We start from the raw sequence: 57482 nt of genomic DNA, 5'->3' as shown, positions 1-57482 counted from the left end.
TTTCCCGAAGCCAAGAAAAGGTGAGTTTTGTCCTCATCCCCAATGATGAAAAACCCCTAGCGCAAATTGAAATTTCTGTGGGGATGCTCGGGTTTCTCTTTGGCCTTTCCGTTTCCCTTGTTTTACTTTCCTTTGGTCTCTTACTCTATTTTTCCTTTTTCTTTGAACGCAATCTTTCCTTAGAGAAAAAAACAGAAACCCAACTTGTTTCCTTTCTGTTCTATGACCTACTCTCCCAAGACCTCCGCGAATCTGTGGAAGAATTGGAATCGATGACCGAATCTCTCAATTTGCTTGCCTGGGAAGAAATCCCAGAAAAGGAAATGATCACACAAGATTACCTTCTCAAAGAAGAGTTTCGAAAAGATGCAAGCGAACTTGATTCGAATCTATTACTTTTCCAACAAGTAGTTACCACCTATACCCAGTTTGGTGTAAGACTCGGTAACCTAGTTCCCAATTTTCAAAATGCCATTGATTACCTGTCGATGCGAGAAAGTATTTTTTATTCCATGCCAAGGGGTCGACCACTAAAACCTGGTGTAGGCGTTGTCACTTCTACTTTTGGTTACCGCAGTGATCCATTTGGAATTTTACCAGTGGGAGAATACCACTCGGGGATTGACTTTGCTGCTGGAGAAGGCACACCCATTTATGCGACGGGACCTGGGATCATTGCAGTGGATACAGCGGTTGGTGGACTTGGAAAATCAGTTCGCATCAACCATGAAAATGGATTTTTTACTTTGTATGGCCACTGCTCCCTCATCCTCGTAAACCCAGGTGACCGTGTGAAACGTGGGGATAAAATTGCGCTTGTAGGACAAACAGGAAAGGCAACGGGTGCACATGTTCACTACGAAGTGCGCATTGGTCTTGATGCTCCCCTAGATCCGGAAGAATACATTAACTTAGATTGATCCACTTAAGATAATCATTCAAATCATTGGCGTAAAAGAACGGATAGTCTTCTGCCAAGGTTTTCAGATTGCCATACCCTCCGTCAGTTTTTTGAGATACCACCTAAAGGTGATGAGCTTAAAACGTTCCCAAATTTTCGTTCTGATAAAAAAACCAACCTTCCCAAAATGACTCTAGGAAAAGGTTGGTATCGTTTCAAATGATTCTTCCTAACTCAAATCAGAGCCAGCGAAATCGAAACCAATTTTGATTAGAACTTTCCGATCAAATTAAAATCAACGGAATACACACCCGCTCCGCCAACGATGAGAGCCAGTAAAAGTCCAATTGCTAAAATATGGAACTCATACCCTTCGCCTTTTTGGTTTCCATTCCAATTGATGAAAAAACCATTTTGTCTGTGTGCAAGGAAAGCAGCACCGAACATGATGATGGCAATGGAAAGAGCTGCAAATTTTGTTAAAAATCCAACAAGTAACAAAACAGATCCAAACGATTCACCGAGGATGATGAGAACAGCAAGGAAACCTGGGAATTTCATGGTCCCTGTAAAAAAACCGTAAGTTCCTTTGAATCCGTATCCACCAAACCAACCGAGTAACTTTTGGGCACCGTGTGGGAAAATCACAACAAAGGCTGTGATGCGTAAAATAAGAGGGATGATGTCCCCTGAAGTAGAAAATAGAATATCAAACATAGTTAACTCTCCTTAGATCGATATTTGATAGTTTAATATTAAACTATCTAGAGTCAAGATAATTTTCATCATTTTTCCCTACCCTTTTTCTCCCTTGTTTCGCTTTAAATTCTCCTTTCCCCTGTAAGCGAAGATTTTACCCTTTCCCCTATGTTAGATCGAATTCCGATTCCCAATCCTTTTGGCTGGGAGGGTCTCTCCACCTTCAGCCTACTTATGATGTTAGCTTTCCTTGTTGGTTCCTACCTCCTCCCAAAAGAGCTAGAACGAAAAAAATTGGATCCAAATCATTCCGATTGGTTGATTTTTCTTGGGATTTTAGGCACACTCATTGGAGCAAAAATTTTCTTTATCTTTGAAATATGGGACCAAGTGTTCATCGATGTCCCGGGTTACGATGGAAAGTATACCTACCCACTCACCCATTGGAACGGATTTCCTGGTCATCCAGGACTTTGGTCTTCCCTCTTTAGTGGTGGTGGACTTGTATTCTTTGGAGGCCTTCTTTTTGGATGGTTATTCATCACCTTATACTTTCGTTATTACAAACTTGATATTGGTGCCTATTATGATGCAGTGATTCCTGCGATTAGCATGGGTTATGCGATTGGAAGGCTTGGTTGTTTTGTGAGTGGTGATGGATGTTATGGATTTGCCACTGACGAAAGGATTCCTTTTTTTGTTTTTGAATTCCATGGAGCGCATCCATCTGGTGTTCCTGTTTGGAATACGCCTGTGATGGAGTCCATCATGGCATTTGGATACTTTTCGTATTTTCAATTTTGGGCAAGATACCAAAACTTTCGGAAATGGAGCATCGGTGCCCAGTTTCTCATCATCCATGGGTTTGCAAGACTCATCATTGAATTTTTGCGAGTGAATAAAGCAGTGATTCCTTTTATCGATCCACCAACTTTAGTCAATATTCCAGATGCCAATGGGAACCCAACCTTTCTCACGGGATACTACTGGCATGGATTTTCTCAGTCACAGTATATCTCGATTGCCCTTATCCTCTTTGGTGTGTATCTCATGATCTCCAAAAAACTTTGGTTAAAGGAAGAAAGTAACGCATGAACCCATCTCCTTTTTTTACAATCGAAAGAAAAAAGAATATTGGAATCCTTTGGTTAAACCGCCCTGAAAAACGAAATGCCATGAACTGGCCTTTTTGGCGGGACCTTCCCGATATGGTGGATGAAATCAATGCCGATCCCAAAATCCATGCATTTGTGATCGCAGGCAAAGGGAAATCTTTCTCAACCGGACTTGATTTGGAAGAGTTTTTCCAAGAATTTAAACCGGTTGTGCAAGGGGAATTGGCAGATGGTAGAGAAAAACTCTACCAACTCATCCTCACAATGCAGAAAGGAATCAATGCTGTTTACAATTCCAAAAAACCTTCCATTGCCCTCGTACAAAAACATTGTATTGGAGGTGGGCTTGACTTAGTTTCAGCATGTGACATACGTTATGCGTCTGAAGATGCCGTTTTTTCCTTACGTGAATCCAAAGTGGCTATCGTTGCTGATATGGGTTCTTTGCAAAGACTCCCACACCTTATAGGCAATGCCCATACGAGGGAACTTGCCCTTACGGGAAAAGACATTACAGCAATTGAAGCCTTTCAGATGGGCCTTGTTACAAAGGTAACAAAAGACTTCGATTCACTACTAGAAGCTGGTCTTAAAACTGCTGAGGAAATCGCAGAAAATCCAACCATCGTGATTCGTGGGGTCAAACAAGTGCTAAATCATGGAATTGGAAAAACCATCGATGAAGGTTTAGACTATGTTGCAGTTTGGAATGCAAGTATGCTGGATTCCAAGGACTTCCGTAGTGCCATTGGTGGGTTTTTGGAAAGAAAACGACCTGTCTTCAATCCAGAAACCCGAGTGGATTAAAAAACTCAATCAATACTTAACAGTAGATGTCGAGTAACCGTTCGCTTTTTGCCACTGGACCCACTTTTTCTTCCACAGCCAACTTCATAAGTTTTTCTGTGAGTTGGTTTTGTGCCTGGAAAATTTCTTTTGGCAAATTGGCAATTGGATTAATAGGTGTAGATGGAACCATAATCGGACCTCCTTTTACAATCTTTACTCCCTATTCTACCCATCGGCGATTTCGTGATTTCCTGAAGTAAAAAAAAACGATGAACCCTTTTTTTTCTCTGATCCGTGAAGCAAAACAATTGGAAGAGGAAAAGGATTTCACACGTGCATTTAATCTCTACGCACAAAGTGAAGCATTCACAAAAGACGAATCAACTCTCATCAAAATCAAAGCGAAAAAAGCATGGTGTTTGTACTCTGTTGGAAATCCAAAAGAAACAGAATCAGTTTTCCAAGACATTGTCCAAAACTATCCATCGCACCCTTTGAGTATCACCGTTTACTCACGTTATTTGATTAAACTTAAAAAATTTAAATCCGCAAAAGTCCAACTGCAAAAAAGTATCATCCAATTCCCTTCTTACTTAGAAAACTATCTCTTACTTGCTTCGCTCCTAAAGGATATGGAACGATCCGAAGAAGCAATCGAAGTCCTAAAAAAAGCACTCTCACAAGAACATTTGAGTAATGGGCGTGGCATTGACAGAAAAGACATTTGGGCTGAACTTGGCTCCTTATACTTTTCAAGAGGAGATTTTAACTCAGCACTTGCCTCTCTCAAAAAATCTCTAAAGATGGTGGCACCTGAGGAATTCCTCCATTATGATTTACTTGCTCTATGTTACTTAGATGCAGAAGATCCAGAAAATGCACTGAGTGCAATCCGTACGCATATCGAATATTGTAAGGAAATTGATCCAGAAACTCTGATCATTTTAGCTAGAGCACATTGCCGGTTGGGAAAAGTAGAGGAAGCAGCAAACAATCTCATCCAAGCATATTCCATTGAAGATTCTTTGTTTCTGAAAGCTGCTGATTTTATCGATTTTGCACCACTGCTTCGCAATGGTTTTTTTACTACCTTGGAGAATATCGAATGGGAAGAGCCATAAAACAAACATTTGGTTCACTGGAAGAAGAATTAAATCATACGGAATCCTTATTGGCAAAAGAAAGGGAAATCGAAAGAAATCTTTTTTTAGAAATGGAATCGGAGTCAGGATCCATCAAATCAGCTGAACTTGTTGACCTTCGTTTTCTTGTTGGGAATACTTGGCGGGCTGAATTCCAAGTGATTCTTTCTAATAAATCCAAACTTTGGCTAAAACCAGGAGTGCCAGTCCTTTTACAAAACCAAAACGAATCGATTTATGGGAATGTTTACCAATGGAAGGAATCAAAACTCATCATCCAAGTACGGGGTGATTACGATTGGGAAAGCGAAAACTTTACAATCTCCAAATGGTTTCCTGAATCTACTTATGATTTGTACAATGAAATCATCGGAAAGGTAAGGAATGAAACAGAAAGTGAATCTTACAAAAAACTCAAATGGTGTTTAGGTTATGGGACAGGAGATAAACCGACTCCCCCCAAAAAAACAATGGAGTTACCTCCAATAGAAAGGATTTTTACCATTGCTGATTATGGGATTGTGTTTGGACCACCTGGGACGGGCAAAACCACCTTACTGATGCAAGCTGTAAAGGAAATCCAAAGTAAAAAATTGTCTGTCCTTACCCTTTGTCCAACTAACTTTGCTTGTGATTACATCGTGGAACTAGCGATCCGAAATGGAATCCGAGTGATTCGACTTGGCAATTCCACAAAAATCAAAGACGAAGTCTTACCGTATCACTTAGACCACCTCATCCAAACCCATCCCGACCAAAAACAAATCCAAAATTGGCAAACGGAATTGAAAGCCATTCAGAAAAAAATCAATTCTTGGAAACGTAACTTTGGCAAAGAAGAAAGAGAAGAACGGTACCAACTACGGAAAGAAGCAAAATTTTTACTTCAAACGATTCGTGAATCAGAATCCAATATTAGAGCAAAACTACTTGATGCAAGTGAACTCATCGTATCTACCTTTTCTGGATTTGGGACTGAATTTAAAAAAGGCCGGAAATTTGATTATGTGTTTGTAGATGAAGCCACTCAAAGTGTGGATCCAGGTTGTTATATGGCAATCTTCTCTGGGAAAAAAACATTTTTCTTTGGTGATCCCAAACAGTTAGCAGTAAACTACAACCATCCAGACCATGAAACCGTGAATAGTTTTTTAGAAAAAGCAATCGAAGAGGATTCTGGGGAACGAATCATTTTTTTGGACAAACAGTTTCGGATGAAACCGGAAATCCTTGGATTTCCCAATGCCAATTATTATGAAAACAAAGTATTCACTCACCCCGATCTGCGTTTTTTCAATTTACCTGCTTTTACTGAAATTTTCGGAACTGATTCCGCACTGCTCTGGATCGATACGGCAGGGAGTGATTCCATGGAAGAAACAGAAGGTGAGGAACCCAGTTTTTTTAATGAAACAGAAGCAGATTTGATCCAAAGTTTTTTTGAGAAAGGATTACCGAAAGAATCTTCCGTAGTCATTTCACCTTACAGAGGACAGGTGGAAAAATTAACGAAGAAGGCAAATGGAAATTTTTATACACAAACCATCGACTCCTTTCAAGGTAGAGAATCTGAAATTGTGATTCTAAGTCTTGTTCGCTCAAACCCTGATGGGGAAATTGGATTTTTGTTGAATCCAAAACGTTTGAATGTGGCCCTCACTCGGGCGAAGTCACATTTGATTCTTGTTGGAGATTCTTCAACTCTTTGTGGCCATAAAGAATTCCAAGACCTTTACAACTACATAGAAGCCAATGGAGAAATTCGATCCATCTATGAATTTATGGAATAAACGGTCCTTTCAATTTTTTCGTTTTTTAGAATCATGAAAATCATGCTAAATTACAACACAACCCACTTTGGTTCATCCAAGGTATAAAGGAGTTTGTATGCACCTTCGGAACCCGGTGGAATTTCTGTGATCGGTTCAAAATCAAAATCAGAGGTTTCATCTGCATTTTCCTTTACGGCATTCGTGACGAGGATCTCCCAAGCTTTTGCTGTATCTTCCCCTAACTTGGATGCAGCATTGACTTCTGCTCCAAACACATCCGTATCCCCAATTTTCAAAATTTTCCCATATCCAAGTCCTACACAAAGTAGGATCTGTTCTTCCAAAACTCTACCTTCATTATAACGTTTGCATGCTTTTTGCATTTGGATCGCGCATTGAATTGCTTTATTGGTATTCCGAAAGAGAACCATAAGGCTATCGCCTTCATCTTTCATGAGGATTCCATCAAATTCATCTAAAACGGGAATCAGGATTCTCTGGGATTCATAGATCGTTTGTAAAAAATGAATGATCCCAAATTTGGCAACTCCTCTCGAAAACCCAGATAGGTCTGTAAACATCACACACCAAGTTTCCCCAAACAAATCCCAAATTCGTTTGTCTATGATTTCTTGGTTGGAACCAGGATTTAACCTTTCTTCCAATAATTTTTCCAATCGTTCTTCCGAGGCGGATGTAGCTATCGCACGTTTTTGACCCATGCGAGGGAGTATAACAAAGAAAAGGGAAATGTCAAGAAACGTTATACCAAAAGATAAAAAACAGTTTTTCTGGAACCAACACTAGAAAATAGAAAAAAAGATCCAAAGCTGTAGAATCAAATCCTTCAAAGAAACTATCCATTGATCTCTAGAATTTTAATCACAAGGGGTATCATACAAATTGAAATTCCAATATAAAAACTCACCCGGAAATAATTCCAAAATATCCATTTCCTGATTTCATGTAATACTTTGATTGGAAGTTTCTCAATAGTCTGCGCAAAGGATTGGAACCATATGATCTTATTTGCGAAATAAATGATTGTCCAAACCCTGATACCCATATGAAAAATGAAAAGGTATAACAAATAGTTTCCGATCCCTTCTAATGGGAAACAGAAGATAAGAGATACTAAAAAAATAATTTCGTGTATGGAATGAAACAAAATCCAAAAGTACTTTAGATCAGCAGACTTATATTCTGTATGCAAAATACTCAGATTTGGATCATTGCCACAAGCCCAGCGCGGAACAAAGACAAAAGTTTCAAAAATTTGAGCACCATTCATCGAAAAATATATCAGTACATTTAATACTAAAGAATACTTGGCAATCGACAAAGAATTCTTGGCTAAAAAAATTGATAGTTCTTGCATCCCCATCGTAACTGCAAATCCAAAACAATTGTCTAAAATTCCATTCATATCCCATTCGTTTCCTTTAAATTTTTTGTCACTTTTTCCATGATTCGAATTGCAGAATCAAAATATCGATGCACTACTTCTAACTCATGGTTTGAAAAACTAGAAATCAATTGGTCTGTTTCTTTTTGCAGTTTTTTGAAGATTGGAGAAAACAGTTGGTTCGTTTTCTCTAAATTAGGTACAATAAAAACCTTTCGTCTATCCGTTGGTAAAAACTTTCTTTTTACCAATTTAGCTTTCTCTAATCGATCAATGACACCTGTGATTGCACCAGTGGTAAGACCAGATAATTTTGCCAGTTCACCCGCTGTCATCTCACCATTTTCAATTAGGTATCCTAAATATTTATGGTCTGTATCAGATAACCCAACATGTGCTGCTATGATTTCGTGCATAGAAAGGGCGGTTTCGAAATACTGGCGGGTTGTTTTTTTAAAAACTTCAATTTCCATAAAATTTTATATATTTTAACAAATCATTTTCTTTGCAAATATATATCTTAGTAACTAAGATATATATTTTTTGTAAACCTAAAATTTCATTTTTGGGAACCATCTTAAGAAAGTAGTACATACTAAGATCAGAATTTCCTTTCAAAATCCAAAGGATTGGTGTGTCTTTTTGAGAATCCAGAAACCAAAAACTGGAATTTTCTTGATTAAATAGGTTACAAATAAAAATCAAAATTGAGAAATGGGGATCATACTCCTTTAATGAAACTGCGGTTAATGGATACGGAAAACCACCGCTGTTTTTGGAAATAGGAGACAAACAAAACTAGGATTCTACCTATGATAAAAAAACTTTTCAAACATTTCCAACCCCATACCGTTTTTTTTCTGGATGCATTTGGTGCATCTATCTCCTTATTTGTGTTATTTGCAGTGATCGTACCGTTCCAATACATAATCGGAATGCCGATGGATGCACTTTACAACTTAGGAATCTTTGCTGGAGTATTGTTTTTTTATTCCAATACTTGCTTCATCCAAAAACCAAAACAATGGAAATTATTTTTAGTAGGAGTGATCATTGGAAACTTGAGTTATTGTGGCTTATCCATGTTTTTCCTCATTAAATATTGGAACGAGATCCAAACCATTGGAGCCTATTATTTTATTTGGGAAAAGATTGTGATTTTGGCAATTGTAAGTTATGAAGGATATATCCTCACAAAATCAAAAGAAAGTCTAAAAGCATAACATGATAACTTGGGAAACATTTTAAAAAAAAAAGACCCTTGGTTTCCCTTGGGTCTTTTTCAGAAGAGTGGCAAGAAGGAATTCCCCTTCCACTGTTATCCTTCTTTTTACAAAAACAGATTAGTTTTGTTTTAACATGTTTTTATTTACATAAGGTCCTTCTTCCAAACCTTTTGATAGTTCAGAAAGAGGGATTTTATCTTTTGGGAGGTCCTTAAGGTTTCCATACTCAGTACCTCTTGGGTAATGGGTTTTATCCGCAGGATCGTAAAAAGGTTTTGAATCCGTTACGAGTCCTTTTGAATATCTCCAAACGCTATTTGCTGGATCTTGCCCAACAACAAAACATCGAGGGCTCATATAACCTTCGTTTTTCGCCGTTTGTACTTTGATAAAATATTTTGGTGCCCATACGTTGTGGTTACGTGCATCAAATACTTTTACAACCGTTCCAACAGGAACAAACTCTACTACTTTCGAATTAGAATCTGGTTCTGAATACAATGGAACTGTAAAATCCAAACTTGCTTTGTTTGTTTTGGCATCACAATTTTTATGCCAAGTCACTTCAGCGTTTTTGGAACAAGCGGTTACGCTCATTCCAACAATAAGTAGTGTTACTAATTTTTGTTTCAAAACAATTCTCCTATTGGTGGTGGTGAAGGCACTCGTTTAATCGAGGATCACCAACCGGAACTAAACTATGTTTTTCGAACTTTTTGAAGACAAAGAAACCAAAAAGGCCAACCACTCCCACAGTGCCACCAAACGCTAAAACAAAGTGAAGGATTGAGAATTTTTCAAAATTTGCAGGGAATACCAACCAGAAAAGTTCAAAGAACTGAACCATAAGGATCCAAGCAGCCAATTTCCAAAGGAAATCGATGTTTCGTTTGTTTGGTCGATTGAGTAAAAGTAGGAACGGAATCACAAACTTTACAAATGGAAGGATGAGTGTTGTATAACCCCAACCGCCAGTCATTCGCATTTCATAAAAGAAAGTTTCTTCTGGAATGTTTGCATACCAAATGAGCATAAATTGTGAGAAACCCACGTAAGCCCAAAAGGTTGTCATACCAAGTAAAAACTTTGCGATATCATGGTAGTGGTTTTCATTCACTGCTTCACCGAGGTATCCGTTTTTCTTCAAAATCGCAATGACAATCAAATACGATGCAAGAGACGTTTGGAAAGCTCCTGCAAAGGCATACACACCAAACATAGTTGAGAACCAGTGTGGGGAAAGTGACATGAGTAAATCGAATGACATGAGGCACCATGACAATGCGAAGAAGAGGATGAATCCTCCTGAAATCTTAGCAAGAGTCTTTGTGGTATCCACAACTTTGTCTTTGTCTTGGCCCACAGATTTTCCGTGAAAAATGTAAGCAAACACAGACCATACTCCAATGAAGAGAACACATCGGATGATGAAAGCGGTTGGATTTAAATAACCTGCTTTGTGGTGGATGAGGTGGTCGTTTTCACGAACTGTCGCATCTGCCCACTCATAAAGATCATGCATTCCAAAGATCACACCGACTAGGAGAAGTCCCGCAACAGGAGCAAAAAGTCCGTATGTTTCGAATATCCTTCGAACTGTCACAGACCACTGAGATCCTGTTAGGTGCTGGATCGCTGTAAAGAAAATCCCTGTGATGGCAAGCCCAATCACGAAGTAAGCGCCAATGAGTAAAATATGGTATCCTAAATTCGTGTGGTGGAAATGACCAGCCTCGTCCATATGGCGAGACGTCTCATGACCAAAACCAAAAAAGGCGATGAGAAAACTCACCACTCCCACTCCGATCATGGCAATGAGTGCATTACGAACGGACCCTGGCAGTTTGAACTGCAATAATGATTCGTCTAGTTTCGCTGCTTTTGTAGAGCTCATAATTTCCCCTAGTTCGCCTTTTTATTTTTCACTTCATATTCTTGAAGTTTGCGGATGTAAGCGATGAGCTTCCATCTGTCTTCTGGTTCAATTTGGTAAGCATAACTTCCCATCAGACCTCGACCCATTGTTATGATATGATAGATTTGTCCATCGGACCAACCGCGGATTTTATCAGAAACAACTGATGGTGGTGGTTGTTGGAATTTTGGAGCCGGTCCCACAACTGATCCATTTCCTAAACCTTGTACTCCATGGCATGGTGTACAATATGTTTGGTATCGTTTTTCACCAATCATCAGATCCCCTAAACTTACCTTTGCGATTGGATTCTTTAATCCTTTATCGGCACCTGGAAGAGTGTCTGGAGTTGCTTCTGTTGCATAAGGGTATGGATAGTATCCGACTGGGATCGCACCTTTTGGTGGAATGCGAGAAGCCGATCCATTGGATGCAAATGAATCATCCTCTTGTGACTCTCTTGCTGGAGAGTCATACATGTTTGGAAAGTATTCATAAACAGGAGTTTTATAATCACAATTTGCGACAAAAACGACTGCCGCCAGTGCGAAAACTCGAAAGATGTTTTGTTTCATTTTTGGTTCTCCGGTTTCACTACGGTGACTTCGGATCCGCCAAGGCTTTTCACAAACGAAACCACATCGGACTCGTTATAACCCTTTGCAGACTTTGGAATCCAAAGGCCGAATTTATGAGACGTCAAATCCGGGTGAAGGATACGACGAGTTGCTTTGGGAATACCGCTTAAAAAACATAAAGCAGCAACTGTATAAATCCCTGCGGAGAATACAGTTAATTCAAAGATGATGGGCACATAGGCAAACCACGCATTGAGAGATTTTCCCGAAATATTGAGAGGCCAGTCATGTGCATGAGTTAGGTATTGGAATAAAATTCCAATTGTGCATCCAAAAATCCCTGCAAAGAAAGTGATCCAAGGGAGACCAGATCGAGGTGTTCCCATGGCTTCGTCAATTCCGTGCACTGGGTAAGGAAGGATACAATCGAATCCGATGTAATCCTTCTCCTTCGTTTTTTCTGCCGCATGCATGATGGCTTCCGGAGTGTCGAAAATTCCGAGCACACCTTCGTCCATTTCTTTGTATTTATGAAACTGTTCTAATTTTGGAAGATACATACTAGTGGTGTGCTCCTTCTTTTTGTGGCATCACTGTTTTTACTTCTGCAATCGCAATCACTGGCATGATTCGGCACCAGAGAAGGAAGAGAGTAAAGAAGATACCAAACGTTCCGATTAACATAGCGTAGTCGAAAAGAGTTGGTGTATACATGGCCCAACTGGATGGTAAAAAGTCACGGTTCAGTGTCATCATGATCACAAATCGTTCAAACCACATACCTACGTTTACCACAAGTGAGGCAACAAACATCACTGGGATGTTGTAACGAAGTTTGCGGAACCAGAATACCTGTGGTGACAATACGTTACAGGAAATCATAATGAAGTAAGCCCAACCATATGGTCCAAATGCTCGGTTCCAGAACGCAAATCCTTCGTATTCGTTTCCAGAATACCAAGCGATGAAAAACTCTGTTCCGTAAGCAAGACCAACGATGAGACCTGTCACCATCATGATTTTGTTCATGTTGTCCAAGTGTTTCATGGTGATGTAGTTCTTTAAATTGAACACTTCACGTGCAATGACCATAAGAGTTACCACCATCGCAAATCCGGAGAAAATCGCACCGGCAACGAAGTATGGAGGAAAGATGGTCGTGTGCCAACCTGGGAGGATGGAAACCGCGAAGTCGAAGGATACGATGGTGTGCACCGATAGAACCAGTGGAGTGGAAAGAGCAGCGAGGATCATGGAAACGATTTCCAGATGAGACCAAGCTCTTGCCGAACCAACCCAACCAAAGGCTAGGATGTTGTATAAGTTCTTTCTCCAAGTTTCTGTTGCACGATCTCTAAGGGTTGCAAGGTCAGGGATAAGACCCAAATACCAGAACACCATCGAAATCGAAAGGTATGTGGAAACCGCAAATGTATCCCAGATCAGTGGGGAACGGAAGTTCACCCAAAGTGGACCTCTTTCGTTTGGATATGGAAAGAGCCAAAATCCAAGCCATGGACGACCCACGTGGAGGATGAGGTTCGATGCCGCTACAAGAACGGCAAAGATGGTCATCGCTTCCGCAGCACGGTTGATCCCTGTTCTCCAACCTTGGCGGAACAGGTATAAAACGGCAGAAATCAAAGTTCCTGCGTGACCGATACCAATCCAGAATACGAAGTTAACGACGAAAAATCCCCAACCAACTGGGTTGTTGATCCCAAGGAGGTAAAGGCCTTCGTAAAACAAATAACCGATAATGGCTACGTCGATCAGGGTGATCGTAAGAACCAACAAGAAAGTATTCCACCAAAGTTTGGTTGGGAAATCTTCGTTTGGTTTTGCGATATCAACGGTTACATCTTTAAGCGATTTCCCGCCTGTGACCAGGTCGGGGATATCTAATTTATCTCTAACTGCTTGTGTTAATGACATTCCCTTTGTGTTCTCCCTGTTAAACTTCGTTTCGAACTCGGGTCAAATAATTGACAGCAGGTCCGATGTTTAGGTATTCCAGAAGTTTGTAAGACCTAGGGTCTTTCAAGAGCTTCGCTACTTTTGATTCAGGATCGTTTACGTTACCGAACACAATGGCACCAGAGGCACAAGTTTGTTCACAAGCGGCTTTCACTTCCCCATCTTTCAGAGTGCGGCCTTCGTTTTTCGCTGCGATTTTTTTCTCAGCGACTCGAGACGCACAGAAGTTACATTTTTCCATCACCCCTCGAGAACGAACGGTTACATCTGGGTTCAGTCCCAAGTTTCTTGGAGGACGTGCCTTAAATGTAGGAGTTGCATCACCAAGTAAGCTGTGTTCATTCCAATGTTCTAACCAGTTAAAACGACGCACTTTGTAAGGGCAGTTGTTGGAACAATAACGTGTTCCCACACAACGGTTGTAAACCATGTCGTTTGTTCCTTCTGAACTGTGAACGGTGGCAGCCACTGGACAAACTGTCTCACAAGGAGCGTTATCACAATGTTGGCACATCAAAGGTTGGTGGGCAATTTCAAGTGATTCTGGTTTTTCAGGATCACCTATGTAATAGCGGTCAATTCGAAGCCAATGCATCTCACGACCCATTCTCACTTCGTCACGTCCAACCATTGGCACGTTGTTTTCAATGTTACATGCAACAACACAAGCACCACAACCAGAACAAGAAGTAAGGTCCACTGCCATTCCCCATTTGTATCCTGGGTATGCAAATTGGCTTCCTGGTTGGTCAGAAGGAGCGTTCGCACCTTGTGCCCTTTGTAGTTTGCCATCCACTAAGATTTTTGGGATCTCAGGTTCAGGGATTCCTGCACTTGGATTTTTAGTATAGTCTTGAAGTTTCGCAGAAATGATGAGAGGTCTTTCTTTCCATTCCACACCCATCATCACACCAGGGCTCATCATATGGTGGTCCTGAGTGGTTGCGAGTTTGTATTTTTTTCCTGTTGGGGAAAGTGTGATGGATAAACCAGAGTACACCGTAGATCCGTTTACTTCTGCTGCAAGGATACTTGCATTTTTACCCACACCGTTTCCAATCTCACCCACGTTTGTTCTTCCATAACCAAGAGCAATTCCCACGGCTTCTGGATGGAGTCCAGGTTGGACAAGAGCTGGGAGTTCAAACGACTTTCCGTTTACAGTCACAGTGACTACGTCGTTTAGTTTGATCCCCGACGAACGTGAGTATTGTGGACTGATGGCAACGTAATTGTCCCAAGTCACTTTGGAAACTGGATCTGGAAGTTCTTGGAGTTGGGAGTTGTTAGCTCGTTCACCTGTTCCGATCGCTGTGCTTTCATAAAGGGAAACAGTTAAACCTGATTTGCTAGGTGCAAGTGGAGCAATGGTTCCTCGGAAGGAACGACCACCTTTGTCTGCTTTTGGATTCCCAGTAACAAGAACACCTTTGCGAAGTAAGTCTTCCCAATTGGTTTTTTTCGAGTATTTTGCTTTGAGGTATTCGTAGAGGGACTCAGAACCAAGTAACTTTCCACCAGCCCAACCAATGAGCATATCTTCAAATGCTTTGGATTGGAAAAGCGGTCGGATCGTAGGTTGTTGGATTGCCACAATCCCTGCTACGGATTCGTTATCACCCCAAGACTCAAGGAAATGTGATACAGGAGCAAGCCAGTTGGAAGCAAGGGCAGTTTCATCCACACGGTCAGAAACTTGTACCACTTGAGCTGCTTCATGAAGGAGTTTTTTCCACTCATCACCGTTAGGTGCTTCATACACAGGGTTCACACCATAAAGAATGACCACTCCGGCCTTTCTTTCTTTTAAGTCTTTTGCGAGAGATTTTAAGTTTTCAGCGTAATTGGATTTTCCTTCTTTCAAAGGATTTCCGGCATCGATGGTTTTTCCATCATTACCAAGCATGCTGTTTAACATGTTGACCGCGATTTGTAAATCGACTGCGTCTTCAGTTAATGTGTTGGAACCACCAGCGATGACAAGGGACTCACCTTTTGCAGAGGCGAGAGCCTTTGCTGTGCGAACCACTACTTCTTTGGAAATTCCAAGTTCAGAAGCAGTTGTATCGACATTGATTCCAGAAACACCTGTTGCTCCACCCACTCCTAAATCAGAGAGAGCCTTCGCAATCAAAAGAGCAAACTTTCGTTGGTCACCCGGTTTTAATGGAACTCTTTGGTCAGCATTCGATCCTGTCATAGACGGATGTGATTCTGCTGCGATGAAAACGTTCATCGATTTAGAGTTTTTTTGTAAGTCTCTTCGTTTCGAAAAATCGTTGTGGTAGTTGACTTGGTTTAAGAAATCACTATCAATCGAGAGGATTACTTTTGCTTTGTCAAAGTGGTAGTTCGGTAGAACTGCCTTACCATATGATTTTTCTTGAGCAATGGTAATGGCATCATCAGAAGAAGCAAACGCCACTTCTAAGTGTTTTCCACCACCAACCGAACGTAAAAATTCAGATACAAATTCTTTGGTCGCAGGCGAAGAAAGAGGTTTCGTAACAATGACCGTCTTTCCTTTGTTTGCTTGTAGTTTTTCTTTTACGTCTTTATCGAGAACAAACCAGTCACTGGACTTAGCGACACCATTCACAACTTGTTGTGGTTCTTTCGCTCGGTCTGCATCGTAAAGATCAAAAATAGAAGCTTGTCCAGAAGCACATAATGCACCTTCGGAAATTGGGTGGCTTGGGTTTCCTTCGAGTTTTAAAGGACGGCCATCTTTTGCTTTTACCAAAACCCCACATCCAACAGAACATCCACCACATACCGAAGCATAGTGATACGAATGTCCATGTTTTACGAAGTCGTATTGTTCTACTTCGTTGTTGTCTGGATTTTTAATGGTGAGGTTCACATAAGGAACAATTTTTTCAGCAGGTTTTTGGATACAACCAACAGTTGTCATCACAACTGATGCACCCATAAACTTTAGGAATGTTTTTCTATCAAAGTCACCTTTTTTGATTTTTGCAATCAAAGGGTCTGGTGATTTGTAGAACTCTTGTTTTTGGAGTTCTTTTTCGCGAGAAGTACCGCGAAGTTCATAAGACTGCCAAAGCGATTTTTTTTCTTTTTGGAAACTATCGTCTTTCATCATAAATTATTACTTGTCTCCCGATTATCTGTGGCACGTAGAACAATCGTTAGGAGCATTGTTCTCTCTATGGCAATCGACACAAAATCCCATATTGAGGGACTTAGACTGTCTAACCTTTACCATCTCTGCCATGTTGCCATGACATGTGGAACAATCAACGCCGCGTTGCACGTGTCTTGAGTGGTTGAAGTATACGAAGTCTGGTTGGTCATGGACCTTCACCCAGGAAACTGGAGTGTTGCTTTCGTATTGAGCTTTGAGCCACTTAACATGTTCTTGGTTTCCCGCTACGTTACCTGCTCCATGACAGTTCATACAAGTGGAACTTGGGGGAACTGTGGCATGGGCCGAGTTTTCAACGCCTGTATGGCAATACTTACAGTCGATTTTGTTATCGCCAGCATGTATCTTATGGTTGAATGGGATGGGCTGGTCGGGTGAATAGCCCACATAACGGCTAGGTGAAAAAATCAAATATGCAAGCGCTGCTACAGCAACGATAGGCACAGAGATCTTGAGTATTTTTATATTCATTCGCAGATTTCCTGAATCCGTTTACACTGTCTTCTGACAAGGAAAGGTAAAATCCGAAAAAAAGCAAGTATGTAAGGGTTTTGGTTGCGAAAAAACATAAAAAGAGACATAATCTGATATTTTTTCCGAACATTCTTTGTTGAAACTAAGTCTCAATTAACTGCATTTTTACCAGCGAACAAATGTTAGAATTTTAAAGCCAGATGCTTTGGATGGTATGGGAACGTGAATGCCAAACGACGGAGAAATCCTAAAGAATGGTTGTTGGGAGTAAAAAAAAAGGCCCTGACTTTGACATCGAAGGGCCCTAAAAACCAGACTTACACAATTTAGCCTAGTTATACTTTCGAGTTTTTTAAAGATTTCCCCTGCTTTTTTTTCACCCAAACCAAAGAAATTTTCTTTGTGACAAGGTTTCTTGTCTCTTTTTTGAGAAAGCTGATGGTTGGTGTTGCTACTTTGAACGAATCCTTTTCAAGGACTGGGATGATTTCATAGGAAGGCCCTGCCATCTCTTGCAATTGAGTGAGTTTTTCCGATGGCAAAATCATCAGTCGTTCTGGTTTTTCCGACCACAAACGATCCAGTTTATCCTTATCGTAGATATTCCTAAAATTTCGTTCCGCATAAAACCCATACGACCGTTTGGAATTGGACATCCAATAGGTATAAACAACAGGTTCCCCTGGTTCCAATTCTTTGATTTTGGCACCGAATTCACGAGATGGTTGGTAACTTGTGAGAAGTGGATAAAACTGCAAACTGATGGCACTCAAAAACAAAGTTGCCCCAACGAGGGTGACAAGGATTTCCAACGGGATGAGTTGTGCAGAAAGTAAGATGAATAAGATCCCAATGGCTCCGAACACATAATACAAAATACCCACATCGGAAACAAAAACAGGGAATAAAAAATAACCCACTAAGTAGACAAGGCCCGCAATGAGAAACGATGGCCTAAGCCTTGCAACATTGGACTGAAACAAACTCTCTTCCATGATTTTTCCAAAGTACAAAGCAGCAGCAGGTAATACCCAATAGGTATACTGTGGGAGTGGGTATCTTGAAAAGGAGATCAGGAACAAAAAGAGAAACACCCAAAATGGAATCACAAAATCTATTTCTTTGTATTCATTGGCTCGGATCTTTCTTAGAATTTCCTTCCAACCAAGGGATTTCACATATTGGTAGGAATGGAAACTGAGATAGATGACCATGGGTATCAGCCCACTAAAGAAAGCCCATGAAAAGGATTTGTAAAAGTAAAATGGATCAAACTTGATGTCGTACATCTCACGATAGAAACGACCAAAGGATTGGATCCATAAAAAGAAAACAGGTCCATAGGAATTGAAGTTTTGGTATAAAAAGGTACACCAAAGTGCTGGTAAAGAAATCAGAACAAAAATCCCCGTTGGAATTCGCATCGAGAATAAAAGTTTCCAATCCCTACGGAATAAGATGTCTCCACCAATCGAAATGGCTGGGATCACAACAGAGATAGGACCCTTTGTGATAAAACCCATAGACATCATAAGGTACATCAGGTAAAAATAATTGGGATTTTGTTTTCTACCTAAATAGTAAAAATGATACGTAAATACCAGGTATGCAGTGAGGTAAACATCGATTTTTGGATCGACAATCATGGCATACACACCTGGAGCAAGTAGATAGGCAATTGATGCCAGGTACCCTTGTCTTTCTTTTCCACCTGCTAAAATGGTGATGCGATAGATGGAATAAACAGATAACAAACTTAAAAAAATCGCAGGGATCCGAAAGGCAATGTTGTTAATGCCAAAAAAGAAAAAGGAAGTGGCAATCGTCCAAAAGGTTAGGATGGGTTTATCCAAATACCTTCTACCATTATCAATGAGTGTAAAAAAATCATTGGAAAGAACGAGCTCACGACTGATGCCTGCATACTGTGCGCTATCAATATCAATCACATCTAATGGCAATGTGAATAAGATAGGCAGGGAAGCCATAAGCAACAATATTCGATAAAAAATCCGTTCCGAGGGAGAAAGAGTTTCTTTCATTCAAAAGTACCTATTTGCACAAGGCATTGGCCAAACCCCTTACAGGAGTTAGGTTCTTGATCATAACATTGTAATATGTCACTATTGTGTGTGGTGCAACCATCCATACATTGGATCCGTCCTGTTCGTTTCACATCGGGTGCGAGTGTGAGTTTGAGTTCCTCTTCTGTGCATGAGACAAATTTTTCACATGCCATTTGGCATTTTTGTTCCACGATGTCTTGGCAGTTCGAGAAACTGAAGGCCAAAAATAAAACCAATATCCACTTATTTTGTTGTTTCACTTCGAATTCCTTTGAGAGCTAACATCCCACAAGCGCCATTGATGTCCCGTCCAGGACTTCGGCGATTGAGAATGGGTGCAGTCGTTTTCGCTTTGAGATGCATCACAAATTCTTTCACTTCTTCATCGGTTGGCCGACGCCATCCCGTAAAGTCTGTATTGAGTGGGATCACATTGATCTTACATTTGTTCACAGACCTTGCAATTTTTGCGAGCCGTTCTGCATTGTCTCGGCCCATATTCACATCAGGGATCATTACATATTCGAATGTGATGGCCCGATCCAGTTCTTTCGTGAACCGTTTGGCACTTTCAATGAGTTTTTCCAAAGGGTGTTTGTCATTCACATCCATCACAGAAGAACGTGCATTGGGGTTTGGGTGGTTGAGAGAGATCGCAAAATTAAATGGTTCTTTGTTTTCAATGAAACGGTTGATCCCTGTGGTCACACCGGCTGTGGAGATGGTGATCCGAAGGCCTCCGAGTCCAAAGGCATCCTTATCCCGTAAGATATGGGCTGCCTTCATCACAGAAAAATAATTGTGCATGGGCTCCCCCATTCCCATAAATACGATGTTTGTGGCGCGATCCCCAACAAGGCGTTCTACCTGCAACACTTGGTCTAGGATTTGCCAAGTATGCAAATTGCCTTTGTATTCCAAAAGGCCTGTGGCACAAAATTTACAATTAAGGGTACAACCAATTTGAGAGGAGATACAAATGGTTTTTCGACCACCATCTCCCGAGGGAATCCATACGGCTTCGATCTCTTTGTTTTCCCCGACATAAAAGGTAAATTTCCTCGTTCCATCTTCTTTGGAAACCAAGTCCCTTCCAATTTCAATTTCTGGGTATAACGTGTGTGTTTTTAGTTTTTCCCGTACTTCTTTGGATAGAGTGGTAAACTGGTCAATGGTCGTATAACGACTCTTATAAATTCCGGTATAAATTTGTGCTGCTCGGTATTTTTCAAGACCTAAGGAAACACATATCTCTTCTAGTTCTTTTTTGGTTTTCCCTTTGAGAACTGGGGTTTCCTCTTTCATCGTGTAGGTCCTTTCACCATTAGCCAATCTTTTCTTTGCCACCTTACGGGACAAGAAATTACACTCTTTCTAAATGTCTTACTCCAAAAAGGCGAATTGAACAAGTCTAAATTCATAGAATCGTCACAAACAAGGAAGTTTCCTAGAGGAAATGGACATTGACTTAGTGGACATGATTCAAAAGCCTAGTCTCTAGTGAGGAAAATAAACGCATGAATAGCGATGCCTTTATGGAATACGCCTTTATCGTCATGGTCGCACTGATCGGGATTGAAATTTTTGTTTCTTATATGAAGGGCAAAGAGTTTTACCGGTTGAACGTTCTCATCGCTGATGTGAGTACAGGTGTGATCTTTGCACTGGTAGGAGTGGTCATCCTACTCGGAGCCCTTTATGTTTATGATATCGTCGAAACGAACTACTCTTTATCTGCTCTTGGTTATCATTTTTTTCCATTAGAAAGTCCCTTTCAATTTTCACCTAGTTTTGTTGTGAATTGGCATGCACTTGGAGCTTGGACATTTTCTGTGGTATTTGCTGACTTCATATACTACTGGTTCCACAGGCATTGCCATGAAATCAATTTGTTTTGGGCAACCCATGTCACCCACCATTCCACCCAAGAAATGAACCTTTCGGTCGCCTTCCGAGGGAATGGATTACAAAGGATTTTTGAGTATACGTACTTTCTTGCGATGGCTCTCCTTGGGATCCCTTGGGCGATGTTTTTACTGAGCCACAGGATCTTAAAAGTATACCAATTTGTCGTGCACACTCGTTTCATCGGAAAACTTGGATTTTTAGAAGAGTTTATGGTAACCCCTTCTAACCACAGAGTCCACCATGGAACCCAAAGGAAGTACTTGGATCGCAATCATGGTGGAATCTTCATCATTTGGGATCGAATGTTTGGATCTTTTGAATGGGAAACCGATGAACCCATTTATGGTTTAACCAAACCAGTCAATTCCTTTAACCCAATTACTGTCAACTTACACGTGTTCAAGGATATGTTCCTACAAATCTTCAAATGTAAGTCAATCGGTGATGTGTTCAAAACCATATTTGGGCCTCCTGGTTGGAAACCTTCTTACCTACAAACACCAGATGATGCTTTCAAAGAACCAGCGTATACGGAAAAGTATGATCCCAAACCGCCAATGGGTGTGATGGTGTATGTGGCACTGCAAGCGGCAGTCCTTATGGCTGTGGGGCTTGTGATTTGGAAAGTAGCCAAAATCAATTTAGAACAAGACATGACAACACTTGGAATTCTTTCCATTGTGATTATTTTTAGTTTGTTTTCCATTGATCGGACGATGGAGATGAAACGTTGGTCAAGACGAACCGAAGTGGTGCGCAATGTCCTCTTTATCATTGCCTTTGTATTGGCTCTAGTTTATTCCAATATCCCGAACATCGCAATGTTTGCCATCCCTCTCATCGGTCTTTCGTTTGTATCCTTAGTATGGATCATCCTCAAACGAAAAACCTTCTTCGATTTGAGTAATATTTCTAATACTTGGTATTAGATTTTATCTCCTTAAGTGCGGACTCTGAAGGGAACAATTTGTTCGACTTCAGAAGTTCGTCTCCTAAATTCAAATATGCTTTTGTTTTCTCTGCATGTTTTTTACATAAATTCAAATCCTGATAACAAAGTCCAATGTCAACAAATGGTTCTTTGATGGTTTTGGTTTCCCCTTGTCCTCCTGTTACCGATTGGTAATACAAAAAATCACCTTCAATCCAACCAAAGATATTTCCATACGCAAAATAAGCGGAGGTCCCCTTTACCTTTCGCAGGTCACGACCCATGACACTAAAGAAGACTTCTCTTTCCATAAATCCAAGGATCGTGGGAATGAGATCGAGTTGGGAAGTGATGTCTTCCCTAATCTCCGGTTTGATTTTCCCTGGTGCATAAATGAGAAGAGGAACATTTCGATCTTCATAATAATTGAGAAACCTATGGTGGCTATGGTCTGAGACAAAAAAGAAAATGGTATCTTTGAAGTAAGGTGCTTTTTTTGCTTTTTCCATGTATTCGAAAAGGGCAAAATCAGCATAATGTAAGACATTCAAGTATTCACTATCCTGGGTGTCTTTCCCAAACAACCGGTATTTTTCATCTGGAACTTTGTACGGGTAATGTGTGGTACCTGTATGGATGACAGAGACGATAGGCTTCTCTGGATTTACATTTAACAGACGTTTGTGCATTGCATCCAAAGATGCTTCGTCTAAATAACTCCATGGCCCAGTTTTATACTCTGGATTTTTTTCTAAGTCTTGTTTGCCAACAAGGGTATCAAAACCCCAATGGTACATGATACTGCCCTTGTTATTAAAACTTAAATCAGTTCCCGTAACAAATAGAGTTTCATACCCGATTGTTTTTGCAATATTCCCAAGGCCCGAAAACCGGTTGAGGATTTGGGGTGTGCGAACTGCTGTAAGTCCTGGTCTGTCTGGGATTCCACCCATCAATGCCATAAGTCCATTGGTTGTCCTTCCCCCACTGGCAAAAAAATGTTTAAAGAACATCCCTTGGCGGATGAGTTGGTTGAAGTGAGGTGTGACCACTTTCCCTTCCACTTTCCCTGTTCCAATGATATCAATGAATTTTCCAGTCCAACCCTCGAGCACAACCACAACAATATGAGGGAGTTGTTTCCCTGAGCTAACAGTTGTTTTTCGTAGGAGTGGGTATTCTTCACTCACAAATTCGGCCCCCGGATAAGCGACTTCCTTTCGAACAAAGGAGGTAGCTTCCTCTAATTTCATATAATGGCGGTCATCCACCTTTGTCATCTTTAGGTCGGTGATGACGGTAAACCCAGGGTTTAACACCAAATCATTGATAATTGTTTCTTTTGTGATGATGGCATCACTGGTTCTAAGTGGGCTTGTTTGTACGCCTCCTCGGATACCAAGTACAAGTAAGGCAAGGACAAGTAAAAACTGAAGGCCTGCCCATTTGTAATGTAGGTTCACATGGGAATACGGGAAATTGGATTGGATTTTATAAATTCCAAAACCAATACTTGCGATCACTACTAAGCCAAATAAAAACAATAATGGGTTTTGTGAGAAAGCAGATCCCACAAGAGGTAACATTTCAAAACCTAGGTAAGCAAATGCTTCATAACCCAAGTGTTTGTTCCCATTCTCATAGTAGATTAAGTCTGCGATGAGTAAAAACAACAAAAGGATCATGAAAACAACAGGGATTGTCCTCCAAACCGCTCGATACCATTTGTTCCGATTGAAGAAATGGAGTGAGGAATAGACCAAACTAAATCCAAGTAACACACATAATACGGAAAGGTCAAATCTTGCTCCTTTTACAAATGCTTTCAGAATGATCCAAATGGATTTGTCATGTATCCGATAGGAATACATCAAAAAGAATGCGGCCCGGTAGATGGTTAAAAAAACGATTCCAAGACCTGCAAGTAAGAGATGGAATCGAATGTAAAAAGGTATCTGAGAGAAGAATTTTTTCATAAATGAATCTACTTTAAAATTTGCAACAATTGAATTGGTTTGATTCCAAATGCAATGGTTTACGGTTTTCCTAATTTGTAAATGGTTCCTGTTTGGTAATCGGCAACAAAGATTTCGCCGTCACTGTCCTGACCAAAACTTGGGATCAGGATGTTCCACTTTCCAAGAGAAATGGTTTCCGTAATTTTGTTATTTTCTCCGGGTTTTGGAAGGTCAATCGCCCATATTTTCCCCTGGATAAAATCACCAAACACGTATTTGCCTTTTAACTCTGGAATTGAAGATCCGGTGTAAACATACCCACCCGTGATGGATTGGCCTTCCTCCCTTCCATATTCATAAAATGGAGGTTGGTATAGAGATGGATTACACCCATCAGTAAAACAATGGAATCCTTCTGTTTGGTTCCATCCGTAATTTTTTCCAGATAAGATGATGTCTACTTCTTCATATGCATCTTGCCCTACATCAGCGGCAATCAAACGTCCGTCAGGCGAAAAACTCATCTTCCAAGGGTTCCGGATTCCATAAGCAAATATTTCAGGTAAAAAACCTGGTTTTCCGATGAAAGGATTGTCCTTCGGAATGGAATATGGTTTTTTCCCATTGGGATCAGGGGTTGGTGATATCCTTAAAATCGAACCAAGGAGCGTGTTTGGATTTTGTCCGTTATTTTTTGGATCCGCTCGCCATCCGCCGTCGCCAAGTCCAATGTACAAATGCCCATCAGGTCCAAAACTAATTTGCCCCCCGTTATGGTTCGGATATGGTTGTTCTACCTCAAGTAACACTCGTTCGTTTTTTAAATCCATCTTTTCAAAGGAGTTTGGATTTTCAACTTCCCATTCCGCAATCACAGTCATATCTCGATTTGACGAATTGATGACAGTATGTGTGTAAACCTTAGGTTCTTTGGGATACTTGGGATGGAAGGTGAAACCAAGAAGACCCTCTTCACTATCTGTGATTACCTTTAACGACTTTAACACTCGTTTGGTCTTCTTTTCTCGATCAAACAAGATAAGATCCCCTGCCTTTTCCAAAACAAATAAAAAGGGACTATCTCCCGGTGGGAATTGGATATCAGTTGGTTCCTTTACTTTGACTACTTCCTGAAGCGAAATTGTGATTTGTTTCCGTTTGGCATCGGGTCCAATGAAGATTGGTTTACTGCCCAAAACTTTGCCATCGGTCTCATACTTTTTGTTGAATGTTTTTAAGATCTTTCGACCAAAATCATCACAGGCAAGGGAGGAAAGGGAAAAGGAAAGAAGGGAAAAAATAACAATGATTTGGATTTTCATACGACGTCTTCTTGTCATAGGATAATTCGCTTGGATTTGTACCCGCAATCAAAAAACTTTGGAAACTGTGATGAAACTTTTCTCTTTAGTCTCGATTCCTCTATTCCTTTTATTTGCTTATTTGCAACTGAACGATCCAGATCCTTTTTTGTGGTTTCCGATTTATGCCATTGTCGCAATCCTTGCCGGCATTCGTTTTTTCCGTCGATTGCCGAAATGGATTGGGTATACCATTATCCCATTGTATCTTGTCCTATCTGTTTACTATGCAACAGAAGCTCCCTACTTTGGGATGGAAGTGGAGGAAGTGAGAGAATCCCTGGGGCTTCTCATTGCCGCATCCGCGGTTTGGGGTTTTGTTTTTAAAAAATAAATCGAAGTTTTGAAAACTTATGTTTCCGCGATGACTTTCCCATCTTCTAAGATCATACGGATGAGTTTTGTCATCTCCACTGAGTATTCCACATCTAAGTGTTTGGTGACACCTTCACAGAACCCATTGATAATGAGGAGTTTCGCATCGTCTTCCGACATCCCACGAGACTGTAAGTAAAACAATTGGTCATCGTCAATTTTGGAAACGGTAGCCTCGTAGTTCAAAGTTCCTTCTTCGCCTGATACATCATTATATGGATACGCATGCGATTGGGAACGGTTGTCCATCATCAGCCCATCACATTTGATATGGCTATAAGATCCTTTGCTAGAAGGTTCAAACTTCACGAGACCTCGATAGGAATTGATCCCACCGTCAAGAGCCACACCTTTTGCTAAGATATTAGATCTTGTGTTTTTACCCACATGGATGATCCGAGCACCCGTATCTTGCACTTGGCCATTCCCAGCAAAGGCGAGAGAAAGCACATCCCCTGTGGAATGGTCTCCTTGTAAAATGATCCCTGGGTACTTGATGGTATTGGCACCGATGTTACAATCTGTCCATGTGATGTGAGCTGCTTCTTCACAGATACCACGTTTCACGGTCCAGTTGTACATATTTTTTTTCCAGTTTTGGATTGTCGTATAAAAGATTTTAGAATTCTTTTTGGCGACTAGTTCCACAACAGCTGTATGGAAATTGGTCCCCTTATCTTGGACAGAGGTACAACCTTCACTGTATTCCAAGTGTGCCCCTTCATCGGCAATGAGAAGTGTCCGTTCATATTGTCCGGAACTTGCGGCGGTTACTTTAAAATATGCCTGCAGTGGCATAGGAGTTTTGACTCCTTTGGGAATGTATGCGAACGAACCACCACTAAAAACACAAGAATTAAGAGCTGAAAATTTATTATCACCGATCGTGACCACGGTTCCCAAATACTCACGAACCAGTTCTGGGTAATCACGGATGGCAGTGTCGATGTCACAGAAAATGATTCCTAAATCAGTGAGTTCCTTTTTGACATTGGCATAAATGGTTTCGGAATCGTTCATCGTTTCGATCCCAGCCAAGTACTTACGTTCGTGTTCTGGAATTCCTAATTTTTCGAAACTTCGTAGGATTTCGGGATCCACTTCATCCCAAGATTTTTTTTTCTTTTGATTGGAACCTACATAATGTACATAATCATCGATGTTGATTTGAAACTGTGGGATAAAACCCCAGGTAGGCATTGGTTTTTGTTCATACACCTCAAATGCTTTGAGACGAAACTCGGCAAGCCAACTCGGTTCATTTTTGATATGGGAGATGGACTCTACAACCTTACGTGTCAAACCCTTTGGAAAATTATTTGCTTGGTAAAATTCGACATTCGGTCTTTCTATGTTTGTTGTAGATTCCATTGGTTCTCCCATTCTCTATTCGAGAAAGTTCAATTAATTGACAGAAGCGAAGTAAGCTTTGGACCCTGTAGGATCTGCTTTCATCGTTTTTTTCCCTTCATCCCAGTTTGCAGGACAAACTTCACCATGTTTTTCCACGAATTGGAAAGCCTTGATGAGTCTGAGTGCTTCTTCAATGTTACGTCCTACTGGAAGGTCGTTAACAGTTGCTTGGCGGATGATACCTTGTGGGTCGATGATGAAAGTTCCGCGTAACGCAACTCCTGCATCAGGACCAGACTCAATGAGAACACCAAAAGACTTTGCAATTTCTTTTGTTTTGTCTGCGATGAGTGGGTATTTGATCTCTCCAATACCACCTTCTTTTTTAGGCGTTTTTTTCCAAGCTAAGTGTGAAAATTCGCTATCAACAGATACACCCAAAACTTCAGCTCCGATCTTTTTAAAATCTTCTAGTTTTGCATCGTATTCAATGATCTCTGTTGGACATACAAATGTAAAATCAAGTGGATAGAAAAAGAGTACCACCCATTTTCCCTTGTAATCAGATAATTTGATTTCTTTGAAACTGTCCCCGATCACTGCGGTTGCTTTAAAATCAGGGGCATGTGATGTCACTTGTGGCATAATGTCACTCCTTAGAATTATTCTAAGTACAGTCCTTAGATTCTGTCTAGATGTTTTTGTGTGAGCCGGAAGTTTTCCAAAACCCACTCTTCACGAGCCAATGTTTTGACAAAGCTTGCATCATGACTGACAAATACAAGTGCAGACTGGATTTCTTGTAATGAGTGCTCTAAAGCTTCTACAGATTTTAAATCCAAATGGTTTGTTGGTTCGTCTAAGAGGACCACTTCTGCTTTGGTTTCGATTTGCATCGCAAGTGCTAATTTTTTCCCTTCTCCAGGACTTAAGGATTTGGATTCCAAAAATCGTTTGGGATCACTCCCCAATCGATGGACAATCGCCAGTAATTCGGCTTGTTCCTTATCAGACAAGGATCGGAACTTTTGGAATAAGGCCTCGAGTTCTCGTTTTGAAAATTCCTGTGGAAGGTACACATACGAAATTTGTTTACCTTCAAAACTTTCCAAAAGATACCGCAATAAACTCGACTTCCCAGAACCGTTCGCACCAGTGATGGCAATCCTTGAATGGGTTCCAATTTTTATGGGAAACTGCAATTCTAAATATAAAAAAGGTAAAACCAACCTTTCTGCATCATATTGAAACAAATGGTTACGTTTTGTTAGGTGGCTCTGCCATTGGATGCCTATGATTTCTTTTTCTGGTAATGTTTCCCAAATTTGTTTTTCCTTTTCAGCACTTCTCTCAGTCCTTCGTTCGATTTGGTTTTTCAATCGACCAGCCATACCATCTTTTCCAGAAACGCGGACTAAATCTTTTTTGGCCCTACCATCATGGTCATGGAGATCCAAACCTTTTTTAGACCGCTTCGTATGAGAAAGACTTGCTTCCTCTCTCCTACGTTTCCATTCCTTCTCCAATTTTTTCCGTTCCGCCTTCGTAGATTGCCAATTAAGAATCCTTGCTTTCGCTTCTCTGTCTCTTTCCCGTTTGCCTTCTGAATAATTCCCAGGCCTTTGTTCTAAAAAGTTTTTTTCTAAAAAAACACAGGAAGTTGTCATTTCATCTAACAAAGACCTGTCGTGGCTAATCAAAATTCCAATCCCTTCGTAAGCCCGCATTGCCTGGCGTAAAATCATTTGGCTCTTCGCATCAATATGGTTTGTTGGTTCATCCAGTATTAGAACCTCTGGTTGTTTTGATAGAATATGAGAAAGGAGAAACTTACGTTTTTCTCCAAAACTCAGAGTTTGGTATTCCTCGGCTGATTGGATTTTGATTTGCAATCGGCTTTTCCAAAAACCTGTTTCTTTGGAATCATCATACAAAAAATCATTCACTTCATTCAGATCTATTTCTGTATCTTGTGAAACATACAAAACATGGATTGGGCCTTCGACTTTACCATGGTCTAAACTCAAGTCTCGTAAAAGGATTTTGGCAAGTGTGGATTTTCCACTTCCATTTTTGCCAATGATTCCAGTCCAACCGGTGGAGAAATGGACATTTAAGTTTTCAAAGATTGGTTCTGATTGTGTTTCGTAACGGAAGGATCCGTTTTGGATGCGTAAGTGTTTGGACATAAAACATGCTCCTATTGGTTTCCATTGGAAAATGGTAAGCAAGTCTTGTCCTAGTTTGAAGAGGAAAAGTGGAAATGGTGATTTATTGTTTTTTGCTTACCTAGTTAGGATTTGTAAGTCTCATCGGAGTGCCCTCGCTTTTTTCTGTTAGACTGAAACGATCATCAATCTTGTCAAGAATAAGTGAAAATGGAAACTCGTGTGAACCTGAGACAAAAGATTTTATCGTTACCTGGTATCGAGATTAGTTCCCTTTTGCCATGGGGAATTTTTCCATAAACTCTGTGATGTCCCGGATGTTACGGTTGATCATCTTACGCAGTTCTGGTGGGATATTTTGTGATTTGATGACACGGTAATAATTGAGTGCATTTTTTAACATCTTTCGACGGGCAAACTCTTGTGCCTTCATGAGCATTGGTTTGTATTTATAGTAGGAATATTCCATAATGGAATAATTTTTCGACAACCGAAACGCATGTGGGATTTTTCCAAAATCATACGTTAACGTGAGAAACGGTGCATCGTCTGCTTCTGGAGGTTTTAATTCCAATACCCCATGGATGATTTTTTCCGGTTCATCCTCTGTGGCTTTTTCCGCCATCTCATCAAGAGGGATAGGAGATTCTTCTTCTGCAATCTCACCCAAATCCCCATCCACAATTTCGATTTCGGGACCGTCTACGTCATCAAAAGATGGGCCTTCTTTTTCCCCGGCCTCTTCTTTTAGTTTCCGATCTCGGAACACCTCATCCGCATCAGGCAAACCGATCTTGATATCATCCGCGACAAGTGGTCTATTGGTTAACTCCACTTGGATGGGCATATCCGTTTCAATGATTGTTTCCGACTTATGTTTGTTAGGATCAACTGCTTCCGGCAGTTCCACCTTCGAAGAAATCAATTCATCAGTTTGAGGGTCAACGGGATCTGGTAGTTCTAATTCTTTTCGTAAGGAATCGGTTGTTTCTTGGAACCAATTTGGTTCTTCCTCGGATGGTTTCCGTTCATCCGGATGGAGGAGAGGCTCCTTTTCATCGCGACGAAGGTCATTTGGATCCGGTAAACCAATGGGTTCGAGGTCCCAAGATTCAGGTAATTTTAAGTTGGGTTGTTCTGGAAAATAGGGTTTGAGTAAATCGTTGAGAGAGGCCTCTTCCCCTTTCGCTTCAAATTCCTTTGCCTTTTTTTCTAATTTTTGAAGGGCTTGTTTTTTTAAAAACTCTTCTCGTTCTTTGAAACGGTCTCGTTTCCGTCTGTCTTCACCAGAACGTCGATCCTTTCTGCCTGCAACATTGGTCCTACGATCAGGGCTTTTCCTTCTCTCTTCGCCAGACCTTCTGTCAACAAGGGGAAGGTCTTTGAACTGTTTCCAATCGTTGGAAAAAAAAGTATCTTCTGGTAAATCAAGTTCTGAAACATCTTTTTTGGAAATCTGTTCCGCTAACTCTTGTAAATCGAATGGTTTACGTTCTTCTTCTGTCCTTTGTTTACTCTCTGGTGGAACAAAAAAGGGACCAACAATCCCTGATCCACTTGGTGCAGCAGAAATTCCTGGCATCGCAGGAGTGATCCCTCCTTGCGTCAAACCTTGGTTTAACGATTGTAAGAGTTGGTCTTGGTTTTGGATGAGTGCCGGATTTAAATTTTGAGGTGGAGGACTCCCTTGTAAAAACTGATACACAATTGGATGAACCAATTGGTTTCCACCTTCCACTGTTTGGTTGATTTGTGGTCCACTGGAGGAGGGAATGTCTCGTTTCTCTTTGGGGAGCGGAGGTGGCGGGAATTCTCCGATATTTTGCGGTTGTGGGAATTGTGGTTCTCTTTGGAGATTCGGAAAGTTAGGTGGTGGTGCGTTCTGTGCAAATTGGATCGCACGTGCAATGGATTCCGCAAATAATTCTGATACCTCTTTTAAGGCATGCACCAAATCACTAAGGTCCTTATCCGGTTTTTCTCCACTCCCAGGAGGTTTTGGTTTCGCCTTAGGAAGAGAATCTTTCCCTTCCTTTTGTCCATCTTTGCCAAGATCGGAAGGACTCGGAGGAGGATTGTCTTCTAAGAACTCTTCTAAATCCTGGATGTTTTTTTTGATTTTTTCTTTGATTGCTGGATCGGGGATTCGGTTTCCTGTTCGTTCAAAGATTTCAATGGCTTCTTCCACTTGTTCTGCTTCCACAAGTGCTTCCGCATTGAGGAGTGGCCTTCTGTGAAAAGAATACTTTGAATTTTTCGAAATGATATCATCGGCCGAAAAACTTATTTCGGGACTTTCACGTCTCGGCCTTTCCGGTGCACTTTCGGATCCTGAACTCTCTTCCCCAAAATCACCTAAGGGAAGTTCACTTAAATCTTTTGGTGGTTTTTGTTTTTCGCGTTTTCGTTTGGAAGGTTTAGACTGTCCTTCCTCACCTAATCCTGGTTCGCCTGTTTCCCCATCTAAATCTGGTAACTCATTTAATTTTTCTGAAAATGATTTGGGTTTTTGTTTAGAGGACTTTGGATCCGTTTGGAATCCCAGTTCTTCTCCCCTTCCTTTTTTAGGACCCGTTTCCCGCGAAGGCCTTCCTCCTCCACTTCGTTTTGGTTCTGGAGGACTTGTTTCTTCACCTTGTCTTTGTTTGAGTCTACGTTTTTGCCTTGGACTTAGATCGGATGCGGGCCCACCACTCCCTTCACCCCGGGCGATCTCGTCAAGATCGGCACCGGTTCCAGAGAGACCGAGTAACATCATTAGGGTGGTTAACATAGAAGGGTTCTACTCTTTATTTTCGAGGTTTAGAGAGCTGGTATTTAAGAAATAACCGAATAATATTGAATTTCCAAGCTTTTTACGAGGCTTTTGGGATCAAACTGACCGCAAGTTCTTTTTCTGCTTGACACAAGAGAAATTCTTGCGTTCCATGGTGGCATGAAATCCGTTGCGAAAAAAAATCTCAGCTTTGCCTCCTCACCGGACAATGCAGACGGGTTGCAGTTAAAAATCACATTTGACGAAGACACCAAAACTGCCTTCGGTGATTACACCTGCCCCGAAAAATACCAGGGTTTACCGGATCAAATCCACCCAGGGATTATTTCTACCATCCTAGATGAGATCATGGTCAAGATCAACGAAGCGATGAATTTCGAAACCACTACTGGGGAACTCACAATTCGTTTCCTACAACCTGCTAAGGTGAATGAACCCCTCCACTTACGCGGATGGTTTGTGAAAAAGAATAAAAAAATCATCGAAAACCGTGCTGAAATCGAAAATGAGATCGGCAAAATAGTGGCCCGCGGAAAAGGTAAATATATCGAAGCTGAAGACTAATAACGCCGATGTGGTGGAATTGGTAGACGCAGTGGATTCAAAATCCACCGATGGTAACATCATGCCGGTTCGATTCCGGCCATCGGTACCAAACGTTATTTACTTCGAAACCTCTCACAAGCAGTTTGGTAAAAGTTTTCTTCAATTTTATCAATCGCTTGTAAGACGAGGTTCATTTCTTCCTTAGTCATCAAATTAAAAATTTTCCTTCCCTCTTTCAATATCAAAACCCCTAAAGAAATTCCATTTTTATCATCGATCGTATAGAGTGTGGATTTTGATTCCATTTTCACCAAAATATCTTCCATGATGAGGATGATTTTTCGCACCAGTTCCTTATCAGAAAAAATTCCAAAGAGTTCACCAACATCCTTTCGGAAAGCATCTGCTTTGGATTTTTCAACTGAAGATATCAATTTCTCCATCGCTTCTTGTGATTCCAAAAACTCTTTGGGAGAATCTTTTGTATCAAGTGCCAATACCAACTCTTCTTCAAAACTATGTGCGGTCACATAGGAATGGAGTGCAGAGAGTCCTGCTTTTAATGCCAAGGGAAAGTGTTTCCCAAATCGGAAAATGGACATTGCCAAATTGCCAAGGATCCCCCAAATTTTTGTTGGGTGGTTTACAAAACCAGATAACGCATCAAAGGCGGCATCGAGTTTTTTTCTCTTTTCATAATTTGGATACAGGTATTCCAAAAAGAAATCTAAAAGTTCTTGAATCGTAACTTCCGAAATCGAATGAAACTCGGGGTATTGTTTTAAGTTTTCTTTTGAATAACGGGTTACCAAGGACTTCTGGTACAGAGAAATAAATGCAGGGAATAAGGGATGGTTTAATACTTTCGAAGTTTCTTTTTTAGGTTTCATTCGAATGCAATTCTCTAAATCACTTCATCAAAATATGTTTCATACCGTTCCCAATTTACTTTTTTACCTTTGGGAATGTATGGTAAGTTGGAATTTTTTTTCACTTCCAGACCAACAAACAAAGAATAAATGCCAACTGCGAGAGAAATGGCAGTTTCTTTTTTATTTTGAGTGAGGTATTTCATATCACGACTACGATTGACATATCCAATTTCGATAAAGGCACATAGGGCATTTGTGTAGGTAGGCAAACTATAGGTGGATATATATGGTTTTTGGATGGGTCCCAGTTCAGGGTACGGAGAGTCTTTGGTTTTCAGTTGGACAGGTAACCCATATTGGACAAAACGCATGAGTTCTTTTGTGACGTAATGGTTGTCTCCACCAAATCCTTCCCTTCCCCCTTCACGCCTCCACTCTTCCTTTTTACCCATTTCCCTTTCAAAAAAACGACCACTTGGCTCAAAATCCTCATGTGATTTAGCATAAGGACCTTTTTTACCTATGTTTTTTTCCCAATTAGGATCATCCGCATACTTCCAACTAATCATATTTTGGCGGTATCCTTCAAACTTTGTTAAATCGGCTTCTTTACCATTTTTTTTGGACCAATACCCATGGAAGTATATCCAAGTGTCAGCCATTGCATTTTCTAACTTGCTCCATCCAGATTGGAATACAAGCCAATCAGACCAGGGCCCTTTTAAAAATCCATTCGGCGATTTTTCTTTGTTCGAAATTTTTTTTAAGAGAGAAAAGGTTTTATAACCTGGTGTGAGAACAGCGGCCATCCCTCCTTTTTGCCCTTTGCTTGCAGGATTTAGGTGAAGGGATAAAACCAAATGGGGTTTGATTTCATTGATTTTAGAGAGCCTACCTTTTTTCCTAACAGATGTTTTTGGATCGGGAAAATCATACAAACGGTAAGGGGCATTCGGATCATCAGAATTTCCGTCATCATCAAAGGAAGATTCTCTTGTTAGGTGGCTGATTAATTTTACCCGAGTGAATTCATTTTTTTTAGAAAATAGTTTTAAATACCCCTCAAATTCTTTCCAACCTTGTTCTGTTTCCGTTAATTTTAGAATTTTATGGACTTCTTTGGATAGATCCAGGACCACTTTTCGTTCCGTGATACTTCCATGTTCGGTTCCTTGTTTGTATGTTTCTAAATAGGTTTGTGTGACACTATCATATTTATCCCCATGTTGGGCTTTGGGATCTTTAGCCACTCCGCCATGGCCTGGATCAATCACGACCCGAAAACTTGGTTCGGCTGTTAACGAGATCGTGAAACATAAACACGATAGAAGTAAGAGGAATTCAATTTTGGAATGGGTCCATTTTGAGTCTGACACGCTTGTGCCATTCTCCGCCCAAGCGCGAGCGGAGAAAAGTAAAGTTTCAAGGAATTATTTTGTGTTTTGACTTGCGATTTGATTTTTGTTATCAACCAAATCTTTAGCGTATTTATCAGTAATCGCTTTTTTGTCGGCTTCTTGTTCTTTGAAATCAGAAAGGATTTTGATCCCATAGTCTTTGGCAATGCGGTAATGTACGATTGCATCGTAGAAGCGATCATCTCGTGTCATATCAGTTGCAAGACCCAATTGGCCATATGCAATGCGTAATTTTTGTTGCGCTTCTGCAATTTCGCGGTAAGGAACCACAGGTTTTGCCCCTTCCGTAGAAGTATCTACCAGTTGTGCTTGTTCCTGTGCCGTGATGGTGTCTGCACATTCAGCAAGTAAGTTTTGGGTTTTGGTATCATAACTCTTTGCAAATTTACCAAGTAAGGTACTAATGTCTTTTTCCAGTGCCACCATAGCCTTTCCTGATGCAATGTAAGCCCTGCGGTAATAGTATCGTAAAACAATTTGGTAGTCTTTTTTGATTTTTTCCAAAGCCGTTTTGGAATCGGCTACTTCATCCCCAAAGTTTGCCGTAACAATGGTTAACAATTTAATCGAATTGATGACTCGGTCTTTGTTGTTTTCAGAAATGTTTTTGAATTGTTTGCGTTCTAAATTGGTACCTTGGTCCAATTTGTCTAATTCTTCAAAGGATTCCTTTCCTTTTTCGGGAGCACCCGATTCTTGTGCGAAGACTGAAAGGCTAAACAAACAAATGGAAAGAATCAAAAAACTTTTTTTTAACACGAAACGTTTCTCCTTAAACCAAGGAGCAGAATACAACAAAAGAACTAGGTTTGACTACTATTTTTTCTACTTCTGGAAAAAGAGTAAACCATCACCCACAGGAAACAATGTATATTCCGAAACTTGGGATTTCACCTCATTCCAAAGTTCCATCACCGCCATATCGGAAGGTTTTTTAGGATCGGGATCTAAGACCCGCCCATGCCAAAGCACATTATCATACACAAAACTGGCCCCCTTCTTTGCCTTAGGCCAAAGGGTACGAAAGATGGTTGGATAGGTGATTTTATCGCAGTCTACAAAGAAAAAATCTACATCCTTCCACAAACTCTCATTTGCTAAATAATCGATAACCGAACAATTCACCCGAGTAACATCCATTTGGCTTTCCAAACCCATTTTTTGGGCATAACCATCTAATAACTTCGCCTGTTCTTCGTGCCGGTCAATCGTTATGATGTTTGAGGAAGGATTGCCCTTTACCATCCAAAGTGTGGAATAACCAAGCCCTGTCCCCAACTCCAAAATTTTATTTGGTTTTATGAACGAAACAATTTGTGATAAAACTCCTCCCGTTGCGGCTGTTACAATGGGGATATTTTTTTCTTTGGCATAACGTTCCATTTCTGAAAATACGGGATTCGGTTTGTATACAAGTTCTGAATCGATGAATGGTTCGAGTCCATCGATATAAATACTAGGTCTTGGTTTCATGATTTGGGAGGTAAAAATAAAGAAATTCTGTCTTTTAAAATGGATGGGACTTTTTTGCGGAGTAAGTCGTTTAACTCGCGATAACTGTACCGTTTGGAAGGATGGATGAGAACAATGGCTTCGTTTTCAAATGAAGATGCATGTTCCACAATTTCATCAAAATGGGTATGCCCCCACTCTCTTGCACGACTCACATCCCGTTTCTCACAATAATACGTACATTCCATAAAAAGAATTTTACTTTTTCTAACGTCTTCGTTTTCCAAAACATATTCTATTTTTGAATCACCAGAAAAGGAAACAAAGGGACTTGCGATCTCTTCTGTTGGATCAATTCCATTTTCTTTTGACTTACGAATTTCTTCGGAACTTAGTGCCGAAAATTCTTTTTTTAACTTACGTTTGGTTTCATAAACAGTATACCCTTGTGATGGGACACGATGGAAACTCTGTAAGGGTTTAAAAAAATAACCAGGTTTTAGTTCCACTCGGTCACCATACTCAAGTCCAATCAGCTCACATTCGTAATCGAACTCTTCAATTTCTGAGTACAGTTTTAAAATTTGAGAAAGTTTTGGCTCCAGTGCTTTTGGTACGTAAATCTTAGGTTTAGGGAGTTTTCGTAAACTCCTTTGGGAAACATAATAGGGAATCCCACAGGAATGGTCGAGGTGGGCATGGGATAAAAGGATTTTCCCAATGTGAATTTTGTCTGGATTGATAAAACCAAAATCAAACATAAAATCAAGGGAAGGACAAATGATGGAAGTCCGGATCCCACCTTCCGAGATCCCTTCAAATTTAGTTCCCTTGTATTCGAAACTTGCGGTTAACATCAATCTTCCGGTTGGACCAGTTTGACTGAACCCTTCCAAAATCGTTCCAAAGATTTAGGACCAATCATTGTTGTGATCATTTTGTCTGATTGGAAATAAAGTTTCCCCACTCGTTTCAAATCGGTTAGAGTTACCTTTTCTATTTCTTTACGAAAGTTTTGCAAATATCCTTCTGGCATATTGTGATCACGCCTTCTGATTTCACTTGCAAGTGTCCGTTTATCATCTTCAAATTGAAAAACAAAGGTATTGATGATGGCATTTTTTGCTCGTAAAAGTTCTTCTTCTTTTATAGAGTCGATGAGTTTTGGTTCGATAAGTTCCTTCATCAAATCCAAAACCTCTTTAGAAGATTCAGACTTTGTCATGGCAAAAAAGGTAATCGTACCATAACTTTCTTGGAATTCTGTAAAACTTCCAGCCGAATATGCCAATCCTCTGTTATTCCGAATTTCTCTCATATAATAGGAGTTAAACCCTCCTCCACCAATGATATAATTCAAAACCTGAATGGCATAAAAATCTGGATGGTTGTGTTCCGGCAAAACTCCCGACAACGCAATGTAGGATTGTGTCACATCTTTTTCCACAAGACGGACTTGTTTTCCTTCCTTAGAAATATTGGCACTGATTGTACTTGGTGTGATCACTTCGCCTGAAGATGGATTCGTTTTTTCTAAATTGGGAAAAAACTGATCCCAAGATTTTAGATCATAATCACCTGTGATGAGTAGTCTTCTTTTTGAAGTTGATAGGATTTCTTTTTGGAAACCCAAAAGATCATCCATTTTGATTCGATCCAAATTTGTTTTAGACATCGAAGTTCCAAGGATGGTTCCTCGGAACATAACTTCTCTTATTTTTCTTTTTGCAAGCGATGTGACATTGTCATTACGACGATTGATTTCCTCGGTTAATTTTCCCTTGGTGGTGGAAACTAGATCTTCTTCTAAATTTGGTGATGTAAAAAATGATTTGAGAATGGGCAAAATGATCGATTCTGTTTTCTTTAAGTATGCAATTGTAAATATAGTTTTTTCATAATCAACAGAAACAGAAAAAGATGCCCCATAAAATTCCAAAGTTTCTAAAAACTTTTCTTTCGGATACGTTTTGGAACCTGAGAGTTCCCAACTGTCTTCCAATAAACGAGCAATCTCAATGGGTCGTTTTCCTAAATTCTTTTTGCCGTGATAAATTAGAATATCTGCATATACAATAGGAAACTCTGCATTTTTTAAGGAAAAGATTTCTACTCCACTAACATTTGTCGTAGATGATATATTCGGAACTTCAAATTCCAATGGTGCAAACTGGATGTCTTTTACAAATTCACCCATTTCCCGTGAAAACAATGGGGTTAAGCATAAAAAGAGGATGATGATGAGAAAACGTTTCATATTTATTTTTTCCTTATATCCTCGAGTAAACCAACTACAACTAAATCTTTTGTGAGGTATTTAGGAATGAGTTGTTGGATATCAGTACTTGAGGTATTCATAATGGTTTGGTATTGACTGAACAACCCACTCCAATCTCCATATAACAACTGATAATAACTTAGTAAATCTGCAATGGTTCCATTTTTGTCCATAGTTTTCATAAAATCAGAAACCATTTGGTTTTTCACCTTTTCCAATTCTTCCTTGGGAATGCCTTGTTCTCGAATCCGATTGATCTCTTCCCATATGATGGCTTCAATTTTGTTTGGATCCACACCTTCATTGGGACTGATAAAGAAAACAAAATAGTTTTTATAACGTTCCCCAGGATATCCATTGACGGCTCCAATATTTAAAACCAATTTCTCTTCCAAAACCAATCGTTTGTAAAGGCGTGATCCTGTTCCTGAAGTTAGGATGCTCGATAAAATATCAAAACTTGCATTATCTTTGTGAGGGTAAGGAGGTTTGATCCAACCCATCATCATTTGACTAGCAGAAGGATGTTGGACCTTAAATCGTTTTTCTCCAGGAAAAGATTTTTCTTCAATTTTATACGGTGGTCTTGGTTTTCCAGGTTTTAAATCAGAAAAATACTTTCGAATGATGCCTTCTGTTTCTTGAAAATCAAATTGCCCTACAACCGATATCACCATACGATTGGGAGTATAATGCCTTTCAAAGAAGGCTTTTGTTTCTTCTATTTTTAAATATGGAATTTCTGCCGAATACCCAATGACAGGTTTTCTGTAAGGGTGGCTTTCAAAGGCAATGGAAAAAAACTTTTCGCGTAACACAGCACCACCGACGTCATCCGTTCTCATCCTACGTTCTTCGATCACAACATCACGTTCTGTATAGTATTCACGTAAAATAGGATGTTTCAAACGATCCGATTCTATCTTTGCCCAAATTTCAATTCGGTTGTTTGGCAATTGGATTTGGTAATTGGTCACGTCTTGCGAGGTATACGCATTAAAACCCATCTCTCCATTTTGTTCATAGATATAGGAATCTTCATTTTTTACGATGAACTCATCTTGTAATTGGATTAAGTTTTTTAACCTTCGGTTTAATGTTTCAATTTCTTCTTCTAACGTTTTTGGAACAATTTCACCTCTGGTGGAAAGATCCCTTCGTTTTAGTTTCAAATCATCAAGTTCCGTCCCCCAAACTTCGATTTGTTTTTGGTATTTTTCTTCCTTTTGGTAATCGGTAGTACCGACCGACTTGGTTCCTTTGAATAACATATGTTCCAATAGGTGGGCGGTTCCGGCTTCTTCTGGGGTTTCATCAACAGCACCCACCAAAAATTTGATATAAAGGGCAACGGTTGGGGATGTGCCACGTTTCATCATCACAACGGTGAGTCCATTTTCCAATTGGATGGTTTTGGTATTTTCGCGGAATTGTGCCAAAGAGGTTCCGAAAAAAGCGTCTTCTGAAAATAAGGGTAAAAATTGTAGAGTGAAACAAAGGAAAAAGATTCGTAATTTCGACATCATCTACTAGTCTTGAAGTTGGAAATGGTTCGTAAACTTCTAATTTTAACTCTCTTTTGTTCCTGCCGCCTCTTTACCATCGCCGATCCAAACTATGTGGAACGCGCCTTACAAAACGAAACCGATGAAGGATTTATCTCACGAGAATTTTTCCAAATCAAAGTGGAAATTCCGATGACCTACCGTGAAATCCCTGGATGGGAAAAAAGAGAGGATTGTAAGAAAAGAGCTTTCAAAGAACGCGAAACGCTTTCCCTTCCCTACCTTGTCAAAATCCAAAGGCAAAAGCACAAGTTTGGTGAAGGCATTGATGCGTATGCAAAATCGTTAGAAGGAATGGACAGACAAACAAGACTCATCACCAATGCGCCCCAAACCTTAGGGGTAACGGGTACGGGAACGGCTGCTACAGGATCGATGACGACTACAGGCTCACCACAAAATACACCAGGCCAAGATCCAAACTTACAAACAAGTGGACAAAATGTAGGTTCCCCATCCAAACAGAACCTAGACGAAGTTAGGGGGAATCCCCAAAAACAAAAAGAGAACGATAGTGAAAATCTCCACAATTTTGCTTGGTTTTTCGACAGCTTACATCTCTACAAAGAAGATTATTCCGATAAAACAAAATGTGCTTTCCTATTCCGAAACATTCAACCTAAATTGATGGAACGTGTGGAGAAGACTCCTATCTCTGAACCTAGGAAACTATAAATGAAGAAACACCTAACAATTGCAATTTTATCCATTTTGATTTCTTTTTTCCTCTTCCAATGTAAATCCAAAGAAGTAAAAGAGATAAAGGAAACAAAAGAAGAAGTACAAGAAACTGTGGAAACAAAACCTGAAGAATCTCCACTCATCATCGAATTCACAAAAGCAAAAGAAGGGTTTTTAACCGACAGTTTATTCCAAGTTGCCATCTCTAGTGTATTACCTTCTGAAAAAGAAAGAGAAGAAGAAGCAAAATCCATCGCCGAACAAAAATCTCTCAACTTATTGAAAACCTATACAGTTCCGAATCTATCGGATAAAGGGAAAAAAGAATTACGAGAGATATCCAAAGAAGGTAAAATTGTAAACAAAAACGTATCAGTTGGTGGCCGTTACTTCTTTCTCTACCAAATCCAAAGACCCAATCTGAAACGTTTGGTTACAAAAGACTTAGAATGATCTATTTGATCCATCTTAGGGATGGATCAAATTTGTTTAAATCACAAACGACTTACTGATTTTGGCGGGAATACAAATATTCTTTACAAAGTTACAATAAAACAACTTTCCTTCCATCTGTAATTTCCCTTTCCCTTCCACTTGGAAAGTTAAGGGTTTTACATATTCAAAGTATTCAGGTTTTTTTGGATGGATAGGACCTGTTAATTTCAAATCAGCGGCAGTGACTTTGAGTCCATCTGTTCCTGATAAAAAAATTCGATGGGGAGCTTCGATTTGGAATCCAAAATCTTTTGGTAAATACAATTCCAATTCATATTTACCTAGAGATTTATTTTTGATTGTCACTTCTATCGGATGGGTTTCAAACGATTCTTCCGCTTGGATTTCTTTTGATTCGTTACAACTTGTAAATCCAAATCCAAGTATGGAAGACAAAATAAAGAATACTACATACCGTACCATACTCTTTAGACTTAATTTACCTTTCGAAGGACCACACAACGATTCGAATTTGTGCCTTTTTCATTATTGGAAACTTGCCAACAATTCGAAAGTTTCGTAAAATTTTGAGTGTGCACATAGGTTTTGCTCCAGACAAGACCTGTCCCTTCTGCCATCCGAACTACATCCTCATCCAAATAAAGGATCGAATTTCCTTTTTTAACTTCCCCTACTTCCATCACCATGTAAGAACCCTTTTTCAAAACACGAGCAGATTCTTTTAAAGTAGAACGGATGAATTCATTCCAATCATTGATATTACTAAAGATACTGAGTTTACGGTCTTTGGATTTGCTAATGTCTAAAAACCAGTGGCGTAACCAATTGTCCCCTTCATAATCCACTTTGTCTAAAAATGGCGGCGAAGTCACAATCAAATCCACCGATTCAGATTCTACATGGGGTACAGAATTGGCAGAACTTAAGGAATACAAATTGTATTTAGAAAATTCATGGTAAAATGGTGGGATAGGCATCGCTAAATCCCGTTTCATCTTTTGCAAAATTCTTGGTTTGATCGGTCGGTATTCTGGCACAATTCCCTTTTTGGCATTATTTTTAGCCTGAGCTTCTGGTGGTATGGAAACCTGTGGGAATGTATAAACAGAAAAAAAACCCGTGCTGTGACCATGTAACCGCGACAAGGCGATGAGTGAAATAAACTTCATTTCAATCGAATCATCGATTGCCATATATTTTTTTAAGTTTTTAATTTCTTTTAATGTCTTTGGGTGGAAAAAAGGTAACAAATTTTTATCAAATGGGTCATCCTCTACTTCCTGATCCAAATCGAGCGAAGATAATTTTTTTTCTAATTCTGAATATTTTGGAACATATTGTCTAGCACTTGCCAAAAAGATAGAAAGAGGATGGATGTCATTATGAATGGCAGCATGACCTTCGATATTCGCTTGGATCGCAGTTGTTCCACGACCACCAAACGGATCATATACGACTTTGTTTTTCTTTTTTAAAAATTCCTTCATAAAAAAAGAAGGAAGTTCTGGTTTGAATGATGCTCTATAACTTACCGTGTGATGGATTGGATGGCCTTGCCTTTGTTTTGCCGTCCAAAATTCACCAAATATAATTTTATCGGAATCCTTTAGTAATCTGCCTGCTCCTGCCATCCTTTGCAAAAGCCTCCTCTTTCTTTCTTAAAAGATCGGAGGAATGTTGATTCTTACGTTGGATTTTTATTAAAATCTATGGGACATAGTTTTTCCAATTGGGGAAGTAAAGTTCCATTTCCGGGAAAACATTTGTTTTTACAAACACGTCCTGGTTTATTCTTTCATCCATATAACGAATGCTATATGCATGTAACAATTGTCTTTCAAAACCCAATTCTTTTTGTAGGGAATCCGTCATGCCATGGTTTACAAAATCCAAAAAGATTGTTTCCCTTTTGCCATACATTTTATCGCCAAGGATCGGGAATCCCAAAAACAATAAACTAGCACGAATTTGGTGGATTCTTCCAGTAATTGGCCGAACAAACACCAAACTAATATTTTCTGCCTCATGATACGAAACTGGTAAAAATTGAGTTTGGCAAGATTTGGATTCAGGGAACTGGTTTGGTGAAAAAACCATCTTCTTGCGGATTGCAGAATGGATGTCTTTTCCAATATAACCATTCAGTTGGATTTCTTCGTTAAAATTTCCATGTACCAAAGCAAAGTATTCTTTAAAAACTTGCCGATTCTCAAATTTTTTTTGGAGCCATTTCCGACTCTCTTCTGTTTTGGCAAAAATCACAATGCCCGAAGTTTCGCGGTCAAGCCTGTGGACTGGGATGATCTTTGGGTATTGTTTCTCTAAAAAACTAAGTAAGGTTTGGGTCCGATAGCGACCTGCCGGGTGCATCGGGAGATTACCAGGTTTTTCCACAAAAAGAAACTCATCCGTTTCCTTTAAGATGGAATAACCTACATTCACTTCAGGTTCTTTGATACGCCCAGGGATCGGTTCGTATTCTAAAACATTACCATCAAACAATTGTTTTTCGGAAGATACCAATTCACCATTTACCCGAATCCTTCCTTCTTGGATCAAAAACTCCCATTCGGAAAAAGAGTGGTAAGGAAATTTTTCCTTCAAAAAATCAATCACCGTTTTCCCCACATAGGGAGGGCGAATGACTGACTGGTAACTTGTCATTTACTTCGGGTCGTCAGGAGCATCTAACAACTCATCATCCAATTGGTTGGCAAAAGGATCCTCCTGTGAACTTTCAGAATCCATAGAATCACCAATGGAGTCCTCTTTCGCAACTGAATTCGTATCCTCTTCACCACTTCCCTGTACTTCACCTGTCTCAGCATTTTGTCCTTCCGAGGAAACATTGAAAGTTTCAGAGTTTGTTTCCTCTTCTTTTCCGACATTGAGAAACTCTTCAAGGATCTCTGTGTCTTTTTCTGTTAGGTTATAGAACTGGCAACCTACACGAAAGTTTGTCTCTTGGTTTCGAATGTTTTTGATGATGCCGCGGATTGTCACTTTTTTACCCGCATCTAAATTCAAATCAAAGAGTATGGTTCCATTCAGAGTAACAGAACGAGAGAATGATCTGGAAGGTGCATGGATGAAACTGATACCACCCATACTTAAATCCATCACTTGGCAAACATCTCTTGATTCTTGGAACACACCTGTGTTGATAATATCTCGGCTCACAGCACTCGCGAACATTTGGATTTGTTTATAAACTTCAAAATCCAGTGGTTTCTCAGATAACACCTGAACATAACCTAAATGAACATAACCTTTGTATTTGATTGGTACACAAATTTCTGATACAAAATTATCAGGTATTTTAGAATTTTCAAAGATACGAAGGTATTCATCAAACGGGAAAAATTCAGGTAACGCAGTTGATTTTTCTTTTCTGTCCGCGATAAAGATATCTTTATCATAATGGTGCATGAGTCGCAACCGGTTGTCCATCCTACCGGCAAAAAAGATAGATGATAAAGGAAATGCTTTTGCAAGTTTTGTTCGATACGCAAGTAAAATCGTATCTACTTTTTTATCATCAAATCCTATCGCTTTTGAGACATCATTCACGTTGATGATGTTGTTAACAATCATTCCCGTTTGAATTTGGCTAACTTCAACCCTTGTTCCTTGCCGTGACGCAGAAGTGATTTGAATTTTAACAGGAGTTAGAATCTCGATTCCATTTCCATCACCACCAGCTAAATTGAAGTGTGCAAGGAATTTGCTACCATTATGAACTACAGTTAACACACGGTCACGATTCGGAAACTTGAGACTCGTATTGATGATGAGAGCTTTGTTTTTAAGGGCAATGATTTTAACAGGAAATTCTTTGTCTGAGTTTATGATATAGGCTGGTAACTTCCCAAAAAGTGCGGTAATTACCTTCAAAATACCTTCAGGGTCTTTGATTTCTTTATCCATACTCAACCGTGTTGTTTATGAAGCAACATCGAACGCTTGATGTCTACTAAAGTTTTTGCCCCAGTCACACTCATAGACTGTTTTAGTTCTTCCGAATATTTTTGTAAAAGAAATCGAATCCCAGCATCCTCTCCACCAACAAGAGAAATCGCAACTGGTCGTCCCACAAGGACGGCATCAGCCCCAAGAGCAATCATCTTAAACACATCCATTCCTGAGCGGACACCCCCATCAACGAGAAGAGGGATTTTCCCTTTTACTTCTTCTGCAATTTTTGGTAACACTCTTGCGGTTCCAGGCATTCCATCGAGCACCCTTCCCCCATGGTTTGAAACTACAATGGCAGAGAAACCACCTTCCACTGCTAATTTGGCATCCATTGGATTCATAATGCCTTTTAAAATAAAAGGGAGTTTTGTTTTTTCACGGAGTTTAATGAGTTTTTCCAATGGTCTCGTAACACTTGCTAAATTCTTTTGCACCATCGTTTTAAAATTTACCGCATCAATGTCCATTCCGACGGCGAACACTCCGTCCGCTTCTGCTTGTTTGAATCTTTCAAGCAATAAGGATTCATCTTCCCTTGGTTTACAAATGAGAATCCCTTTTCCTGAGACTTTTTTTAATGCGTCTAACATGATTTTGTATTTTTCAGGAGAGGCTCCGTCACCAAGCCATGCAAGGCTTCCATGTAAAGCAAAGGAACGAACCACCATTTGCGCATAATCCGCGTCGGTCATGACAAAGTTCATATTCGTGCCAACCCCTGTCATCGGAGCTGCCATAATGGGAGTTTTTAAATCATACCCCAAAAATTTGGTTTGGATCGAAGGGTTAACATGTTCTCTGATATACCCCGGTAAAATTTTATATTCAGCAAGAGCTTCGTGGTTGTCTTGGAAACTTTCCATAAGACCCACACCACCCATTCCAGGTATCCCTGAAGCACAATTTTTTCCATCACAAACCTTACAAACCCAACAGATATCTTTTCCAAATCGGATCCGAGCTTGGTCTGCAATTTCTTTTTCTGTGATGGAAAACTGTTCATCCACTTCAAATTGGATGGTTTGTTTTACTTTTTCAAAAACTTGTTCTGCTTCTTTTAAAGTATCAGAAACGATGATGACATGGCCCGACTTATCAATGTTATTTGTGGGTTCCTTGATGATATCTCCAGGTTTGGATTGCAAAAAAACTTCAGAAACCCCTTCAATTTTTTTGATTTCCTCTACACCGCTAATCGAAATGAGTTTTCCTGGTTTGGACAATAACGACCGTTCAATGGAAACACGATTGACTACAGGTTCTAAATTGTCTGGTGTTTCCCCGAGAGAGATAAGTAGTGCAGCTCGGTTTAAGTTCACACCCGTTGACAAAGGATAAGTGAAGGCAGACATAAAACCACCGGACAACCTGGCCGCAATTTCACCAATTTTTACACCATCTTTTGTGACCTTAATGTCCCCTTTTCCCGCACCCAAATGGATGCCGAGTGCCCTCATCCCACCTGCCATCACACGTTCCACTTCATCCAAAATATCTTTTGGCAAAGCAGAAGGCATATTATGACCCACCTCAATGAAGTATGGTTCTCTTTCAATGATTCGATCCGCAATGCCTGTCATTCGGATTTGGCCTTGGAAGGCAAGGGCATCCACCGAAAGTTCTGGTCCTTCCATATACTCTTCTAAAATCAATTCACCTGTTGGACAGAATCGTTTGGCATGACGGAAGGCAACTTGTAAATCATCGCGGTTTGTGACTTTGATCACACCACGAGCCCCCATATTGTCAGCGGGTTTCATCACAAGGGGGAAAGTAAGTTCATCCAAAGCGTCCTTTGCATCTTGCATGGACCAAACAGGTGCAAAACGAGGGATGGGAAGTCCAAACTCTTTGAGGCGTTTACGCATCTTCACCTTATTGGAAGCAGCTTCCGCATCCACAAACCGAATCCCAGGAAGTTGTAAGGCGGAAGCAACGGCTGCTACGGTCATACTGGCATCAGTGCCTGCCGTGATCACTCCATGGATGGTTGTTTTTTGTGAAAACTTTTTTGCTTCCCGAACCATTCCTTCCACATCCTTTGTGGACATAAGAATGGTTTCATCGGCAATTTGGAATCCAATGGAAGTGGGATTCATATCCGCAACAACTGTATGCAGTCGCATTGTTTTAGCAGTTTGGATGATGGGAACTTGTAACAACCCTCCACCGATGATGAGGATTGTTTTTCCTTCAACTGATTTCAAATGGGAACACTCTCCCTAGAAACTTCCACCTTTGGTTTGACTTTACGAGTGATGGATCCTTTTTGGATGATCCCACCAGCTAACAAATAATCTCCGTTTGCCGGGTAAAATGTTGCGGATTGGCCAGGTGTCACACTTTTTACATCCTCTAAAAATGTAACCTTCCAAGTGTCCCCAAGTGAGGTCACCTGACAAAGAACAGGTGCACTTCGGTAACGGATTTGGACTTTCATCTCCATGGATTGGTTCAGACTGAGGGGCGCCAAACCTTGGTAAGTAATTTCTTCCAAGACAAAGGACTCGGATACAGTTTCTTCTTCTTCCCCAAGGATAACTGTACCGTCATCTTCAATGGCGAGAACATACAATGGATTTTTCCAAGCGATTCCAAGACCCTTCCTTTGGCCGATGGTAAATCCTTCCTTACCTTGGTGTTTGCCGATGATTTGGCCGGAAGCCAATTTAAAAAAACCAGGTGTGAATTCCATTCCCTTCTTTTTAAGAAAGGACCTATAATCATTTTCTGGGATAAAACAAATCTCTTGTGATTCTGGTTTTTCAGCAACGGGTAAACCCATTCGTTTGGCAATCTCTCTAACTTGCGATTTGTCCATCTCTCCCAAAGGGAAAACAGTATTTTTGATATTGTCTTGGCTCAGTCCGTACAAATAGTACGCTTGGTTTTTTTTCATATCAACGGCATTGCGAATTGCATATCGACCATCTACTTCGATGACTCGTGCATAATGCCCTGTCGCTATTTTATCAATGCCTAATTTTTTAGCCTGCTCGAAAAGTGCACCAAACTTCACAAAGGTGTTACATTCTACGCAAGGGTTTGGGGTCCTTCCATCTTTATAATCACTGATAAAACGATCGATCACACGTTCCCCAAATACCTTTTCCATTTTGATCACATAAAATGGAATGTTGAGAGAGAGACCAACATCACGGGCATCTCGGATATCTTCCGGTGAACAACAGGATTTTTTAGTGGTATCACAAGCGGGAGCTTCGTATTCCCAAGTTCTAAGGTTCACACCGATGACATCGTATCCCGCTTCCATGAGGAGGCCTGCCGCAACAGCGCTGTCCACTCCACCACTCATCGCCACTATGATTTTTTCTTTTTCTTTCACCTTAGTTCTCTTGGTGGATGATGCCGATCCGTTTCCTGGAAAAATCCCAAAACAAGGGACGAGTCCGTAAAACACCAAGTCCGATCACCCAAACCTCTTCCTTATCCTTGTCCCCCGATAAATGGAAATTCTCAAGTGAAATTCCTGTGAGAAACTCAACGTTCGGATATTCTTCACGAAACCCAGATTTGCTAAAAACCGTGAGAGTTTCCTTTGATTGCCAGTGTTCCAATGTGAGGATGGTGCCTCCTGGACGGAATACTCTTTTTTCACCGAGGTAAACTTCCCCACCCTCTTTCGGTAAAATTGACAACGAGGCCCCAGTGTCCAAATGTGCAAATGATGTCATGGATTTTGGGTATTCAAATTGGACAAAAGAATGTTCCCCTTTTTGTTTTGTCATAAGGAATTTCAATTGGGTACCGAGGTAAGCATCCGGGTGGTCACAAAATGATGAATCACTGGGAAACCAATACAAAAGGTCCTGATCCCAAAACACACAGGATCCTCGGAAGGAATCAAGACCAAGTAAACCTTGGATGCCTTTTGGTAAAATCCCTTCCCCCCTTCGGAGCCGAATTTTTTTTTCACCGATTTGGAATTCTTTTGCCTCCAAAGAATCGGAACCTTCATAAAAACTAATATCAGAACCTGTATCCCATAAAAAAGAAACCTTCTCCCCTTTCTCTGATTGGAATCCAAGTAATAATAAAGAGATACCAGTATCTAACACTTGTACTTTGGTGTGAGGGGGGAGTGTTCGTGGAAACGAGACGTTTTGGGAAGGCTGGTTTGGATGAGGAAGAGATGGTTTAAGGATCTGAGAACTTGGATCGTTTCGAGAAATGTTTCGTGTTGGGTTTGGCAAACACATCCCAACACTGAGGCAGAGGAAAACTAAACCAATTTTTTGATACAACGAGAATGTGGGCATCTGGAATAGTCTACCGTACAATCTCTATATTCGATCCCTGTATTGGCATCTTTTGATTTGTATTCAATGAAACACGAGTAAGGTTGGAAATTAAAGGAAGAAAGTCCAAGGGCTCGGTTACGTATTGATTCATACACATCTGAGGGAACAGAAGGTGAAAGGTCTTTGAGTAGGTATGCAGGTTCTGCCATACTCTACCCATCGGCAAATTCCCTAATCTTTATAACAAATTGTGCGGTTTCTGCCAGAATGTTTGGCTTGGTATAGTGCCTTGTCCACACGTTCGATAAGATCCTTATTGTTTCTATCAGTGGGCCGAAAACTGGAAACCCCAACGGAAAGGGTGACTTTCAAATCAGAATCATCATTTGGGTTTTTAACCACCATAGCTTCCACAGCCTTTCGGATCTCTTCCCCTTTGGCGATGGCTTCTTCTTCCGTCGCACCAGGCATGACCAAACAAAACTCCTCCCCGCCATAACGCGCAGGGATGTGGTGGCGTTGTGCTTTTTGGATGAGTTGCTTTGCCACTTCAATGAGGACAACGTCCCCAGCCTGGTGCCCATAGGTATCATTGAAGGTTTTGAATTTGTCCACGTCTGTAAAAAGAAGGGACAACTTGGTTCCTTTTTTCCGACAACGTTCCATCTCTTCTTTGAGTTTGGTTTGGAAGTAATGGTGGATTTTTAATCCTGTCATCATATCCACTGTGGCAAGTTCATACAACCGAGCGTTGTCTACAGCAATCCCTGCCAGGTTTGCAAGAGTGGTCATAAATTCTTTTTCATCTTCCAAAAATTCTTCGGAAGTCATTTTGTCCCCAAGGACAAGGAGTCCATTTACCTTCCCCTTTGCATTGAGTGGGACAAGGATTTCTGCTCCCATTTTTCGCAAGTACACTATGTCTGGGATTTTGTTTAACACTTCCATCTGGAGGATTTGGTCCATCGTAATGGCTTTTGGTTTTTCTTCAAAATAATGAATGAGTGGGCTATCAATTTTGATTTCGTAGTTTTGTTCTTCTGGACTTAATTCAAAACCTTTGATGGATTGAGGTTCTAATTTAAAAAGACCTAAGTCAATTTCTGGCTCCAGGTACATCGCCGCATGCAGTGTTTGCAACTGCGCCAAACAGATGTTAAGAATTGCATCAATTAAGTACTTATAGTCTAACGTGGAATTTAATGCACGGGAGATTTCCAGTAGTTGTTTTTGGTCGTATATTTTTTTTTCGTAATGCTCAAAAACGATATCAGTGTTTTCTTTAAAAGACAAAACGCACCGCCAGAATTCTATATAAGATAGGAATCATTCGCTATATTTGACGCCTGTAAAGTAAGATTTTGACGGAAATCGATAAAATTCAGAACAGGTCGATTTTTGAAAGTTTCTTCTTTCATTGTGTTGACGATAAACGAATCTGAAAAACAATGGTCGTATACCGCGCGGTGGAGCAGCTGGTAGCTCGTTGGGCTCATAACCCAAAGGCCACAGGTTCGAATCCTGTCCGCGCAACCGTTATCATCCCTTTCCCAATTCCTTACTTCTCTCTGTTGCCCGTCGAACAGCATCCCGCACTGCGGTGGAAAATCCGCCTCGTTCCAAAGCATCCAGTCCGTGGATGGTTGTTCCTCCTGGAGACGTGACCCAGTTTCGCACTTCCATCGGATGGAGGGAATGGTCTTTTGAACGTAATTCCCGAAAGTAAACAAGAGTGCCTTCAATTGTCTCCATGGCAAGTCCTAAGGCTTCTTCGTAACTCAAACCCTCTTGTAACCCACCTTCCGCCATTGCTTGTAAAAACGTAAGAACATAAGCAGGTCCAGAACCCGATAAACCAGTGACCACATCCATCAAAGATTCTTTTGTGATACGGACAGACTCCCCCATTCCAAATAACAGTCGTTCGGCATGTGTAACGGCTTGGTCTTCACAGTAATAACCCATCGCACCGCGATTGGAAACCAGTGGTAAATTCGGCATCACTCGCACACAAGTCGAACCTTTGGGAGATGATCCAACTAGTTGTGAATACGAGATCCCTGCCGCAATGGAGATAAAAATGGCTGGTTTCTGGAATTCTTTTAACACTGGTTCGACGAAGCTAGGCTTCACGGCGATGACAAAAAGTCCGGCTTCCTTTTCCAAACTGTCAAGGGTCGTCACCATGTGAACCCCATCGATCGGCGACTCATTTATGTGGGGATCAAAAGCATATACCTTTGTACCTTGGGAGATAAGAGCCTTTGCCATAGCTCCTCCCATCTTTCCTAGTCCCACCATTCCTACTGATTTAAACGGAGTGTGCGCCATACTCTCTTTCTCCAAATATTTTTGATCCGATCCTTACATAGTTAGATCCAAGTCCAACAGCCAATGCGTAATCACCACTCATCCCCATAGATAGTTTTAAACCAGGGAAATGTTCCTCACGGAAATTTTTTAATTTTGTAAACACTTCTGTCGTTTTCATAAGATCTCCCGAGGAAGGACCCATTCCCATAAATCCTTCCCATACACAAAACTCATTTTGCTGACTGGCCAAATTGGTTTTGTTTTCGAGTAAGGTTTGCAAACTAAAACCATGTTTTGTATTTTCACCTGTGAGATTGGTTTGTAAAAAATACCGAATTTTCTTTTTTTCTTTTTCGGCACGTTTCAATAACTCATGGAGACTTGAAAAGGATCCCACACCATGGGTATACGAAAAAACACCGAATAACTTACGTAATGTTCCGGATTGTACTGGTCCTATGTGATGGACGTTCACACTTGTATCGGCATCCGGAAATTCTTCTCTTAGTTTGGTAAATTTTTCAATTGCTTCCGGGATATAGTTTTCACCAAATTCACGGATTCCTTGCAAATAGGCTTCCCGAACAACCTCATAGGGTTTTGTTTTGGAAACCGCAATGAGGGTGGGAGGATTCCCATTTGTCAAAGTTTTGCATTCATTTTGAATGGACTGGTACGTTGTGATGTAATCAGGCACGATTACTTTGCTAAAGCTTTTTCTAAAGAATCAATTCTTCGTTCGATTTCCAAAAACCGTTTTTCGTTTTTCTCTGACTGTGAATTCAGTTTTTGTTCCACTTCCCTCATTCGAACTTCTAAGGAAGATCCTTGCGCAGTCGAAGACGAATTTGTTTTTTTCGTCACACGCGAGACTCGTACTTCTGGACTTTGTGTTTTACGTTTGGAACTGAGAGATGATTTTTTTGATTTTGATTTTGCAATGGCAGAGTGAGAAGTCTCTTTTTCCGATTTCCCTTTTTTGGATTTAGAAAGAGTTTTCTTCGGTTCTGAAAAAGATTCCTCTACTTGTTTCGAAACTTCCGATTTCTCAGAAAGTGATTGTTTTGTATCAAGATCTTTGGCACTCGTTTTTGATTCCGCATTGTCTTTTTGTTTCGGAGTGATTTCGTTTTCCACACGATCCAACTTTTCCTTAAGTCTTGCACCACTCTCTTTCGTGTCTTTTGCCTTTGCACCAGAAACGGAAACTGACCTTGGTCGTCCCAAATCAGGTTCCATATCGTCAAGGCTTGGCAATTCTGGAAGGCTAGTGCGATCCTCGTTGGAATCGCGATTCTCTTTTTCCGAGAAAGATTCTTTTGGCGGAGGGATTGTATCCGGAGATTTTGCAATTTCGCGGTCTACCATCTCCACTTCTTTGTTTTTTCCGATGGTTTGGAGCTTTTGGTAAATTTCGTTTCTATAGATAAATGCGAAAATGAACGATGAAAGAAGTAGGACCACTAGAATGGCAGTTGTGAGTATTTTCAAATTGTCGCGGCGGCCCATGACGTGCGGATTCCTTTCCTTTGATACGGATAGAGTACACGTTTTTGCGCTTTCGCAAAGTGAGAAATCATGTTAAACACAAAAAAATTCACATTCTTTCTAGGTTTCTTCCTGAGTTTTACCAGTCTTTTGTCTCTTCCGAGGCCGTACGACCCGGATGAATTGGGAAGAGTCCAAATATTACGATCAGCACTTGCATTGGACACCCACTACCTACTCTATTTAGTGGAAGACTTTGAAGGAGATAGGCCATGGGATTTTTACCGAGTGGATTCCTTTTTAGCCCAAACTCAATTTGCAGCCTCCATTGCCAAATCAGATGCATTTATCGAAGAAACCAAATTATTAAAAGAATCAGGTTATCCCAACTTACAAAACCAAACCAGTTTCCTTTTACAAAGTTTTGTCGAAAATCCAAGGCTTGACCATTGGGAAATCAGACCCAAGGAACCCATCCTCCTCCCACTAGGGATGCCAATCCAAGGGATCCTCTGGGTCTATTCCGAAGGCCACCATATCAATTTGAGTATGGGCCTATCCCAAAAAAAATCCAAAGACTTGTATTTTGATTTGGGAACTTTAAATTTTGTTGGGTGGCGTAGATTAGAATTCAAAATCAATTTGCCAAAAGAAAATACGAGACTCATCCAATCGATGTCCTTTCCCATATCGTTTGCATCCTTTCGTTTAAAAAGCCTCGCCTCTCAAAAAAAAGGTGAGTTCCATTTGTACTTTGACAATTTATGTTTTGTGATTGATAAAAGAACCTTCAGTTACCCTGGCTCCGAAGTGAATGATACTTGGGGTAACAAACGCTAAATGGTCTATTTCTTTTATAATGTACTCATTCTAAAAATTTGGTTTATTTTAAAATTAAGTTCTTTATTTTCTAAAACCATTCGATTGGAGATTTCCAAACGAAATGATTTTCTTAAAAATTTATATGAAAAAGTTCCAAAAGACAAAACAGTCATTTGGTTCCATTCAGCAAGTGTAGGTGAACTTGACCAAGCAAAGGCTTTAACTGAAACGATTCGCCGTCATAGAAAAAATGTTTTCATCATCCAATCTGTGTTTTCTTCTTCTGTCAAAGAAACTGCCTTTTTAGATCCATTGGCGGATGCGTATTTTTATCTGCCCTTTGACTTACCTTTTGCTTATAACAAAATCTTTTCGTTATTCCGGCCCAAATATTTGTTTATCATGGCATGGGATACTTGGCCCAATCTTTTAAAAAAAGCAAATCACTTTGGCACAAAAACCTATTTATGTTGTGCGAGTTTATCTTCAGAGTCCTCAAGGAAAAATCCATTGGTGAGATTACTTACTAAATCTTCATTCCGTTACCTCTCTGGTATTTACCCAAGCCATGAATTGATGGCAAAAGAATTTGAAGGACTTGTTTCTTTTGGCACTGATTTTAGGATCTTGGGTGATACACGATTTGAGTCAGTTTTAAATAAGTTAGAAAAAGGTTCACCTAACCCTTTGTTTACGGAATTTGTAAAACGAGAATCAGATACCCTTAAAAAAATAAAACCTGTTATCCTAGGTTCCACATATCCGATCTGCGAATCTTATTTTTTGTCTTATTTGACAAACTCTAAAGACAGGGAATACTATTGGATATTTCCACATAAATGGGAACCCATACGTATGTCAGAATTCCAAACGAAATTGATTGCCTATGGGACAGTTGGCGTTTTTTCAGAAATGAAAGCAAATGCCCCCCTACCCAAATTTTTACTTTTTGATGTTCTGGGGATCCTTGCTTTTGCCTATCAGTATGGAAGTTTTGCCTATGTGGGAGGGGCTTTTCACCATCGAATTCACAATACAATTGAACCGGCAGCTTTGGGTCTTGCTCTCGTCACTGGTCCAAAAATCCAAAATGCCCCCGAAGCTCTCGTTATGCAAGAATTAGGTGGTCTATTCAAAACGACAAATGAAAGAGAATTTGTATCCCGATTCACAGAACTTGTCCAGAACCAGGATGAGAGAGAAAAGATGGGAAATAGCAATCGAAACTTTGTTGTAGAAAACAGAGGTGCATCGGAAAAGATTTATAACCGAGTTTTTCCGTATGACAAAATCTAAAATTGCCGCTGTTTCCTTACATACCACTCCCCTTGACGTTTTCGGCAATTTTGAAACCATACGGTCTGCCATCTTTTCCAAAGATGCACAAGATGCAGACATCATTCTTTTTCCCGAACTTTGTATCTCTGGATATGGTTGTGAAGATGCTTTTTACAGACCTAAACTTTGGGAAAAATCGTTTCAAGTCCTAAACCAAATCAAAGATTTATCACCTAACCAAGTAATTGTGGTAGGCCTTCCTGTTTTTTCAAATTCCTTTTTATACAATTGTATGGCTGTTTTATTTGATGGAAAGATCCAAGCTTTGGTTCCCAAACTCAATTTGGCAAATACCGGTGTCCATTATGAAAAGAGATGGTTCCATGCCCCGAATGAGTTCCAAACCAAACAGATTCCATTTGCTGGAGAACTCATTCCGTTTGGTCATTTTGTATTTTCGTTTCGGAACTTTCGTTTTGCGATTGAAATTTGTGAAGATAGTTGGTCTTCTATCAAACCTTCACAAATCTATAATGTGAAAGGAACCGATGTCATCCTCTCACCTGGTGCTTCTCATTTTGCGATGGGAAAACAAAACATTCGCAGGCAAATCTTCAAAGAAACAAGTCGTAACCAAAACAATTTACAAGTGTTTACCAATCTCTGTGGAAATGAATCGGGTAGGATCATTTTTGAGGGAGGTGCATTTTTTGCCTCTGGTGGAATGATAGTGAAAGAAGGCCCACGCCTCCATTTCACACCATTCGAAATCACAAGCCACAACTTTGATCCAAACGAAATCCGAGCATCCAAGGCCCGTAATTTTCGAGAACCAAATCCAAATTTAATTCCAAACGAAATTCCAATCATCGTTTTAAAACCAGTTTTAGACCAAGAGGCAAATGGTAAGTTCCGTTTGAAGGTCGAAGACAAACGAGAAACTGGAAACTCGCAAGTTATGGAAAATACGGAGTCACTCAGTCCATTTGAAGAATTCACAAAAGCAGTATCGTTAGGTCTTTATGATTATTTGCGTAAGTCCAATACCAAAGGATACACACTCTCTCTTTCCGGTGGGGCGGATAGTGCGACATGTGCCCTTCTTGTTTCTGCCATGGCAGAGATTGCAAGGAATGAAAATGGCAAGGATTGCTTCCAAAAACTTGGGATCATTGAAAAAAACTTACTCGTCACTTTGTACCAAAAAACAAAAAACAATTCGCAAATCACAGAAGAGATCGCAAAATCCCTAAGTGAAGAATTGGATTGCGAATTCCATTCCATCTCGATCGATGAAATGGTTTCTTCTTCCGTTTCTCTGATTGAAACGATAAAGGGAACCAAACTCAATTGGCAAGAACATGACTTGGCCTTACAAAATATCCAAGCAAGGGTGAGGTCCCCTCTGATTTGGTTATTAGCAAACTTGAATGGACATTTACTTTTATCCACAGGAAACAGAAGTGAAGCAGCCGTGGGATATACAACGATGGATGGAGACTCTTCGGGATCGATCGCACCTCTTGCGGGTGTGAGTAAGGAATTTTTATTGGACTGGCTCGATGACATCCAAAAGGGAAACAACCGTTACATCACTCCGAAACATTCCATCCAATTATTAAGGGAAACAAAACCAACAGCCGAACTAAAACCCCTTGCAGAACACCAAGAAGACGAAAAGGATCTCATGCCATACCCGATTCTCAATTCCATAGAACGGAAATTAGTGTATTTGGGAGACCTTGAGTCTGAAGTTTTGGAAGGATTAAAAACAGAATTTCCTTGGGAAACCAAAGAACAACTGTTAGGTTACATTCAAAAATTTAAAAAACTATTTGGGATCTCCCAATGGAAACGAGAGAGACTTCCTCCCTCTTTCCATTTGGACGAATACGGCCTCGATCCAAAATCAAGTTACCGTTTCCCGATACTTTCTAACGAAACCTAAGGAGGGGGTTGTAATCCCGCCTTCGCATACGCATTCGCTGCTTCTTTTTCGATTTGTTCATTTTGGAATT

Annotated in this window: 55 protein-coding genes and 2 tRNA genes (2 of these 57 cut by a window edge); 16 read left to right on the top strand and 41 right to left on the bottom strand. The window is 40.3% G+C overall.

Annotated elements, in window-relative coordinates:
- Positions 1–920, top strand: the 3' portion of a protein-coding gene (locus LEP1GSC202_RS16550) for a M23 family metallopeptidase (protein WP_015678748.1). It extends 82 nt beyond the left edge of the window; only the last 920 of its 1002 coding nucleotides appear in the window; its start codon lies off the left edge, out of view; the stop codon is at positions 918–920.
- Between the two features lie 251 nt (positions 921–1171).
- Here LEP1GSC202_RS16550 and LEP1GSC202_RS16545 read toward each other — a convergent pair whose 3' ends face one another.
- Positions 1172–1618 (bottom strand): DoxX family protein, encoded by a 447-nt coding sequence (locus LEP1GSC202_RS16545; protein WP_015678844.1) that lies wholly within the window; start codon positions 1616–1618, stop codon positions 1172–1174.
- 150 nt (positions 1619–1768) lie between these two features.
- Here LEP1GSC202_RS16545 and LEP1GSC202_RS16540 point away from each other — a divergent pair, with 150 nt between their 5' ends.
- Positions 1769–2695 carry a prolipoprotein diacylglyceryl transferase gene (locus LEP1GSC202_RS16540; protein WP_015678768.1) on the top strand — a complete coding sequence of 309 codons (927 nt, stop codon included), beginning with the start codon at positions 1769–1771 and terminating at the stop codon, positions 2693–2695.
- Positions 2692–3522 carry a crotonase/enoyl-CoA hydratase family protein gene (locus tag LEP1GSC202_RS16535; RefSeq protein WP_015678904.1) on the top strand — a complete coding sequence of 277 codons (831 nt, stop codon included), beginning with the start codon at positions 2692–2694 and terminating at the stop codon, positions 3520–3522. Before LEP1GSC202_RS16540 ends, LEP1GSC202_RS16535 begins: the two co-directional genes overlap by 4 nt.
- 16 nt (positions 3523–3538) lie before the next feature.
- Here the strand turns inward: LEP1GSC202_RS16535 and LEP1GSC202_RS20050 are convergent, their stop codons facing one another.
- Positions 3539–3694 (bottom strand): hypothetical protein, encoded by a 156-nt coding sequence (locus LEP1GSC202_RS20050; protein ID WP_015678826.1) that lies wholly within the window; start codon positions 3692–3694, stop codon positions 3539–3541.
- Positions 3695–3773: 79 nt separating this feature from the next.
- Here LEP1GSC202_RS20050 and LEP1GSC202_RS16530 point away from each other — a divergent pair, with 79 nt between their 5' ends.
- Positions 3774–4625 (top strand): tetratricopeptide repeat protein, encoded by an 852-nt coding sequence (locus LEP1GSC202_RS16530; RefSeq protein WP_015678812.1) that lies wholly within the window; start codon positions 3774–3776, stop codon positions 4623–4625.
- Positions 4610–6436, top strand: coding sequence for an AAA domain-containing protein (locus LEP1GSC202_RS16525; RefSeq protein WP_015678889.1), 1827 nt, complete (start codon positions 4610–4612; stop codon positions 6434–6436). The genes LEP1GSC202_RS16530 and LEP1GSC202_RS16525 overlap by 16 nt, the downstream gene beginning before the upstream one ends.
- A gap of 50 nt (positions 6437–6486) precedes the next feature.
- On the opposite strand, the gene LEP1GSC202_RS16520 is transcribed toward LEP1GSC202_RS16525, so the two are convergent.
- The 3 genes from LEP1GSC202_RS16520 to LEP1GSC202_RS16510 form a co-directional block, all read right to left on the bottom strand.
- Positions 6487–7140: an adenylate/guanylate cyclase domain-containing protein gene (locus LEP1GSC202_RS16520; RefSeq protein ID WP_015678855.1), complete on the bottom strand. Its 654-nt coding sequence runs from the start codon at positions 7138–7140 to the stop codon at positions 6487–6489.
- A gap of 134 nt (positions 7141–7274) precedes the next feature.
- The gene (locus LEP1GSC202_RS16515; protein WP_015678815.1) at positions 7275–7844 is read right to left on the bottom strand and encodes a hypothetical protein; all 570 of its coding nucleotides are present in this window, start codon (positions 7842–7844) and stop codon (positions 7275–7277) included.
- Positions 7841–8239 (bottom strand): MarR family winged helix-turn-helix transcriptional regulator, encoded by a 399-nt coding sequence (locus LEP1GSC202_RS16510; RefSeq protein WP_015678750.1) that lies wholly within the window; start codon positions 8237–8239, stop codon positions 7841–7843. Before LEP1GSC202_RS16510 ends, LEP1GSC202_RS16515 begins: the two co-directional genes overlap by 4 nt.
- A 396-nt stretch (positions 8240–8635) precedes the next feature.
- Between LEP1GSC202_RS16510 and LEP1GSC202_RS16500 the strand changes: the two genes are divergently transcribed.
- On the top strand, positions 8636–9046 hold the full coding sequence (locus LEP1GSC202_RS16500) for a hypothetical protein (protein WP_015678773.1): 411 nt from the start codon (positions 8636–8638) through the stop codon (positions 9044–9046).
- 120 nt (positions 9047–9166) lie between these two features.
- Here LEP1GSC202_RS16500 and LEP1GSC202_RS16495 read toward each other — a convergent pair whose 3' ends face one another.
- From LEP1GSC202_RS16495 to rlmN, 10 genes are all read right to left on the bottom strand, one after another.
- Entirely contained in the window at positions 9167–9682 is a 516-nt protein-coding gene (locus tag LEP1GSC202_RS16495) for an Lsa16 family lipoprotein adhesin (protein ID WP_015678834.1), read from the bottom strand.
- 10 nt (positions 9683–9692) lie between these two features.
- Positions 9693–10943, bottom strand: a complete 1251-nt coding sequence (locus LEP1GSC202_RS16490; protein WP_015678823.1) for a hypothetical protein — start codon at positions 10941–10943, stop codon at positions 9693–9695.
- 8 nt (positions 10944–10951) lie between these two features.
- Positions 10952–11539, bottom strand: a complete 588-nt coding sequence (locus tag LEP1GSC202_RS16485; RefSeq protein WP_015678842.1) for a c-type cytochrome — start codon at positions 11537–11539, stop codon at positions 10952–10954.
- Positions 11536–12102, bottom strand: a complete 567-nt coding sequence (locus LEP1GSC202_RS16480) for a DUF3341 domain-containing protein (protein WP_015678821.1) — start codon at positions 12100–12102, stop codon at positions 11536–11538. Before LEP1GSC202_RS16480 ends, LEP1GSC202_RS16485 begins: the two co-directional genes overlap by 4 nt.
- Before the next feature lies 1 nt (position 12103).
- Positions 12104–13477: an NrfD/PsrC family molybdoenzyme membrane anchor subunit gene (nrfD, locus tag LEP1GSC202_RS16475; protein ID WP_015678751.1), complete on the bottom strand. Its 1374-nt coding sequence runs from the start codon at positions 13475–13477 to the stop codon at positions 12104–12106.
- 19 nt (positions 13478–13496) lie between these two features.
- A complete protein-coding gene (locus LEP1GSC202_RS16470) occupies positions 13497–16622 on the bottom strand; it encodes a TAT-variant-translocated molybdopterin oxidoreductase (RefSeq protein WP_039929299.1) in 3126 nt (1041 codons plus the stop codon).
- A gap of 24 nt (positions 16623–16646) precedes the next feature.
- Positions 16647–17159, bottom strand: a complete 513-nt coding sequence (locus LEP1GSC202_RS16465; protein ID WP_039929274.1) for a cytochrome c3 family protein — start codon at positions 17157–17159, stop codon at positions 16647–16649.
- A gap of 338 nt (positions 17160–17497) precedes the next feature.
- Positions 17498–19204 carry an ArnT family glycosyltransferase gene (locus LEP1GSC202_RS16460; RefSeq protein ID WP_015678795.1) on the bottom strand — a complete coding sequence of 569 codons (1707 nt, stop codon included), beginning with the start codon at positions 19202–19204 and terminating at the stop codon, positions 17498–17500.
- Entirely contained in the window at positions 19201–19488 is a 288-nt protein-coding gene (locus LEP1GSC202_RS16455) for a Cys-rich protein (protein ID WP_015678850.1), read from the bottom strand. The genes LEP1GSC202_RS16460 and LEP1GSC202_RS16455 overlap by 4 nt, the downstream gene beginning before the upstream one ends.
- Positions 19472–20533, bottom strand: coding sequence for a 23S rRNA (adenine(2503)-C(2))-methyltransferase RlmN (gene rlmN / locus LEP1GSC202_RS16450; RefSeq protein WP_039929296.1), 1062 nt, complete (start codon positions 20531–20533; stop codon positions 19472–19474). Before rlmN ends, LEP1GSC202_RS16455 begins: the two co-directional genes overlap by 17 nt.
- 212 nt (positions 20534–20745) lie before the next feature.
- On the opposite strand from rlmN, the gene LEP1GSC202_RS16445 reads away from it, so the two are divergent.
- Positions 20746–22065 carry a sterol desaturase family protein gene (locus LEP1GSC202_RS16445; RefSeq protein ID WP_015678881.1) on the top strand — a complete coding sequence of 440 codons (1320 nt, stop codon included), beginning with the start codon at positions 20746–20748 and terminating at the stop codon, positions 22063–22065.
- Here LEP1GSC202_RS16445 and LEP1GSC202_RS16440 read toward each other — a convergent pair.
- Positions 22049–24043, bottom strand: coding sequence for an LTA synthase family protein (locus tag LEP1GSC202_RS16440; protein WP_015678797.1), 1995 nt, complete (start codon positions 24041–24043; stop codon positions 22049–22051). The two genes, LEP1GSC202_RS16445 and LEP1GSC202_RS16440, sit on opposite strands and share 17 nt — an antisense overlap.
- Positions 24044–24102: 59 nt before the next feature.
- A complete protein-coding gene (locus tag LEP1GSC202_RS16435) occupies positions 24103–25347 on the bottom strand; it encodes a PQQ-dependent sugar dehydrogenase (protein WP_015678852.1) in 1245 nt (414 codons plus the stop codon).
- 70 nt (positions 25348–25417) lie between these two features.
- Between LEP1GSC202_RS16435 and LEP1GSC202_RS16430 the strand changes: the two genes are divergently transcribed.
- The gene (locus LEP1GSC202_RS16430; protein WP_015678813.1) at positions 25418–25720 is read left to right on the top strand and encodes a transmembrane 220 family protein; all 303 of its coding nucleotides are present in this window, start codon (positions 25418–25420) and stop codon (positions 25718–25720) included.
- A gap of 17 nt (positions 25721–25737) precedes the next feature.
- Here LEP1GSC202_RS16430 and sufB read toward each other — a convergent pair whose 3' ends face one another.
- The 4 genes from sufB to LEP1GSC202_RS16410 form a co-directional block, all read right to left on the bottom strand.
- Positions 25738–27132 (bottom strand): Fe-S cluster assembly protein SufB, encoded by a 1395-nt coding sequence (gene sufB / locus LEP1GSC202_RS16425; RefSeq protein ID WP_039929295.1) that lies wholly within the window; start codon positions 27130–27132, stop codon positions 25738–25740.
- 33 nt (positions 27133–27165) lie between these two features.
- Positions 27166–27759, bottom strand: a complete 594-nt coding sequence (locus LEP1GSC202_RS16420) for a peroxiredoxin (protein ID WP_012388348.1) — start codon at positions 27757–27759, stop codon at positions 27166–27168.
- 35 nt (positions 27760–27794) lie between these two features.
- Positions 27795–29303, bottom strand: a complete 1509-nt coding sequence (locus LEP1GSC202_RS16415) for an ATP-binding cassette domain-containing protein (protein ID WP_015678776.1) — start codon at positions 29301–29303, stop codon at positions 27795–27797.
- 244 nt (positions 29304–29547) lie between these two features.
- A complete protein-coding gene (locus tag LEP1GSC202_RS16410; protein WP_039929272.1) occupies positions 29548–32055 on the bottom strand; it encodes a hypothetical protein in 2508 nt (835 codons plus the stop codon).
- Between the two features lie 162 nt (positions 32056–32217).
- On the opposite strand from LEP1GSC202_RS16410, the gene LEP1GSC202_RS16405 reads away from it, so the two are divergent.
- The gene (locus tag LEP1GSC202_RS16405; RefSeq protein ID WP_002973585.1) at positions 32218–32622 is read left to right on the top strand and encodes a PaaI family thioesterase; all 405 of its coding nucleotides are present in this window, start codon (positions 32218–32220) and stop codon (positions 32620–32622) included.
- Between the two features lie 4 nt (positions 32623–32626).
- Positions 32627–32713 (top strand) — tRNA-Leu (locus LEP1GSC202_RS16400).
- Positions 32714–32717: 4 nt separating this feature from the next.
- On the opposite strand, the gene LEP1GSC202_RS16395 is transcribed toward LEP1GSC202_RS16400, so the two are convergent.
- From LEP1GSC202_RS16395 to LEP1GSC202_RS16365, 7 genes are all read right to left on the bottom strand, one after another.
- Positions 32718–33494, bottom strand: coding sequence for a hypothetical protein (locus LEP1GSC202_RS16395; RefSeq protein ID WP_015678828.1), 777 nt, complete (start codon positions 33492–33494; stop codon positions 32718–32720).
- A gap of 14 nt (positions 33495–33508) precedes the next feature.
- Positions 33509–34822, bottom strand: a complete 1314-nt coding sequence (locus LEP1GSC202_RS16390) for an N-acetylmuramoyl-L-alanine amidase CwlD (RefSeq protein WP_039929292.1) — start codon at positions 34820–34822, stop codon at positions 33509–33511.
- 84 nt (positions 34823–34906) lie between these two features.
- Positions 34907–35653, bottom strand: coding sequence for a hypothetical protein (locus LEP1GSC202_RS16385; protein ID WP_015678746.1), 747 nt, complete (start codon positions 35651–35653; stop codon positions 34907–34909).
- Between the two features lie 66 nt (positions 35654–35719).
- A complete protein-coding gene (locus tag LEP1GSC202_RS16380; RefSeq protein WP_015678865.1) occupies positions 35720–36367 on the bottom strand; it encodes an O-methyltransferase in 648 nt (215 codons plus the stop codon).
- Positions 36364–37203 (bottom strand): MBL fold metallo-hydrolase, encoded by an 840-nt coding sequence (locus tag LEP1GSC202_RS16375; RefSeq protein WP_015678882.1) that lies wholly within the window; start codon positions 37201–37203, stop codon positions 36364–36366. The genes LEP1GSC202_RS16380 and LEP1GSC202_RS16375 overlap by 4 nt, the downstream gene beginning before the upstream one ends.
- Positions 37203–38603, bottom strand: a complete 1401-nt coding sequence (locus LEP1GSC202_RS16370; protein WP_015678816.1) for a M16 family metallopeptidase — start codon at positions 38601–38603, stop codon at positions 37203–37205. The genes LEP1GSC202_RS16375 and LEP1GSC202_RS16370 overlap by 1 nt, the downstream gene beginning before the upstream one ends.
- Before the next feature lie 2 nt (positions 38604–38605).
- The gene (locus LEP1GSC202_RS16365) at positions 38606–40150 is read right to left on the bottom strand and encodes an insulinase family protein (protein ID WP_039929269.1); all 1545 of its coding nucleotides are present in this window, start codon (positions 40148–40150) and stop codon (positions 38606–38608) included.
- Between the two features lie 21 nt (positions 40151–40171).
- Here LEP1GSC202_RS16365 and LEP1GSC202_RS16360 point away from each other — a divergent pair, with 21 nt between their 5' ends.
- On the top strand, positions 40172–40864 hold the full coding sequence (locus LEP1GSC202_RS16360) for a hypothetical protein (RefSeq protein WP_015678792.1): 693 nt from the start codon (positions 40172–40174) through the stop codon (positions 40862–40864).
- A complete protein-coding gene (locus LEP1GSC202_RS16355; RefSeq protein WP_015678791.1) occupies positions 40865–41323 on the top strand; it encodes a lipoprotein in 459 nt (152 codons plus the stop codon).
- 36 nt (positions 41324–41359) lie between these two features.
- On the opposite strand, the gene mpl17 is transcribed toward LEP1GSC202_RS16355, so the two are convergent.
- The 9 genes from mpl17 to LEP1GSC202_RS16310 form a co-directional block, all read right to left on the bottom strand.
- Positions 41360–41788 (bottom strand): cell surface protein MPL17, encoded by a 429-nt coding sequence (gene mpl17, locus LEP1GSC202_RS16350; RefSeq protein ID WP_015678798.1) that lies wholly within the window; start codon positions 41786–41788, stop codon positions 41360–41362.
- 11 nt (positions 41789–41799) lie between these two features.
- Positions 41800–42957: a DNA methyltransferase gene (locus LEP1GSC202_RS16345; RefSeq protein ID WP_039929267.1), complete on the bottom strand. Its 1158-nt coding sequence runs from the start codon at positions 42955–42957 to the stop codon at positions 41800–41802.
- Positions 42958–43033: 76 nt separating this feature from the next.
- Positions 43034–43990: an RluA family pseudouridine synthase gene (locus tag LEP1GSC202_RS16340; protein ID WP_015678860.1), complete on the bottom strand. Its 957-nt coding sequence runs from the start codon at positions 43988–43990 to the stop codon at positions 43034–43036.
- The gene (locus tag LEP1GSC202_RS16335; RefSeq protein WP_015678781.1) at positions 43991–45253 is read right to left on the bottom strand and encodes a PilZ domain-containing protein; all 1263 of its coding nucleotides are present in this window, start codon (positions 45251–45253) and stop codon (positions 43991–43993) included. It lies immediately after the preceding gene.
- Between the two features lie 2 nt (positions 45254–45255).
- Positions 45256–47508 carry an alpha-hydroxy-acid oxidizing protein gene (locus LEP1GSC202_RS16330; protein WP_015678863.1) on the bottom strand — a complete coding sequence of 751 codons (2253 nt, stop codon included), beginning with the start codon at positions 47506–47508 and terminating at the stop codon, positions 45256–45258.
- Positions 47505–48647 carry a tRNA 2-thiouridine(34) synthase MnmA gene (gene mnmA, locus LEP1GSC202_RS16325; RefSeq protein ID WP_015678774.1) on the bottom strand — a complete coding sequence of 381 codons (1143 nt, stop codon included), beginning with the start codon at positions 48645–48647 and terminating at the stop codon, positions 47505–47507. Before mnmA ends, LEP1GSC202_RS16330 begins: the two co-directional genes overlap by 4 nt.
- 1 nt (position 48648) lies before the next feature.
- The gene (locus tag LEP1GSC202_RS16320) at positions 48649–49380 is read right to left on the bottom strand and encodes a hypothetical protein (protein ID WP_015678825.1); all 732 of its coding nucleotides are present in this window, start codon (positions 49378–49380) and stop codon (positions 48649–48651) included.
- Positions 49381–49544: 164 nt separating this feature from the next.
- Complete coding sequence (locus tag LEP1GSC202_RS16315) at positions 49545–49772, bottom strand: hypothetical protein (RefSeq protein WP_015678884.1); 228 nt, start codon at positions 49770–49772, stop codon at positions 49545–49547.
- A 22-nt stretch (positions 49773–49794) separates the two neighbouring features.
- Positions 49795–50856, bottom strand: coding sequence for a sensor domain-containing diguanylate cyclase (locus tag LEP1GSC202_RS16310; protein ID WP_015678803.1), 1062 nt, complete (start codon positions 50854–50856; stop codon positions 49795–49797).
- A gap of 167 nt (positions 50857–51023) precedes the next feature.
- On the opposite strand from LEP1GSC202_RS16310, the gene LEP1GSC202_RS16305 reads away from it, so the two are divergent.
- Positions 51024–51096 (top strand) — tRNA-Met (locus LEP1GSC202_RS16305).
- 6 nt (positions 51097–51102) lie between these two features.
- Here the strand turns inward: LEP1GSC202_RS16305 and LEP1GSC202_RS16300 are convergent.
- The 3 genes from LEP1GSC202_RS16300 to LEP1GSC202_RS16290 are packed head-to-tail and all read right to left on the bottom strand — an operon-like array spanning position 51103 to position 53385.
- Positions 51103–51894 (bottom strand): pyrroline-5-carboxylate reductase family protein, encoded by a 792-nt coding sequence (locus tag LEP1GSC202_RS16300; RefSeq protein ID WP_015678829.1) that lies wholly within the window; start codon positions 51892–51894, stop codon positions 51103–51105.
- A complete protein-coding gene (locus tag LEP1GSC202_RS16295; RefSeq protein ID WP_015678878.1) occupies positions 51875–52573 on the bottom strand; it encodes a YggS family pyridoxal phosphate-dependent enzyme in 699 nt (232 codons plus the stop codon). Before LEP1GSC202_RS16295 ends, LEP1GSC202_RS16300 begins: the two co-directional genes overlap by 20 nt.
- A gap of 2 nt (positions 52574–52575) precedes the next feature.
- Positions 52576–53385 carry a hypothetical protein gene (locus tag LEP1GSC202_RS16290; protein WP_015678817.1) on the bottom strand — a complete coding sequence of 270 codons (810 nt, stop codon included), beginning with the start codon at positions 53383–53385 and terminating at the stop codon, positions 52576–52578.
- Positions 53386–53454: 69 nt separating this feature from the next.
- Between LEP1GSC202_RS16290 and LEP1GSC202_RS16285 the strand changes: the two genes are divergently transcribed.
- From LEP1GSC202_RS16285 to nadE, 3 genes are read left to right on the top strand one after another with little or no spacing between them, the layout of a single operon-like run.
- Positions 53455–54204 (top strand): flagellar filament outer layer protein FlaA, encoded by a 750-nt coding sequence (locus tag LEP1GSC202_RS16285; protein ID WP_015678880.1) that lies wholly within the window; start codon positions 53455–53457, stop codon positions 54202–54204.
- Entirely contained in the window at positions 54205–55482 is a 1278-nt protein-coding gene (locus tag LEP1GSC202_RS16280; protein ID WP_015678848.1) for a 3-deoxy-D-manno-octulosonic acid transferase, read from the top strand. It begins immediately after the preceding gene.
- Complete coding sequence (nadE, locus tag LEP1GSC202_RS16275) at positions 55469–57412, top strand: NAD(+) synthase (protein ID WP_015678793.1); 1944 nt, start codon at positions 55469–55471, stop codon at positions 57410–57412. The genes LEP1GSC202_RS16280 and nadE overlap by 14 nt, the downstream gene beginning before the upstream one ends.
- On the opposite strand, the gene LEP1GSC202_RS16270 is transcribed toward nadE, so the two are convergent.
- Positions 57409–57482: the 3' portion of an LIC_20245 family lipoprotein gene (locus LEP1GSC202_RS16270; protein WP_015678896.1), read on the bottom strand. 622 nt of this gene lie beyond the right edge of the window; only the last 74 of its 696 coding nucleotides appear in the window; its start codon lies off the right edge, out of view; its stop codon occupies positions 57409–57411. The two genes, nadE and LEP1GSC202_RS16270, sit on opposite strands and share 4 nt — an antisense overlap.

This window comes from Leptospira yanagawae serovar Saopaulo str. Sao Paulo = ATCC 700523 (genome assembly GCF_000332475.2).
Classification (GTDB): Bacteria; Spirochaetota; Leptospiria; order Leptospirales; family Leptospiraceae; genus Leptospira_A; species Leptospira_A yanagawae.
This window is presented reverse-complemented; position numbering and strand designations above follow the sequence as displayed.

What these genes read in the sequence shown, in the direction of transcription:
- LEP1GSC202_RS16545 (WP_015678844.1), bottom strand. Translation starts at nt 1,618, where the DNA reads ATGTTTGATATTCTATTTTCTACTTCAGGGGACATCATCCCTCTTATT.
- LEP1GSC202_RS16290 (WP_015678817.1), bottom strand. Translation starts at nt 53,385, where the DNA reads ATGGGCCGCCGCGACAATTTGAAAATACTCACAACTGCCATTCTAGTG.
- LEP1GSC202_RS16515 (WP_015678815.1), bottom strand. Translation starts at nt 7,844, where the DNA reads ATGAATGGAATTTTAGACAATTGTTTTGGATTTGCAGTTACGATGGGG.
- LEP1GSC202_RS16500 (WP_015678773.1), top strand. Translation starts at nt 8,636, where the DNA reads ATGATAAAAAAACTTTTCAAACATTTCCAACCCCATACCGTTTTTTTT.
- LEP1GSC202_RS16380 (WP_015678865.1), bottom strand. Translation starts at nt 36,367, where the DNA reads ATGAAACCAAGACCTAGTATTTATATCGATGGACTCGAACCATTCATC.
- LEP1GSC202_RS16395 (WP_015678828.1), bottom strand. Translation starts at nt 33,494, where the DNA reads ATGAAACCTAAAAAAGAAACTTCGAAAGTATTAAACCATCCCTTATTC.
- LEP1GSC202_RS16490 (WP_015678823.1), bottom strand. Translation starts at nt 10,943, where the DNA reads ATGAGCTCTACAAAAGCAGCGAAACTAGACGAATCATTATTGCAGTTC.
- LEP1GSC202_RS16420 (WP_012388348.1), bottom strand. Translation starts at nt 27,759, where the DNA reads ATGCCACAAGTGACATCACATGCCCCTGATTTTAAAGCAACCGCAGTG.
- LEP1GSC202_RS16360 (WP_015678792.1), top strand. Translation starts at nt 40,172, where the DNA reads ATGGTTCGTAAACTTCTAATTTTAACTCTCTTTTGTTCCTGCCGCCTC.
- nadE (WP_015678793.1), top strand. Translation starts at nt 55,469, where the DNA reads ATGACAAAATCTAAAATTGCCGCTGTTTCCTTACATACCACTCCCCTT.
- LEP1GSC202_RS16285 (WP_015678880.1), top strand. Translation starts at nt 53,455, where the DNA reads ATGTTAAACACAAAAAAATTCACATTCTTTCTAGGTTTCTTCCTGAGT.
- sufB (WP_039929295.1), bottom strand. Translation starts at nt 27,132, where the DNA reads ATGGAATCTACAACAAACATAGAAAGACCGAATGTCGAATTTTACCAA.
- LEP1GSC202_RS16345 (WP_039929267.1), bottom strand. Translation starts at nt 42,957, where the DNA reads ATGGCAGGAGCAGGCAGATTACTAAAGGATTCCGATAAAATTATATTT.
- LEP1GSC202_RS16465 (WP_039929274.1), bottom strand. Translation starts at nt 17,159, where the DNA reads ATGAATATAAAAATACTCAAGATCTCTGTGCCTATCGTTGCTGTAGCA.
- LEP1GSC202_RS16530 (WP_015678812.1), top strand. Translation starts at nt 3,774, where the DNA reads ATGAACCCTTTTTTTTCTCTGATCCGTGAAGCAAAACAATTGGAAGAG.
- LEP1GSC202_RS20050 (WP_015678826.1), bottom strand. Translation starts at nt 3,694, where the DNA reads ATGGTTCCATCTACACCTATTAATCCAATTGCCAATTTGCCAAAAGAA.
- LEP1GSC202_RS16415 (WP_015678776.1), bottom strand. Translation starts at nt 29,303, where the DNA reads ATGTCCAAACACTTACGCATCCAAAACGGATCCTTCCGTTACGAAACA.
- LEP1GSC202_RS16340 (WP_015678860.1), bottom strand. Translation starts at nt 43,990, where the DNA reads ATGACAAGTTACCAGTCAGTCATTCGCCCTCCCTATGTGGGGAAAACG.
- LEP1GSC202_RS16375 (WP_015678882.1), bottom strand. Translation starts at nt 37,203, where the DNA reads ATGTTAACCGCAAGTTTCGAATACAAGGGAACTAAATTTGAAGGGATC.
- nrfD (WP_015678751.1), bottom strand. Translation starts at nt 13,477, where the DNA reads ATGTCATTAACACAAGCAGTTAGAGATAAATTAGATATCCCCGACCTG.
- LEP1GSC202_RS16470 (WP_039929299.1), bottom strand. Translation starts at nt 16,622, where the DNA reads ATGAAAGACGATAGTTTCCAAAAAGAAAAAAAATCGCTTTGGCAGTCT.
- LEP1GSC202_RS16445 (WP_015678881.1), top strand. Translation starts at nt 20,746, where the DNA reads ATGAATAGCGATGCCTTTATGGAATACGCCTTTATCGTCATGGTCGCA.
- LEP1GSC202_RS16440 (WP_015678797.1), bottom strand. Translation starts at nt 24,043, where the DNA reads ATGAAAAAATTCTTCTCTCAGATACCTTTTTACATTCGATTCCATCTC.
- LEP1GSC202_RS16540 (WP_015678768.1), top strand. Translation starts at nt 1,769, where the DNA reads ATGTTAGATCGAATTCCGATTCCCAATCCTTTTGGCTGGGAGGGTCTC.
- LEP1GSC202_RS16435 (WP_015678852.1), bottom strand. Translation starts at nt 25,347, where the DNA reads ATGAAAATCCAAATCATTGTTATTTTTTCCCTTCTTTCCTTTTCCCTT.
- LEP1GSC202_RS16485 (WP_015678842.1), bottom strand. Translation starts at nt 11,539, where the DNA reads ATGAAACAAAACATCTTTCGAGTTTTCGCACTGGCGGCAGTCGTTTTT.
- LEP1GSC202_RS16525 (WP_015678889.1), top strand. Translation starts at nt 4,610, where the DNA reads ATGGGAAGAGCCATAAAACAAACATTTGGTTCACTGGAAGAAGAATTA.
- LEP1GSC202_RS16535 (WP_015678904.1), top strand. Translation starts at nt 2,692, where the DNA reads ATGAACCCATCTCCTTTTTTTACAATCGAAAGAAAAAAGAATATTGGA.
- LEP1GSC202_RS16405 (WP_002973585.1), top strand. Translation starts at nt 32,218, where the DNA reads ATGAAATCCGTTGCGAAAAAAAATCTCAGCTTTGCCTCCTCACCGGAC.
- LEP1GSC202_RS16510 (WP_015678750.1), bottom strand. Translation starts at nt 8,239, where the DNA reads ATGCACGAAATCATAGCAGCACATGTTGGGTTATCTGATACAGACCAT.
- LEP1GSC202_RS16460 (WP_015678795.1), bottom strand. Translation starts at nt 19,204, where the DNA reads ATGAAAGAAACTCTTTCTCCCTCGGAACGGATTTTTTATCGAATATTG.
- LEP1GSC202_RS16280 (WP_015678848.1), top strand. Translation starts at nt 54,205, where the DNA reads ATGGTCTATTTCTTTTATAATGTACTCATTCTAAAAATTTGGTTTATT.
- LEP1GSC202_RS16365 (WP_039929269.1), bottom strand. Translation starts at nt 40,150, where the DNA reads ATGATGTCGAAATTACGAATCTTTTTCCTTTGTTTCACTCTACAATTT.
- LEP1GSC202_RS16520 (WP_015678855.1), bottom strand. Translation starts at nt 7,140, where the DNA reads ATGGGTCAAAAACGTGCGATAGCTACATCCGCCTCGGAAGAACGATTG.
- LEP1GSC202_RS16410 (WP_039929272.1), bottom strand. Translation starts at nt 32,055, where the DNA reads ATGTTAACCACCCTAATGATGTTACTCGGTCTCTCTGGAACCGGTGCC.
- mpl17 (WP_015678798.1), bottom strand. Translation starts at nt 41,788, where the DNA reads ATGGTACGGTATGTAGTATTCTTTATTTTGTCTTCCATACTTGGATTT.
- LEP1GSC202_RS16480 (WP_015678821.1), bottom strand. Translation starts at nt 12,102, where the DNA reads ATGTATCTTCCAAAATTAGAACAGTTTCATAAATACAAAGAAATGGAC.
- rlmN (WP_039929296.1), bottom strand. Translation starts at nt 20,533, where the DNA reads ATGAAAGAGGAAACCCCAGTTCTCAAAGGGAAAACCAAAAAAGAACTA.
- LEP1GSC202_RS16335 (WP_015678781.1), bottom strand. Translation starts at nt 45,253, where the DNA reads ATGGATAAAGAAATCAAAGACCCTGAAGGTATTTTGAAGGTAATTACC.
- LEP1GSC202_RS16430 (WP_015678813.1), top strand. Translation starts at nt 25,418, where the DNA reads ATGAAACTTTTCTCTTTAGTCTCGATTCCTCTATTCCTTTTATTTGCT.
- LEP1GSC202_RS16355 (WP_015678791.1), top strand. Translation starts at nt 40,865, where the DNA reads ATGAAGAAACACCTAACAATTGCAATTTTATCCATTTTGATTTCTTTT.
- LEP1GSC202_RS16300 (WP_015678829.1), bottom strand. Translation starts at nt 51,894, where the DNA reads ATGGCGCACACTCCGTTTAAATCAGTAGGAATGGTGGGACTAGGAAAG.
- LEP1GSC202_RS16370 (WP_015678816.1), bottom strand. Translation starts at nt 38,603, where the DNA reads ATGAAACGTTTTCTCATCATCATCCTCTTTTTATGCTTAACCCCATTG.
- LEP1GSC202_RS16315 (WP_015678884.1), bottom strand. Translation starts at nt 49,772, where the DNA reads ATGGCAGAACCTGCATACCTACTCAAAGACCTTTCACCTTCTGTTCCC.